Genomic DNA, 56,146 nt, shown 5'->3' with positions numbered 1-56,146 from the left:
GATCACGACGTCGGCCATGCTCGCACCCAATCCCTCGATGGTCGTGCCGGAGGGTACTTCAAGTGGTGCAGGCCCAGTGACGTAGGCGCCAGGCCGCAGGCAGATTTTCTTGCCAGGTGCGGCTGTCACTGCGGCAGCAAGGTCACCACCACTGTCGAGAGTGAGATCGCATGCCGAGGCCTGCGCAGCACCGGTCAGGCCTATGGCAAAGAGTACGGCGGAAATGCGTTGTTTCATTATGGGTTCCTTCCGTGGAGTGGTTGAAGTTGCATCCAAGATACCGCAGCCGACCGGCTTGACGTCAACGCAGAACTTCATCCGCACTGACCAGCTGCACATCGTGCATCTGATTGAGGTAGGCCTCGTAGTAGCCCTTGTGCGAGGCACCGACGATGGTCAGCATGCGGGTGCCCGGGTGCTGGCCGAGCACGTCGCGCATGTTGGCGACCATGCGCAGGTTGCGGGTTTCCCAGTAGCCCACGTAGTTGCGGCCGAAGCCTTCCGGCGAGGGTTCGACGAGCGTCGCGCCGAAATCGCTGTTGAAGGCCAGCATCGCGGCCTCGGGTGCGTTGTAGGCGCGATACATCGCGAGCAACCCATCCGGTTGAGCAAGATTGGCTTCCAGTCGTTCATCGGCCGCCCTGCGCGCTTTGGCGAAGGAATTGTCCCAGGCACCGCGTATGGCGGCAGCGTAGGCCTTCTGCTGCGATTCCGGTGTAGGCGAATCCGCAGTGTGGTCGTCGACCGCCCACAGCCGCTCCAGCCCCAGGCGCGCGGCGAGGACGCCGGCCACCAGGCCGGCCTCGTTGCGGCGTGCCATGCGCGTGTCGAGGAACTGCACCAGCTCCGGTGTCAGGCTGTCCGAGGCACGTCGCTCTTCGCTGGGCAGCCGCAGCCATTGGACGACTGCCGAGCTGCTCTCGCCCGCAGCCAGGAACACTGCGGCCAGTCGGCGTCGCTGGGCGGCGGTTGGCGCCTTCGGCCAATCCGCAAGCAGGCGTTCCATCTCCACGTTGGCGCTTGGCACGTCCAGGCCGGTGGCGGCCTGCGCCGGTGCCGGATCGACGCAGTAGTCCGCTACGCTCTCGGCGTATCGGGCCGGATTGCGGCGCATGAAGTCACACTGCAGGCCGGACAGGTTCTCCACTGCGATCGCGGTGGGCCGCCAGGCTTCCAGACGCTGCAGCAGAGGTTCCAGCATCGCCGGCGTGAAGGTCTCCGGCAGGCTGGACAGCTGCGGGCTGCCCAGCACCAGCACTTCGTTCGGGCGCCCTGCGGGCGGTCCCTTCAGCTGGTCCGGGTGGAAGGCCGGTCGATAGGCGGTGTCGTTGGCCAGCGCGCTGCTGCTGCACACGGCCAGGAAGAGAAGGCTGGCAAAGCGAGGGAACATGCGATCTCCATGTCGATGAGCATCCTGCGGGACCTTCATGCTGGTCATATTCTCCTGCCGCGGAATCCCGCATTGGTCATGTAAACCTTTTTGCCTTGAGCTGCATCCTTCTGCTGAGCGATGCTGTACCCAGCGCTCAGGCAATGCAGAACATGACGTCCGACGACTGGACCATCGACAGTCCGCGGCTGCACCTCCGGCCATTCGCGCCCGGTGACGCCGACGAGGCATTTGCGGGAATCACCCCCGGGCTGACCCGCTACATGTCCTTCGAGCCGCCGCCGTCGAAGGAGGCGTTTGCTGCTGTCTGGCGAACGTGGCTGCCCACCATCGCCGACGGGACCGACATCACGTTCGTGATCCGCAGGCGCGAGGATGGTGTATTCCTTGGCCTGGCAGGCCTGCATCGAGCCCGTGACGCAGAACCCGAACTGGGCATCTGGATCGCAGAAATGATGCATGGGCACGGCTATGGTCGCGAAGCCGTGGCGGCGGTGTGGTCGGCCGCCTCAGGGCGCCTGCGCTGTGCTGCGTTCCGCTATCCGGTGGCCGAGCAGAACCGGTCCAGTCGTTCCCTCGCTGAGTCCCTCGGGGGACTGCCTGTAGCACGTGAGCAGGGCGTGAAGTACACGGCAATCGTCTACCGCATTCCGGCTGCAATGCACGGAGTTGCGACGGACGTCGCGGAATCCCGCTAAAGCGGCTGACGGCATCGCCGATACTCCCTCTGGATCCCGCTCCAGTCACCCGCCGCAGGACCCCAGGCTGCCCCCGATGGGCGGTCCGCGCAGTGTGTTCCGCCGCTCCCAGATGCCGATCGCACCCGCAGCAGACGTTCTTGGCAGTCGCTCGAGAGGTGCCGTTGGCACCTGTAGTCCCTGGCAACTGATGTTGCCGCCGGGCATCCCGCCCGTCGGGTCACAACCGCTTACCGGACACCGAGGATCAGACAATGCTCATTCCAGGCTTCACGGCAGGCGCGCAGGCGCCGGCCGAGCTGCACACCCGTTGGTCGCCGTGGCGTGCGCTGCTTGGCGTACTGGCGCCGCAGCAACGCACCGGCACAGAGAAGGCGATGACCGACCGCACCGAGCTGGAAGCGCAGGTGGCCGCGCTGCATCGCGTGCAGGCCGTCATCGAGTTCGCGCTCGACGGCACCATCCTGCAGGCCAATGACAATTTCCTGCAGGCGATGGGCTACCGGCTGGAGGAGATCCAGGGCAAGCATCATTCCCTGTTCGTCGACCCCGAGCTGGCGCGCAGCGCCGAATACCGCGACTTCTGGGCGCGCTTGGGGCGCGGCGAATACGACGCCGGACAGTACCGCCGCTTCGGCAAGGGCCAGCGCGAGATCTGGATCCAGGCCTCGTACAACCCTGTACTGGACCGCCAGGGGCGGCCGTACAAGGTGGTCAAGTTCGCGACCGACATCACCGCGCAGAAGCTGCAGGCGGCCGACTCGGCGGGGCAACTGGCCGCGATCACCAAGTCGCAGGCGGTGATCGAGTTCAGCATGGATGGCCGCATCCTGTCGGCCAATGACAATTTCCTGGCCGCCACCGGCTACAGCCTGGACGAAGTGCGCGGGCAGCACCATTCGTTGTTTGTCGAGCCCGAGCATCGCAGCAGCATCGAATATCGCCAGTTCTGGGAGAAACTGGGGCGCGGCGAATATGACGCCGGCCAGTATCGGCGTCTTGGCAAAGGCGGGCGTGAGGTCTGGATCCAGGCGTCCTACAACCCGATCCTGGACCTCAATGGCAAGCCGTTCAAGGTCGTCAAGTACGCCACCGACATCACCGCGCAGGTGCATGAAAACCAGGCCATGCAGCGCGCGGTGGCGCAGACCCGCGAGGTGGTGGCCGCGGCCAAGCAGGGCGATCTGACCCAGCGCGTGGCCACCGCCGACAAGAATGGCTCGATCGCCGAACTGTGCGAAGGCGTGAATTCGCTGGTCGAGGCGATGGCCGCGATCATCGGCCAGATCAAGTTCGCCGCGGACACCATCGCAGTCGGCGCGACTGAAATCGCACAGGGCAACAGCGACCTCTCGCAGCGCACCGAGCAGCAGGCGGCTTCGCTCGAGGAAACCGCGGTGTCGATGAAGGGCCTGGCCGAGACCGTGCAGCGCACCGCCACCAACGCGCGCCAGGCGAGCCAGCTGGCCGGTGGAGCCGCCGATGTCGCTGCGCGCGGCGGCAGTGTGGTGCATGAGGTGGTCGAAACGATGGCGGTGATCAATGCCTCGTCGCGGCGCATCGTCGACATCATCGGGGTGATCGACGGCATCGCCTTCCAGACCAACATTCTCGCGCTGAACGCAGCGGTGGAGGCGGCGCGTGCCGGTGAACACGGCCGTGGATTTGCCGTGGTTGCCACCGAGATCCGCGAGCTGTCGCAGCGTTCGGCCAGCGCAGCGAAGGAGATCAAGCACCTGATCGATGAGTCGGTTGCCAATGTGGGTGCCGGCACGGCGCAGGTTGAGAGCGCGGGCCGCACCATGGACGAGATCGTGACCAACGTGCGCCGGGTGAGCGACCTGATGACCGAAATCAGCACTGCCTCGCAGCAGCAGAGCGACGACATCCAGCAGATGAACCATGCCGTCGATCTGATCGACCAGGGCACCCAGCAGAACGCGGCCCTGGTGGAGGAGGCGTCGGCGGCGGCACGCAGCATGGAAGAGCAGTCGGCGCAGCTGCTGCAGACGGTGGCCAGCTTCCGCTTGCAGGGCGGCGCCGGGCACCGGCACGGAGCGGCGGCGCTGCATGCGGTCTAGGCGCGGCGACCGGACTGTTCTTCCTTGGTTTCGGTGTCGCCGCGTACGCAGTTGCGACCGGCATGCTTGGCGCGATACAGGGCCTGGTCGGCGCGTTCGACCAGGCCGCGCGGATCGCCGTCTTCGCCGGGTGCCTGCCAGGCCACGCCGATGCTGATGGTGACGGTGGCCACGGGGGCGGGCAGGGCTGCGGCTTCGACCGAAGCGCGCAGCCGTTCGCCCAGGCCCAGGGCGTGGGTGGCATCGGGCGAGGGCAGGGCGGCGATGAACTCTTCGCCGCCATAGCGGGCCAACAGATCGTCGCCCCGTTGCAGGCAGCCATCGAGGATGCCGGCGACGGCACGCAGGCGCCGATCACCTTCCGGATGGCCGTAGGTGTCGTTCAGCCGTTTGAAGTGGTCGATGTCGATCATCAGTACCGCCAGGCCCTTTCCCTGGCGGCGCGCGCGGCGGTGGGCCCGATCCAGCGACTCATCGAAGCTGCGCCGGTTGCCCAGTCCGGTCAGCGGATCGCGCCGTGCCAGCGTTTCCAGTTCATCGCGCTGGCGCTGGATCTCGACCTGGCTCAGCACGCTGCGCAGCGCATAGCCGAGCAGGGAGCCGATGAAGCCGACCGTGGCCAGGGTCGGCTGCAGGCGCGCGACCAGAAGCGCCACCAGCATCAGCAGCAAGGGCAGCATCAGTGGTACGCCGGCATCGACGATGCGCCGCAGGCTGCGGGATACCTCCACTGCCGGGTAGCGACGATGGCTGCCCGCCAGGGTGGCCAGCAGCACGAACAGTCCACTGATCAGCAGGTCGCCCCAATTGCCGTCGGGCACCTGCGGCTGATAGGTATTGATGTAGAAGGCCAGCAGGAAGTAGCCCAGCGCGTAGATCGTCAGCGTCCGGAAAAAATCGCGGCGGTCCGGATCGTCCTCGGCCAGGAAACGGATCAGTGCGAAGCAGAACACCAGGCTGTTCTGCACGCCGCTCATGGTGTTCAGGCACTGCGTCCACAAGGCGGTGTTCAGCGGCGCCATGGCCCGCGCATGCAGGTAGTACAGCAGCCAAAGCAGGGCAATGATCCCGAGGTCCACCGCACGGATGTAGCGGTTCCCGCCGCCCGGGCTTGCAGCGACGTAGGTCAGGGGGATCCGGTAGAACACGTACAGGATCAGTGTTGAGGCGGTCATTTGCGCAGGGGCGAGGCCGGCCACATTGCGGTACAGCAGGGCCAGCAGCGCGAGAGAGAACAGGCCGACGGCCGCGCCGAGCAGTCGCCACTGGCAGGCCGCCTGGCTGACGCGTGCACGCCGTACGCAGGCCAGTGCAGCCAGCAGCGGGGCGGTGATCAGCATCAGGTAGGAGCCGACCGGGTCCTGCGGGCCGACAAAGGCAATGACGAGCGCGTGCGTGACGAGAAAAAACAGTGCAGCACGCAACGTCATGCAGTCCCCCACCCCCGGATCCGGCGGGATCACGATAGGCAGATGTACGTGAGGCTGGCAAGAAAAGTGTGCACTACGTCTAGCGACAACCCTGTCAGCGGTCGCAGTTTTGCGTCAGCACAGTGACACCGGAGCGGCTACATGGGCCTGCATCGCCCGAAAAGCAAAAGGCCAGGTCATGGACCTGGCCTTTGATGCTGTGGTGCCGGTGAAAGGACTCGAACCTTCATGGGGTCACCCCCGGCTGATTTTGAGTCAGCTGCGTATACCATTCCGCCACACCGGCAGGCAGCGTGTGAGTGTAACCGAGGAGGGCAGGGCTTTCATAGGGGCAAGGCAGATCGAGGCGTTTCCTGTCGGCATCGGCTCTGCGATGGCTATACTGCGCCGGCTTGAATGCCTCCAGGAGCCATAGCCGATGACAGTGTTGCAGGACCTGAGGGTGCTGGTGGTCGAGAACGACGAGATGAGCGCGGCCTTGCTGCAGATGCAGCTGGTGCATGCCGGCGCGACCGTGGTCGGGTTGGCGGCGAGCGTGGCTGAAGCATTGCGCGTGCTGGAAGACTCGGTCCCCGATGTGGCCCTGCTGGACTATCGCCTGGCCCGCAACGAGACCAGCGAGCCGGTGGCGGCAGCATTGTCGGCGCGAGGCGTACCGTTCGTGCTTGCCACCGGAATGCTGGCTGAGCAGCTGCCCGAGTCCATGCTGTCCGGAGTACTGCTGGTCAAGCCGTATCTGTCGGCGGACCTGACCCGGGCGCTGAGCCGTGCGGTGGGCCGTTCCAGCGCAACGGCGTGAGAACGGCGCTTCAGCCGGCCTCCTCGTACAGGTAACGGATGTCCTCGCGGTCGTCGAGGATGCTGTACTGCCCGGCCAGGTTGTCCGGATCGGGGTTGAGCCACGCATCGAGATGCTCCCTGCGGATCGGTATCACGCCGCGATCGTGACCTGCCGCGGCGACATCGCGTGGCGGGGTGTCGGTGATCGTGGCGAATGAGAGCAGGCGTCCTTCCGGTCCCTCCCATTCCGCCCAAAGGCAGGCCAGAAGCAGGTCGCGGGGCGGGTCCGGGCGAAACTCCAGCACCACATCCTGTTCCTTTTCACTGGCGCCAAGCGCGCGCCCTGCGATCGCGTGGCGTGGTACGTGCTCATAGAACGCCTGCACCACGACAACGCCGTGGCGAAGGCCGAACGCGCCGCGCCAATAGCCTTCCAGGCTGTCGCGTCGTGCGTTGTAGGTGCCGGGGTAGAGCACGTCGTTGCGTGCCGGCTTGTCCGGCAGCCGGCATTGGTAGCGCATCGGCTTGATCACCCGTCGGCCGCTCTCGCTGACCATCACCGGCGCGTAGGTGCCGGGAAAAATGTGGTTGTCGCGCGGCAGTAGTTGTACCCGGTGCAGGTCCTCAAGCCGGGCCTGGGCGCGCTCGATGCGGTTGCCGGCCACGCGCAGGTCGTTGCGTGCCTTCTGGGTGGGGCGGGTGGCGAGCGTCGCGTGGGCGATATCGCGGCGCTCGCGTTGGCGGGCCAGCTCCGCCTCGAGATTCTGGCGTTCCTGCGCATGCCACTGCTGGATCTTCGCAACGATGTCGCGACCCTGTTCGGTGCGCGCGCCGGCAAAGCCGTCGTCCATGGCCTTGGGGGTTTTCGGCCGCTTCTTGCCGGGATCGTGCGCGTACAGTTCGGCGAACTCCTCCAGCGACAGGATGGCACCGAACTCGCGGACCAGCTTGGCGTAGTCAGCGCGGATCAGGGCGGAATAGCACATGGGAACTCTGCAGGCCTGGGTCGCAGTCGTTGCGACGTGGATGCGGCAGGATAGCCCGACCTACAGGGAGATACCGCATGAATGATTCCGTCAGCTGCCAGTTCCGCGAGGCTGTCCCCACGGTCGAAGACTATTGCCAGCTGCGTGTGCTGGCGGGCCTCAGTGCCAAGAGCCAGGAGGCGGCGGCACGCGCGCTGCCCAATACCCTGTATGGCGTGTGCGCCTACCAGGGCAATGAGCTGGTAGCGATGGGCCGCATCGTCGGCGATGGTGGGTGCCACCTGCAGGTCTGTGATATCGCCGTGCTGCCGCGCCTGCAGGGGCAGGGCCTGGGCAAGGAAGTGATGCGTCGCCTGGATGGCTGGATGCAGGCGAACCTGCCGCCGTCTGCATACGTCAGCCTTCTGGCCGATGGTGAAGCGCACCGGTTGTACGCGCAGTTTGGTTTCGCACCCACCGCACCTGCATCGATCGGGATGTATCGCCGGTTCTGAGGTGTGTTCAGGCTGAGGCCATCCATGCGTGGCATGGATCTACTGGGCCAACCGGCCGCCGGATCCATCCCGGCCCTGCAGTAGATCCACGCCATGCGTGGACAGGGCTTTCCCGGGAATCTCAGGCAAAGAAAAACCCCGGCCGAAGCCAGGGTTTTCAAGAATTGGCGTCCCCACGGGGATTCGAACCCCGGTCGCCACCGTGAAAGGGTGATGTCCTAGGCCTCTAGACGATGGGGACGCACGAAAACTTCAAGTTGTAGATCCTTCGACGGCCTAATGTCGAAGTGGTGGAGCCAAGCGGGATCGAACCGCTGACCTCCTGCATGCCATGCAGGCGCTCTCCCAGCTGAGCTATGGCCCCATGAAACTCCGGATGATCTGCCGGGAGCAGAGTCCGTTTTGAAACTGGCGTCCCCACGGGGATTCGAACCCCGGTCGCCACCGTGAAAGGGTGATGTCCTAGGCCTCTAGACGATGGGGACGCACGAAAAACTTCAAGTTGTAGAACCTTCGACGGCCTAATGTCGAAAGTGGTGGAGCCAAGCGGGATCGAACCGCTGACCTCCTGCATGCCATGCAGGCGCTCTCCCAGCTGAGCTATGGCCCCGTGTTACCGAGCCGCCTATCATACCTGCGTGTTCACGTTTGTGGAAGTCTTTTTTGAACTTTTTTCGTTCCGGTTCAACCGCAGCCACGAGGGCAGGGGAACCGCAACGCCACACCCTGAATACCGGTAGGCGGTGAACAAAAAAGACCCGGTTATCGGCCGGGTCCTCGTTGTTCGTGATGAGTGGCGTCCCCACGGGGATTCGAACCCCGGTCGCCACCGTGAAAGGGTGATGTCCTAGGCCTCTAGACGATGGGGACGCAATTCTCATCAATGTTCTTTAGCGACCTTTCGACGGCCTAATGCCGAAAGATTGGTGGAGCCAAGCGGGATCGAACCGCTGACCTCCTGCATGCCATGCAGGCGCTCTCCCAGCTGAGCTATGGCCCCACGTCGCTGAGGAGCGAAATAATAGCCTTGCCCCAGGGGGTTGGCAAGCATTTGTTGCACTTTTCTTCACGCGTGTTGCGAAGCCGATGTCAGTCGCCTGCGGCGGTGGTGTCGTCGGTCAGAGCGGCCAGGATCGGGCACTGGTCCAGCGCGCCATGGCCGGGGCAGGCGTCGACCAGCTGCGACAGCGCGATGTGCATGCGCTGCAGTTCGGCCATCCGTTGTGCGATGTCCTGCAGGCGGGCCTGCGCGGTGTCACGCACGCTGCCCATGTCCTGCTGGTGGTGATCACTGAGCGCGAGCAGTTCTCCGATTTCCTCCAGGCTGAAGCCCAGTGCCTTGGCGCGGCGGATGAAGCGCAGCCGGCGCAGATCCGGCTCGCCGAAGATGCGGTAACCCCCGGCCGAGCGCGCCGCCGTCGGCAGCAGCTGCTGCCGTTCGTAATAGCGGACCGTATCGATCGGCACGCCCGCCTGACGGGCCAGTTGTCCAATGTTCATGGCAGCTTTCCTGCGGATCCTGCCGGCCATTGTGAAGCCTGGAGTCTGGTCGAGAGTCAAGGCTTCAGCTCGGTGCGCGCATTCAGCCCACTTTGCAACTTTCTTCATAGCCCCGCAGATGGGCCTGTTCCTACCCTTCGCCTGAACCGGCCGTTCGATGGCCTGCAACGAACCGAGGAGGTGGTCTGTGGAGGGAGTCAGGAACGAAGCATTCGTAGAGGTTGCGGTGGTCGAATATCCGGGAGGGGACCCCTCCGCCGCCTCTGTGCTGGCCGAAATGGCCCACGTCGCCAACCGCCTGGCCCAACAGCAGCGCCGACCCTTCAAGCGTGTGCTTGTCACCCGCTGGATCGTTCCCGCCAGCCAGACCGGTGTACACCGCATCGCGGGTGCTGAAATGCTCGACGCCGCCATTCCCGCGGTGATCGCGGTTCCCGGCCAGATCAGCCCCGGAGCCTGTCTGCGCGCCGAAGAGGTCCTGCTGGACTGGTTGCGGGCCCATTATGACGGGGGCAGCCTGCTGGCTGCTGCCAGCGACGGGGTCGGTGTACTGGCCCGTGCGGGACTGCTGGCCGGAAGAACGGTCAGCGGCCCCGATCTGGGGCGACATCCAGGGTTGCAGGCGCAGGCGGTGAGCTGGGTGCCCAGTGAGCGGGCGCTGGTCGACGATGGCGATCTGCTGACGGTTGGCGGATCGCAGGCATGGCGTTTCCTCGGGCTGCGTTTGCTGTACCGGCTGCACGGGCAGGGCGTGGCGAGCGCGGTCGCGCAACAGCTCGGGATCGTCGTGCCCGCAGGAATCCAGCAGGATCTTGAGCGTTTCAGTGCCAACTTCGCCCACGGTGACCGCGATGTACTGAAGGCCCAGCGCTGGCTGCATACCACTGCGGCACGAGGAGCCACTCTGGCCGCAATCTGCGAGGTTTCCGGATTGGAACCGCGCACCCTGCAGCGGCGCTTCCTCCGGGCGACCGGTCTGCGGCCGATCGAATACTGTCAACGGCTGCGCATTGCCAAGGCGCAGACCCTGCTGCAGCAGGGCGCAGGCATCGAGGAGGTGGCCTGGGGGGTGGGCTACGCTGATCAGAGCGCGTTCCGGCGACTGTTCCTCCGCATCGTGGGCATGACACCGGCCAACTATCGCCGCCACGTCAACTGCAAGCGGCGGGAGCGACCGTTGATGCCGTCGGTGGCCGGAAGTCTGCGCGGCCTGCAGGCGTCCCCCGGAATGCAGTTGGGGCGGAGTGCGGCCTGACCATGGGGGGCGGGCGAGCGCTTGCAACCAGGGCGTGACGCTTTGACCATGCAGGCAGTGGAACTTGAACAGGTGGGCTGATGTCGAGTGTTGGACCGGTACCGATGCCGGTGGTGTTGATCCTGATGTGCACGTTGCTGGCCATGATCGTTGCCCGTCTTTGGCCGCGCAGGGCAGTGGGAATGCCGCTGCCGTCGGCAGCAGGCATGGTGCTGGACATGCTGCTGATCGGCCTGCTGTGTGGTCGTGTCAGTTTTGTTGTGCTGAATTTCGCGCTCTATCGTTCGGAGCCCTGGAGCATTCTGCAGGTCACCGATGGTGGCTATCACCTGATGGTGGTGCTGGTGGCCGGGCTGTCGTGGGGATTATGGCGTCTGCGGCCGTGGCGTCAGTTGCGTGCACCGGTGCTGACGAGCGCACTGGTGGGTGCGTTGTTCTGGGTCGCTGGTGGCCAGTTGCTGTCGGCATGGCAGGAGCGGCAGATGCCGTTGCCGGCGCTGCAGGTGGCGGACCTTCAAGGCGATCGTATCGATCTGCAGCAGTTCCGCGGCAAGCCGCTGGTGCTGAATCTGTGGGCCACATGGTGCGGGCCCTGCCGCCGTGAGATGCCGGTGCTGGCGACGGCACAACAGGCACATGATGACGTGCAGTTCGTGTTCCTCAACCAGGGCGAAACCCTGGATGAGGTCCAGGGTTTCCTGGCCGGCGAACGACTGATGCTGGGCAACGTGCTGCTGGATGATGACGCTGCTGCTTCCACCGTGCTCGGCGTTCAGGCATATCCTTCCACGCTCTTTTTCGACGCCGATGGGCGCCTGCGTGAACTGCACCTGGGCGAACTGACTGCGGCCGGCCTTGAACACAAACTGCGCCGGCTGCGGTAGCCTGCGCAGGCATCTCACTACGGAGTTCCCATGTTGTCGATTTCCCTGCGCACCGCCCCGGCGGTGCTCCTGCTGCCGGTCATGCTGGCATTGGCCGCCTGCAGCCAGGCACAGACGCCGCCGGGCAAGGCCGCTACGGCGTCGGCGACGACTGCTCCGGCATCTGCCGCCAAGGGCGACCGTCCAGCGGTGCTGAAGGGCATCGAGAAGCACGGCTTCGAGGTCGTTGCCGAGTTCGATGCGCCGGACGGCCTGCGCGGTTTTGCTGGCGTGGTGGGAGGGCAGCAGCCTGCAGCGGCCTATGTTACGGCCGATGGCAAGCACGTACTGGTGGGCAGCCTGTTCGATGCCGAAGGTAATGATGTGGCTGCCGAAGCGGTCGAGAAGCTGGTTGCCGCACCGATGTCGGTCAAAATGTGGACCAAGCTCGAAGCCAGCGCCTGGGTACGTGATGGCAAGGCCGACGCGCCCCGCGTGGTCTATACCTTCAGCGATGCCAACTGCCCGTATTGCCACAAGTTCTGGGAGGCGGCCCGTCCGTGGGTCGACGCCGGCAAGGTACAGCTGCGCCACATCATGGTGGGTGTGATCCGCGAGGACAGTCCGGCCAAGGCCGCAGCCATCCTCTCCGCACGTGATCCGAGCGCGGCGCTGCTGGAGAACGAACACCAGTTCGACCGTGGCGGTATCAAAGCGCTGCCGAACATCAGCCGCGAGATCGCCGGCAAGCTCGACGCCAACCAGGTGTTGATGCTGGAAATGGGGTTCCAGGGCACCCCGGGCATCCTGTTCCAGGATGCACAGGGCCAGGTGCAGCGCCGGGCCGGATTGCCGCAGGGCGACGACCTGCAGACGGTGCTTGGTCCGCGCTGATCCACGCCTGCATGATGATGTAGACCACAGGCCCGCATGGTGACATGCGGGCCTGTTGCGTTCCTGCCCCAGGCGAACACAATCGCTTGCGCATTGTCTGTTCGTCGTCACGTCTGAATCGTGACTGAGATCAAGCATCGTGCCTTGATTCCAATCAAGGCCAAAAGCGACAAACGGACTAGCCTTTGACGCATGGAATACAGCGTCAATGCGCGATGGATGCCGCGCTCGCCACGCCCTGGTCAGGGTCGGCCGGCACAGCCATTCACGACACTCTCACTCTGTGCTTGTTACCCAGACCGCTGCGGTCGCCACCTCTCTGGCAGCGCGGCCTTGATGGAGTCGACATGGGTGCAGGCGGGGCAGTGTCATCGTCCTGTTGCCTGCCGTGCGCAGGCTGGCCGATGTCGTCGACGCAGTACCCGCATTTCCAGCAACGGCAACGCGAAGCCAGGGCGGCGCATGAATGCGCTCCGGAACCGTGATGCGAGTGTTCGTCAGGGGAGGATGCAATGCGTTTGGCCGTACTGAGTCTGGCATGCCTGGGGGCACTGGCGATCACGCCGGCGTACGCTCAACAGGGTGATGCAGAGGATGCGCAGGCATTGCGGAGCGAGATGGCCGCCATGCGCCAGGCGCTGGAACGCATGCAGCAACGGCTGGACCGGCTTGAGCAGCGTGATGCTGCGCCTGTGCAGGCAACAGCCGCGCCTGCAATGGCGCCGATGGCCTCTGCCGCCCCTTCCGACGTGATCCATCGCACCCAGGTGCCGGGTGTGGCGCAGCCGGTACTGCCGCAGCGCGATTCGGTCGCTGATCCGTCCACTGCGGCATCGCGACCGGACAGTGCGGCGGGCCCGACCGATCCGGATCTGAAGGGGTTCTTTGCCATACCCGGCACTGATACGGTGATCCGCATCGGCGGTTACGCCAAGCTGGATGCCATCGCCGATTCGCGCGCGGCCGGCGACGAGGATCAGTTCATTCCCTCGTCGATGCCGGTGGGCGGCAGCCACCGCGATGTCTCCAACTTCAACATCCACGCCAAGCAGACCCGCTTCAGCTTCGAGGCGCGGCGTCCAACCACGCACGGCAACCTGCGCTTCTATCTGGAGAACGACTTCTTCGGCAGCAGCGATGGCTACGAGTTCCGCCTGCGGCATGCGTATGGACAGCTCGGCAATACCTATGCCGGCTATGGCTACTCCAGCTTCATGGACCCGGACAGCCTGCCCGACACGCTGGACTTCGCCGGGCCGGGCGGCGCCGGCTATCTGCTGGTGGCCGGCATCCACCACAGCTTCACGATGGGCAAGGGCAACACGCTGACCGTGGCGGCCGAAGACCCGAAGACTGAACTTGCCGGTGCCAGTGATGAGCGGGCTGCGGTGAACCGTCTGCCGGACGTAACCGTGACCGCGCGCATGGAGCGCGACTGGGGCCACCTGCAGGTGGGCGCGGTGGCTCGCAGCCTGGCCTATGACGGCGATGGCGAGCGCGACCGGCGAATGGCCGGCGGCCTGCAGGTGAGTGGCTCGGCCTCGGTGGGCGAGCGCGACCTGCTGCTGTTCGGTGCGCTGGGAGGACGCGGCCTCAGCCGCTATACCGCCGACCTGACCGGCTCCGGGCTGGACGCGGTGGTCGGTGCCGATGGCCGCCTCGACGCGTTGGACCTGCACGGCGGATTCGTCGGCTATACCCACTACTGGTCCGAGTTGTGGCGATCGAACCTGATCTTCGGTCAGCTGACCCTGGAGCGGAACGCCGCACTGGCGGCCGATGCCTTCCGACAGAGCCGGTACGGCGTATTCAACCTGATCTGGAGCCCCGCGCCGTCCTGGACGATGGGCATGGAGCTGCTGTACGGCCGCCTGGAACAGCAGGGCGGCGCGCGCGGCGACACGGTCCGGGTGCAGGGCAGCCTGCAATACAACTTCATCAAATAGGCGCCAGCGGTCGTACGCCAGCGCAACCGTCCCCACGCCCGGTGCTGCCGGGCTCATGCCAGTACCGGAGATCGTCATGGCAGAAGCAAAGAAAATCGGGGTGGTCGGAGCCACCTTCCTCGTCGCCGGCAACATGATGGGCTCAGGCGTGTTCCTGCTGCCATCGAGCCTGGCCAAGATTGGTACCGCCTCGATCTGGGGCTGGTTGATCACCACCGCCGGTGCGCTGTTGCTGGCCTTCGTGTTCGCCAAGCTGGGCAAGCTGGTACCCAAGGCGGGCGGCCCGTACGCCTATGCGCGCGACTGGTTCGGGCCGTACATGGGCTTTCAGACCAACACCATCTACTGGTTCGCCAACTGGATCGGCAACGTCGCCATTCCGATCGCCGCAGTAGGCTATTTCAGCTACTTCTTCCCGATCCTGTCCGAGCCGCTGGTGCGCTGCATCGCGGTGCTGATCCTGGTGTGGGCGCTGAGTTTCGCCAACGTGATCGGTCCGGCGTTCGTCAGCCGGGTGCAGACCGTCACCACCAGTTTTGCGCTGGTGCCGATCCTGGGCATCGCCATCTTCGGCTGGTTCTTCTTCGATGCCGACATCTTCAAGGGCGCCTACAACGTGTCGGGTGAATCCAACTTCGGCGCGATCTCCAGCGCCGCGGCGCTGACGCTGTGGGCCTTCATTGGCGTCGAGTCGGCCTCGGTCACCGCTGGTGTGGTCGAGAACCCGGAAAAGAACGTGGCCCGTGCCACCCTCGCCGGCGTGTTCCTGGCTGCCATCGCCTATATCGCCAGCTCCTCGGTGATCATGGGCATGGTGCCCAATGGCGAACTGCAGACCTCCGATGCGCCGTTCGCACTGGCTGCCGCCAAGGCCGTCGGTGGCTGGGGCGGTGCGCTGGTCAGCCTGTGTGCCTTCATCGGCGCTGCCGGTTCGCTGGGCGGCTGGATCCTGCTGACCGCGCAGAGCGCCAAGGCGGCCTCCGATGACGGCCTGTTCCCGAGCATCTTCAGCAAGACCAACAAGGACGACGTGCCGGTCAAGGGTGTGCTGATCGTGGCCGTGCTGATGACCCTGGCGGTGCTGGTCACTTCCACCTCGGAAACCGCGTCGGCACAGTTCGACGTGATCACATCGGCGGCGGTGGTGCTGACCCTGCTGCCCTACATCTACTCGTGCGTGGCCTGCTACTTCGTGGTCGAGCGCTCGCACACCCTGGTCCACACCGGTGCGTTCTGGACCCTGACCAGCCTGACCGTCGTTTACTGCCTGTGGGCGATCTACGGCTCGTCGGGAACCATCGTGCAGTACGCGTTCCTGTTCGTGCTGTTCATCACCGTGTTCTATCCCTTCTTCAGCGAGGAGCGCCGCCAGCAGCGGCAGCGCGCCCGCGAGGCCTCGGCGATCAGCGCCGGCGCCCAGCGTTCCTGAGTTAGACAAGGAGAATCAACGTGTACTTCAAGTCCCTGGACTACCCGGTCATTGTCATCGACAACGACTACGAGTCGCCGCGCATCGGCGGCATCCTGATCCGCGCCCTGGTGGAAGAGCTGCGCAGCAACGACCAGCGCGTGCTGTGCGGCCTGAACCTGGATGATGCCCGTGCCGGTGCCCGCACCTACGTGGCGGCGTCGGCGGTGCTGATCTCGATCGATGGCAGCGAAGAGGTGGATGGCGAGTTCCAGCGCCTGACCGCCTTCCTGCGCGAGCAGAGCGCGCGCCGCGCCAACCTCCCGGTGTTCCTGTACGGCGAGCGCCGCACCATCGAGAAGGTGCCGAGCAAGCTGCTCAAGTACATTCACGGCTTCATCTTCCTGTTCGAAGACACCAAGAGCTTCATCTCGCGGCAGGTGATGCGCGCGGCCGAAGACTACATGAAGAACCTGCTGCCGCCGTTCTTCAAGGCGCTGATCCATCACGCGGCCGAGTCGAACTATTCCTGGCATACGCCTGGCCATGCGGGCGGCGTGGCGTTCACCAAATCGCCGGTCGGCCGCGCGTTCCATCAGTTCTATGGCGAGAACACGCTGCGCAGCGATCTGTCGATCTCGGTGCCGGAACTGGGTTCGCTGCTTGACCATACTGGTCCGATCAAGGACGCCGAGAACGAGGCCGCACGCAGCTTCGGTGCCGACCATACCTTCTTCGTCACCAACGGCACTTCCACCGCCAACAAGATCGTCTGGCACGGCACAGTGGCCCGCGGCGACGTGGTGTTCGTCGACCGCAACTGCCACAAGTCGCTGCTGCACGCGCTGATCATGACCGGCGCGGTGCCGGTGTACTTCACCCCCAGCCGCAACGCGCATGGCATCATCGGCCCGATCAGCCTGGACCAGTTCACGCCCGAGTCGCTGCAGCAGCGTATCGCCGCCAACCCGCTGGCCAGCAAGGCCTACAAGGCCGGCTCCAAGCCGCGCATCGCAGTGGTGACCAACTCCACCTACGATGGCCTGTGCTACAACGCCGAGAAGATCGCCGACGAGATCGGCAGCGCGGTGGACTTCCTGCATTTCGACGAAGCCTGGTACGCCTACGCTGCGTTCCATCCGTTCTACGAGAACCACTACGGCATGGCCAAGGGCAAGCCGCGCGAGCAGGATGCGATCATCTTCACCACGCATTCCACGCACAAGCTGCTGGCCGCGTTCTCGCAGGCCTCGATGATCCACGTGCGCAACTCGGCGCAGCGCAACCTGGATGCCGAGCGCTTCAACGAGTCGTTCATGATGCACACCTCGACCAGCCCGCATTACGGAGTGATCGCGGCCTGTGATGTGGCGTCGAAGATGATGGAAGGCGACGCCGGCCGTTCGCTGGTGCAGGAAATGCATGACGAGGCGATCGCCTTCCGCCGCGCGATGCTGCATGTCCGCGATGATCTCGGCCGCGACGACTGGTGGTTCAGCGTGTGGCAGCCGACCCAGGTCGAGCGCAGTCTGGACAAGGGCGATACGCCGGCACCGATGGTGGCCAAGCGCGAGGAGTGGTACCTGCAGCCGGATGCGCACTGGCACGGCTTCGAGAACCTGGTGGATGACTATGTTCTGATCGACCCGATCAAGGTGACCCTGCTGACCCCGGGCCTGGCGATGGACGGCAGCATGGGCAAGCTGGGCATTCCGGCGGCAGTGCTGAGCAAGTTCCTGTGGGGCCGCGGCATCACCGTGGAGAAGACCAACCTGTACTCGGTGCTGTTCCTGTTCTCGATGGGCATCACCAAGGGCAAGTGGAGCACCCTGGTCACCGAACTGATGGCGTTCAAGGAACTGTACGACCGCAATGCGCCGCTCAGCCAGGCACTGCCGACGCTGGCCGCCGACTATCCGAATGCCTACGCCGGTTGGGGCCTGCGTGACCTGTGCGACGCGCTGCATGCGTTCAACCAGGAATTCGCGGTGGCCAAGGTGATGCGCGAGATGTACGTGGATCTGCCAACCCCGGTGATGACCCCGGCCGATGCCTACAACCACCTGGTGAAGGGCGAGATCGAGCGGGTCGACATCGAGCAGGTCAGTGGTCGCATCGCCGCGACCATGCTGGTGCCGTACCCGCCGGGCATTCCGACCATCATGCCGGGCGAGCGCTTTGGCGACAGCGATGAGCCGATCATCCAGTCGCTGCGCATCGCCCGTGAGCAGAATGCCCGCTTCCCGGGCTTCGAGTCGGACGTGCACGGGCTCATCATCGAGAACGACGGCGATGTGACCTCGTACAAGGTGGAGGTACTGAAGGCCTGACCGGCGACGGTCGGCCCTTCGGCGAACGATGGATACCGCGCGCGAGCAACGCATCCTGAAGTTCTCGATCGGGTTCACCATCGCGGTCAGCGTGGTCGGCTTCAGCGGTGGCCTGCTGGTGGGATCGCAGGCCATCCTGTTCGACGGAGTGTACAGCCTGGTCGACGTTGCCCTGACCCTGGTGTCGTTGTCGGTGCTGCGGCTGGTGGCGCGGGAACAGAGCCCGCGCTTCCAGTACGGCTACTGGCACCTGGAGCCGATGGTCGAGGCGCTGGGCGGTGTGATCCTGTCGCTGGCCTGCGTGTATGCGCTGGCCAACGCGGTGATCGGTTTGACCACGGGCGGACACGAGGTGAAATTCGGGCCCGCGCTGTGGTGGGCGGCGCTGCTGAGTGCCAGCAACCTGGCGATGGCGGCGTTCGTCGCCCAGCGGGCGCGGCGCCTGCGCTCGGCGCTGTTGTGGCTGGATGTACGGGGCTGGCTGCTGGGTGGCTTGATGAGCCTGGCGGTAGTGCTGGCCTTCGTACTGGCCCTGGTCCTGCATGGCGGTGAGTGGCACCACTGGGTGCCGTACCTGGATTCGATCGTGCTGGCATTGATCAGCCTGGCGGTACTGCCGGTACCGGCGCGCAGTGCGTGGAAGGCCATGCGCGAAGTACTCCAGGTGGCGCCGGATGATCTGGACCGGCGCGTGCAGCAGGTCATGCAGGCATTCGTGGCCGAGCGTGGCTATGCCGGTTTCACCAGCCACGTGGCGAAGATGGGGCGGATGCGCTTCATCGAGATCCATGTGCTGGCCGATCCGGCTACGCCCTTGGGCTCGGTGGGCGAGGTCGATGCGATGCGTGATGAGATCGCGGTCAGGCTGGATGCTCGGGGCAGCACGTTCTGGCTGACCATCGATTTCACCGCAGATCCGGCGTGGACGTGACCACGCTTCTGTAGAGTCGAGATAGCTCGACTGCTTTTCGTCAGCGGAAGTCGAGCAGGCTCGATTCCACGGGATCGCGTGATCGTTGCGCGTGGCAGACCGGTCTGTTGCACCGGATCCGTTTGACCTCAACCGGGGTTGAGGTCACAGACTGCCGGCAACCCCCACGAGGCGCGCGGCATGAACCTGCTGACCACACCGGACTTCAGCCATGGCCTGCTGGAGCTGTTCAATCCACCGGGCCTCTACGATCCTTCGGCCAACGGCTACTCACACGTGGCGGTGGTGCGCCTGCCGGCACGGGTGATCCACGTGGCCGGGCAGGGCGGTGAAGATGCACAGGGCCGTCTCTCGCCCAGCTTCGAAGACCAGGTCGGGCAGGCGCTGGACAACCTGCAGACCGCGCTGCGCTCGGCGCAGGCAAGCCTGGTTGATGTGGCGCGGTTGCGCATCCTGGTGGTCGGCCACGATGAGGACCGGCTGGGCATCATTGCCCACCAGGTGCGGCGACGCTGGCCGAATCGTGCGGCGCCCACCTGCACGCTGATCCCGGTGCCGCGACTGGCGCTGGACGGCATGCTGTTCGAGATCGAGGCGGAGGCCTACGCCGCCTAGCGCAGGTAGTACTCCACCGGCACCACCAGTTCCTGTGGTGCCTTCAGTTCACCGGGAATGGGCGGCAGCGGCTGCGCGCGACGGAAGGTCTGCAGCGCAGCGTCATCGAGCATCGGCTGGCCACTGGACTGTTCCAGCCGCAGTGCCAGCAGGCGGCCTTCGCGGTCGATGCTGGCCCTGACCCAGGCAGTGCCCTGCTGCCGGCGCGAGCGCGCGGCGGCAGGGTAATAGCGGTAACGCTCCAGCCGCGCCATCAGGCGGGCTTCCCACTGGTCGCTGGCGGCGCCGGCCTGGAAGTCCGCCGGTGGCGCGTCTGGAGCGGGCGGAGCGGCCGTGATCGATGCCGGTGCGGGACTGGCATCGGTCGCGGCCGCCGGCGGGGCGACCGGCAGCGGCTTTCGACCCGTACCGCCCGTTTCGCTGGCGGCCAACTCGCCCTCGCGCGCGGCGGTGGGTTTCGGTGGCGGGGGCGACTTTGTCGGTTGCGATGCGCGCGCCTGCTGCGCCTGGCTGGGGGTGTCGGCCTGGCGCTCCTCTACGGGCTGTGGCGGCGTGGCCGGTGCCAGCAGGCGCAGGCTGATGCGCACGTCCTGCTCCGGCGGCGGCAGCATCGGCGGCACAGCGACCCAGTGCACCAACAGCAGCAGGGGCAGCAGGTGCAGGACGACAGTGATCGCGATCGCCCGCCAGTGTTGGCCACGCTCACTCATCGTCCAGCACCCACAGCAGATCAGCATCCGTCGCATCGACGGTTTCACCCGGCGAAGCCAATGCGATCACCAGCGCAGGCGTAGCTGGTGACAGGTAGCCCGGTACCCCGGTACCGCGCAGTACATGCCAGCGCCCCGCTACCAGCAGCGCCGGCGCGGGCGCATCGAGCAGCACCTGTGCCATGCGTGTGTCGCGGGCCTGTTGCACGGCCAGCATCCCTTCCAGCATCGGTGCTGCGTCTGCGTGCTGGGCCAGCACCACCGCCGACAGGCGCTGGCGGGCAGCGGCCACCGGGAACCGCACGCCCTCGGTGGACGCGAGCAGCGCGTTGACCTCGGCACGCGACAGGTTGCCGCCGAACAGCGGCGTGCCTGCATCGGCAGCATCCTGTACCAGCCCGCCATACGCGGCCCACGGCCAACGTGTATCCCATTCCAGCAGTTCCTGCAGGCGTGCACCTTCGGCCTGGTTGCCCTTGGCCAGCCAGCGCTGCACCCGCTGCAGGCGTGGCTGGCGCTCGCTGGCGATCATTTCCAGCACCAGCGAACCCTGCGGGCGCCGCCGCTGCAGCGCCTGCAGCAGCCAGCGCTGGGCGGCGTGGTCTCCGGCGAGGTCATGGCGCTCACCCAGCAGCAGCCTCCGGGCGTCCGCCGCACGCGCCACGAACGCGGCTTCGTCCAGGTGCCGGCGGTTGGCCAGGTCGATCACTGAGCCAGGCATCGGCTGCGCGCTGGCCACGGTCGCCAGCGCGAGCAGGCATACGGGCAGCCAGCGACGGCTAGAACGCCACATTGACGCCCATCGAGACGGTACGGCCACGGCCGTTGCCGCGGTCCAGGATCGGGCTGAAGATGCTGTCGATCGAGGCATTGTTGTCATAGGCCTTGTTCTGCAGGTTTTCGATGTTCAGCCACAGCGTGGTGTTGGCCTGGGGCTTGAAGCTGGCGTAGAAGTCGAGCAGCACGCCGGTGCCGCCGGTCTTGCGGGTCTGGAAGAAGTCGTAGCCTTCCTCGGTCGGCCCGGAGTACTCGGCGCGCAGGCCGGCCTGCACGCGCTGCTGCCACCAGCGGCCGCCCACGTCCAGCGTCCAGTAGCGGTCGGGCAGGGCGGTGATGTCTTCCAGGTTGACGAACTCGATGGCCGGCGCACTGGTGTGCGAGCGGGTCCAGCTCAGCGTGGCGTGGTAGTGCTCGCTGGCGTAATGCGCTTCCAGTTCGATACCGCGCATGCGTACCACGCCGGGGTGGTTCATCCAGCGCGTGGTGGTGCTGAAGTCGTCCACGTCCAGCGCATCGGTCCAGGCAGTGAGTTGCGGATCGCTGTCGATCGGCACCACGAACGGTTCCACTTCCGGCGGATGCACGATCAGCAGGTACTGCGGCTTGATGTAGTCGCGGATGCGGTTGTCGAAGCGGGTGATCCGCAGCTGTGCCAGGTCACCGTCGACCAGCAGCGAGTCGGTGCTGAGGTTGGCACCAAACTGCAGGTTGCGCGAGCGCTCGCGGCGCAGGAACGGGTTGGCGCCCACGCCATCGGCATCGCTCATGCCTTCCAGCGGGATCTTCTCGAAGAACATCTCCTGCACCCGCGGCGGGCGGGAAGTACGCGAGGCTTCTGCGAACAGCTGCAGCCAGTCGGTGGCCTGCCACGATACCGCCAGGCTGGGGCTGAGTGCGCGCTCGGTGCGACGCACGTCGATGCCGCCGCCATTGATCTCCGCGCACTGGCCGGGCACATCCGAGCACACCGGGATGTGGCCACGGATGCCGAAGCGGTCCTGGCGCAGGCCGGCGGTCAGCGCGTAGATGTCGTACTGCAGCTCCAGCGTGCTGAACACGCTGTCCAGCTGGCTGCGACCTTGCGGGTTGGCACCGCGCAGGACGGGGGTGTCGGCCACATAGATGTCCGACTGGTGCTTGATGCCGGTGTTCCAGCGCGCCTGCAGTGCCCCGATGTCGAAGCGGCTGGTGTTGTCCACGGTCCAGCTGCTCAGGCTGCTGTGGGTGCGGCGACCGATGTAGCTGGAATCCTCCACTGGCGGATAGAACAGCCGGGTCTTGTTGCCGGCGAAGGTTGCACGCAGGTCGATCCACGGCGAATAGGGTGTGTAGTGGTAGCTGGCGCGCTGGTTGCGCGCGGAAATCTGCCACGGATAGTTGTGGTAGAAGTTGTTTTCGTAACGCATGTGGCTCAGGTCCAGCCGGTGCTGGTCGCTAGGCTGCAGGCGTGCTTTCAACAGCCAGCTGCTGGGCTGCTGGCTGCCCGGGTCGGCGTTGTTCTTCTGCCCACGCGCGGTCGCGTATTCGCTGCTGCGGCTGCTGCTGGCAGCGGCCAGCAGGCCGAACTGGCGGTCGCCACCCTCTTCACTGTGGCGCCAGGCACCGGCGAAGGTACGGCCGCTGCCGTAGCCGTTGTTGCCGTGGCGATAGCCTGCACGCAGGCCCCAGTCACGGCCCTCACCGAGCAGATCGTCGATATCCAGCGTGCGGAAGTTGGCACTGCCGGCCAGCGTACCCGCACCATCACCACCGGCGACCGCGCCGCGTTGCACGTCCACGCCGGCCAGCAGGAAAGGATCGACATAGGCGAACGGACCACCCGAGCCATGCCCGGCATTGTTGCGAAAGGTCTGGGTGACACCGTCGATCATGGTGTTGACCCGGCCAGCACCGGTCATGCCGCGGATGTTGACCTGCAGGCCCGGCTGGCTGCGCGAATGGAAGCTGTGGGTGCCAGGCATCGAGCGCAGCAGGCTGTTGCCTTCCTGGCGTTCGGCCATCGCCACGCGCTCGCTGCCGACCGAGGGCGCAAAGCCATCGCGGGTGGCCGGTACATATTGGCTGGCGCCGGCACCCGGTGCCTGGCCGTGTGCGGTAGTACCCTGCACCCGCAGCGGGCCGGTGCGGCGGCTGCCATCGGCGCGTTCGGCCGGCGCCGGTTCCAGGGCGGCACGACGCGCATCCACGAAGCGCGGGCGCAGGCCGCTGCCTGCCAGCAGGCGCGTCAGGGCCTGCGCATCGTCGAAGTCACCGCGCAGCGCAGGCGCCGAATGACCTGGGGGCAGCGCCGCGCCGATCACCAGATCGACACCGGTCAGCCGGCTGTAGGCGTCCAGCGCGGCCGCCAGTGGCTGGGCGGGCAGATCGTAGCTTCGAGTGGCGGCCTGCGCGTGGGCGCTGTCTGGCAGCAGTGGAACGGTGCTGGCGCAGGCCAGCGACAGGGCGAGGACAAGGGGGCGGGGGCATAGCATCGGGGGCTCCAGGGGCTGACGCAGAGCGTCGTCATCCTGGGTAGACGCAGCCGCAGGCCGGATGTCAGGGTCCATCACGCTGTTCCCTGCGTGGCGGCAGCCACACCTGTATGCCGTCGCCGAGGCGCAGCACGCGCACCTGCAACTGAGTGGCCAACTGGTCGCGGTTGCTGGCTGCACCGTCGGCACTGCCAAGCAGGGTGACCGGCTGCTGGCGCAGCTGCTCGCCGACGACCCACGTGTGCCCGCCGTGCCAGCGGTCCAGGCCCTGCGTGACGTCGGCCAGCGGGGCCGAGATCCAGTGCAGGCGCCGCTCGCGCCAGGCCAGTGTTCCCGGGGCGGTGGTTGTTGCATGGGCTGTTGACTGCCCATCGAAGCGCAGCTGCTCGCCGTCGTTGGCCAGCATGCTGGCGTTGCCGCTGTCCACGCGCACGCGATGCTCGGTAACGGTGACCACGCTGCTGTTGCCCTGCACGGCAAGATCGAATGCGGTCCCCAGTGCAGTGACGGTGCCCTGCGGGGTGTGCACCTGGAAGGGCCGGTCGGCATCGGCGGCGACCTGGAACCAGGCCTGGCCACGCTGCAACTGGAGCTGGCGGCGCTGCCCATCGATGCGCACCTTCACTTCGCTGCCGGGTGACAGCAGGACATGCGAACCATCCGGAAGGGTCTCCTCGCGGATCTCGCCAGCGGCCGTACGCAGTACCTGCGCCACCGGCGGCGAGGCATGGCGGCTGTAGAGACCCAGCGCACACAGCAACAGAACCGCAATGCCGGCTTCGCGCAGGCGACGGCGTTGCCTGCGCTGCTGTTGCCGCTGCAGGCTGGGCAGCGTCGCGCCTGCCTGCCACAGGTGCTGCAGATACTGGTACTGCGCGGCATGTCGGGGGTCGGCCTGGTACCACTGGTCGAACGCGTTCTCGTCGCGGTCACCGTCGTGCCCGTCCAGCCACCAGCGTGCGGCTTCACGCGCGATCGCGTCCTGGCTCATGCGCCGGGCACCTGCTGCAGGGCGACGAGGGCGCGCAGCAGATGGCCGTGCGCGGTCTGCCGGCTGATGCCGAGCTGGCGCCCGATCTCAGCCAGCGCCAATTGTTCAACCCGCGCCAGCAGGAACACCTGGCGCGAGCGCGGTGGCAGCGCGGCGACGATCGCGTCGAGGTGGCGCAGCTGTTCGGCGTCGAGCAGTCGCTGCTCGGGCAGTGGTGCAGGATCGGCGATGGCCTGCAACTGCGTGTCATCCAGTACCTCTTCGCGACGGCGCTGGCGCTGCCGGTAGTGATCCGCGATCAGGTTGTGGGCGACGCGGTACAGATAGGCGCGGCCGTTGCTCAGCAGGCCGCTGGCGGCGACTTTGACGACACGCAGCCAGGTTTCCTGGACGACGTCATCGGCGTCGCTGCGTTGCGGGAGTTTGCGGCGGACATGGGCGTGCAGCGGCCGGTAATGGGCCGCGCACAGCTGCGCGACATCCGTCGGTTCGACAGGCGTGGACACGGGGCGGGCGACAACTGGGAAAGGGAACAGCCCGCGGCGGCAAGGGCAGCGGCTGCACCTTACAGCAAAAGAGAATCATTTGCATCCATGGCGCGAGGCACGGCACGCATGGGTGACCGCGGCGTCAGCGCGGGCGATAGTCGCAGTGGATCTGCAGGGCTTCGGTGGCGTTGTGATGCAGCTCGAAGCCGCACTGCTGCAGGCTGCGCTTCACCTGCGCGACGGCTTCGGAATGACGGGCAACGCGACGATCCTGCCAGCGCAGTGGGGTGAACACGCCCAGGGGCAGCAGCCGCAGCCGCTTGCCGTGCAGTACCAGTGAGACATCGACATGACGGCCATCGATGTCGTGGCCGTTGGCACCGAAGATGGCATCGATCTCATCGCGGCGTTGCGGGTAGCAGGTGCGGAATGCTGCGATGCCGAGCCGTCGTACCGCGCGGCGGAAGCCGTCGAGACGGCTGTGGCCGGGTTCGAAGCCACGGGTGAGCAGCAGGCGCAACCCGGCAGGCAGCATCGCCTGCGCGTCGAGCAGGCGTTGCAGTACCTCTTCTTCCAGTTGGATGCGGGTGGAGGGCCAGCGCGGGGCGATGAGCAGTCCGTGGTGGTTGCCGCGATGCAGGGTTAACATGCGTGAAGCTTTGCACGCGGGCGAACAGCCGCGGTAGTGCCGGTCGCTGGCCGGCAGATCCGGATGCCGGCCAGCGGCCGGCACCACCATCGGGTCAGATGTCGCGGTACTGGATCTGCGAAGCCAGTACCCGCAGGCCATCGGCATTGCTGGACAGGATGCGCTCTTCGCCGACACCTTTCTGCCGTTTCAGCTGGAAGCCCTGATCGGCAGGCAGCTGTGCGGCAATGGCGTCCATGCGTTGCAGGGCATCGGGGCCGCTGCAGTCGAAGTGGCCCCAGTGGGCGCCATCGCGGTGGATCTGCAATCGGTAGTTCATTGCGGTGTCTCCGGCAGGTCCTGCAGCCAATGGTCGAACATCGCGGTGGCGGCCGCAGCCAGCGGTGCGCCATAGCGACGCGCCTGCGCACGCAGGTCGTTGGGATCGATGCCGGCCTGGGCCAGCTCCAGCGTGTGGCCGATCAGCCAGCGCTCGAACTGGCGGGCGTCCAGTTCCGGATGGCATTGCAGGGCCAATGCGTGGCTGCCGATGGCGAACGCCTGGTGACGGCAGGCCGGCGTACTGGCCAGGCGGCGTGCACCGGCCGGAAGTTCGAACGCCTCACCATGCCAATGCAGTACCGGAATGCCCTGCAGGGACTGCAGCGGAGAACGCTGGCCTTCATCGGTCAGCAGCAGTGGCGCAAAGCCGATTTCCTTGCCACCACTGGGAGCGACACTGGCACCGAGTGCGCGCGCCATCAGCTGTGCACCCAGGCAGATGCCGAGGGTGGGCCGCTGCCGCTGCAGCCGGCGCTGCAGCAGGGCAATGCTGTCGTTGACGAAGGGGTAGGTCCCTGTGTCATTGGCACTGATTGGACCGCCCAGCACGACCAGCAGGTCGGCGGTTTCGGCGTCATCGAGCGCATCGACGCCGGCCTGCAGCAGCTGCAGCTGCCAGCCTTGCGCCAACAGCAGTGGCTGCAGGGTGCCGAGGTCTTCAAAGCCAACGTGCTGCAGGACAACCGCGTGCTTCATGCCGGGGCTCCGCTGTTCGGCCAGTAGAAGCTGTCCGGGGTGGCGCGGGCGCCGAAAATGGCCTGGCCGACGCGGACCACGGTGGCACCTTCCTCGATGGCCACTTCGAAATCACCGGACATGCCCATCGACAGCTGCGACAGGTCCAGGTCGGGCGGGGCGGTGCGTTGCAGCTGGTCGCGCAGTTCGCGCAGGCGCACGAAGCAGGCGCGCACGCGCTCGACGTCGGGGGTGAAGATGGCCAGGGTCATCAGGCCGCGCACGCGCAGGCGATCAAAGGCTGGCAGCTGTTGCACGAAGGCCTCGACCGCGTCGGGTTCCAGTCCGTACTTGCTGGGTTCGGCCGAGGTGTTGACCTGCACGAACACATCCAGGGTGCGCTCTTCCAGTTGCAGGCGCTGCTGCAGGGCCTCGGCTACGCGCAGGCTGTCCAGCGCCTGGAACTCGCTGGCAAAGCGTGCCACGTAGCGCGCCTTGTTGGTCTGCAGATGGCCGATCACCGACCAGTGCACGCCCAGGTCGGCCATCGCTTCGGCCTTGCGTTGTGCCTCCTGCACCTTGTTCTCGCCAAGTTCGTGGCAGCCTGCGGCCACCGCCATGCGGATGCGGGCTTCATCGACGGTCTTGCTGACCGGCAGCAGGCGCACGCTGGCCGGGTCCCGGCCGACGCGGGCGCAGGCATCGGCGATGCGTTGGCGCACCGTGACCAGGTTGGCGGCGATCTGTTCAACGGACTGGGCGACGGGCCAGTCGGCGGCGGCAAGGGGCATGCGGGCACCTCCAATGCAGGGCGGCCAGGGTGGGATACACTGGCACAGGACAAGAGATATTTTGGCATAGGACAAAATGAAAATCACCGGGCACAGTGCCGAGTCGATCTTCGACAGCATCCGTGAGGGCATCGGCGAGGGCCGCTTGCCGGCCGGCAGCGTGCTGCCGCCGGTGCGTGAACTGGCCGAGCAGCTGGGCGTGAACCGCAACACCGTGGCCGCTGCCTACAAGCGCCTGGATGCGGCGGGCCTGGCCAGCACGGCGGGCCGCCGCGGCACGGTGGTGCGTGGCCTGCCGCCGCCGCTGGCGCGCGAGGGCAGTACGCCCGGGCTGGCGCTGCAGGACCTGGCCGGTGGCAATCCGGATCCGCGCCTGCTGCCGAACCTGCGCCTGGCCCCGGCCGCACCGCGGCTGTATGGCGTGGGCACGGTCGACCCGAGGTTGCAGGCGCTGGCGCGCGCCTCGCTGGATGCGGACTGCCCGGCGGGTTATGCGCTGGAGCTGACCCATGGCGCGGTCGATGGCATTGAACGCCTGCTGGCGGCCTGGCTGCTGCCGGGGGATCGCATCGCGGTGGAGGATCCGTGCTTCCTCGGCAGCCTCAATGTGCTCAATGCCGTGGGCCACGCGCCGTTGCCGGTGGCGGTGGACGCGCATGGCATGCAGGTCGAATCACTTCGGCAGGCGCTGGAGGCCGGTGCACGCGCGGTGCTGCTGACCCCGCGTGCGCACAACCCGACCGGGGCCAGCCTGGATGCGAAGCGGGCACGGGCGTTGCGCCAGCTGCTGGCGGCCTACCCGCAGGTGGCGGTGCTGGTCGACGATCATTACGCGCTGCTTTCGCAGCAGGCCTACCACTCGGTACTGCCGCTGGATGGCCGGCGCTGGGCGCTGTTGCGTTCGTTGTCCAAACCGCTCGGCCCCGACCTGCGCCTGGCCTGGTTGGCCTGCGATGAAGAAACCGCGATGCGGTTGCGGCTGCGATTGGCGTCTGGCACCGGCTGGGTCAGTCATCTGCTGCAGGATGCGGCGACGTCGGTGCTGGCGTCGGCAACGCAGCGGGCGAAGATCGCCTCGGCAGGTGAGCGTTACCAGCAGCGCCTGCAGTCGCTGCAGGAGTTGCTGCGCGCGCGTGGCATGCCGACGCCGCTGCCAATGGAGGGATTGAACCTGTGGCTGCCGTTGTCGGCTGACAGCCATCCTCAGGTGCTGGCACTGGCTTCGCGCGGATGGCATGTGCGGGCGGGCGAAGTGTTCGCGGTGGCGGCGCCGGGACATGGCCTGCGCATCACCTGTGCGGCACTGGGGACGACGCAGCTGCGGCAGCTGGCCGATGACCTGGCGGCCGTGTGCGGGGTGTAGCGTCGAGCATGGCTCGACGCTACAGAAGCCGATCAGGGCGCGGCGTTGGCGCCAGGGCGCACGTAGTAGGACTGGCCGCTGTCATCGACGAACATCAGCTCCGGCTTGCCCTGCCAGGAGGTGAGCATGGCGCCGGTGTTGTTCTGGTGCTTGACCATCAGGCTGGCGCCGCGATCCGGGTTGGCGACGACCTTGAATACTTCGGTAGTGCCGGTGGCATCGTCGAGGGTGAGCAGGGCTTCGCCGCCGCGGTCGCTGGTGCCATAACCACCACGCTCGGAACCGTCGGGGCCAAGCAGGATCAGGCCAGACAGGGCGGTGGCGCGCGGCCCCTGGGTGCGGCCCTGGCTGAGCGGGTCGGGGACCGGTGCGCCGAGGATCACCCGCGGCTGGCCGCTTGCATCGTGGATGACCAGGCCGCGTGCTTCGATGATGCGCTGTGGCGATTGGCTGCGATGCAGGTTCCAGGCGGTCCAGCCGGAAACAAGCAGGGCGAGGGTGGAGACCACCAGTGTGGTCAGCAGCAGCGCACGGGGCATCGGGTGGTCCTTCCTTGGATGTGCCGACGATAGCGGATGCAAAAGGGGATGGGTAGAGTCGACTGTCAGTCGACTGCTGTTCGATCAGATCACGGAGATTCCCGCGCTGGCGCGCGCAAGTCGACTGACAGTCGACTCTACCTCTACCTGCTCGACATCACCCAGTGGCCGTTACGCGGTGATTCCCGGCGTCAGTGGAAATCGCGGCTGTGGCTGCGCAGTCCCTGCAGCAGCTCATCCAGGCAGTGCATGCGCTGCACGATGACATGCTGCACACCATCGACGCGTTCCAGGCGGCCATCGATCTGCATCAGCTGGGTATCGACCAGTACCCGGTGCTGGCGATCGGCCAGGTGCCGCCAGACCACGGCGTTGACCATGCCAGTCTCATCTTCGAGCGTGAGGAAGGTGACGCCGCTGGCGGTCTGCGGGCGCTGGCGCATGCGTACCAGGCCGGCGATACGCACGCGACGGCCATGACCGTGGTCCACCAGCTGTGCGGCATCCAGACAGCCACGGCTGCGCAGCTGCGCACGCAGGAACGAGATCGGGTGGCGGCCAAGGGTGGTGCCGGTGCTGCGGTAATCGGCCTGCATGTCCTCCCATGCGCTGGGCAGCGGCAATGGCACGCGGGCTTCGGCGGTGGCGCGGGCCTGGTCGAACAGCGGCAGCCGGTTTTCCACGCCGGAGATATCCCAGCGTGCACGATGGCGATGGCCACTGAGCCCACGCAACGCACCGGCATCGGCCAGCAGGCCCTGCTGGCGGCGGTCCAGGGCGGTGCGCTGGCACAGGTCGCCCACATCGTCGAACGGGCGCCGCGCACGTTCGCGCATGATGGCCTGCACGTCGGGCTCGTTGCAGCCATCGACCAGGCGCAGGCCGAGCCGGATCGCGGCCGCGCCCCTGCTGAAATCCAGGGTGCAGTCCCAGTCGCTGTGGCGCACGTCCACCGGCAGCACGCGGATGCCGTGCCGGCGCGCGTCCTGCAGCAGCTGGTCGGGGCTGTAGAAGCCCAGCGGCTGGCTGTTGATCAGGCTGGCGGTGAACGCGGCGGGGTGATGGCACTTCAGCCAGCAGCTGGCATAGGTGAGCAGGGCGAAGCTGGCCGCGTGGCTTTCCGGGAAACCGTAATCACCGAACCCCTTGATCTGCTCGAACAGGTGCTCGCCATATTCCAGGCTGAAGCCGTTTTTCAACATGCCCGTCAGCAGCTTTTCGCGATGCGGTTCCAAGCCGCCACGACGCTTCCAGGCGGCCATCGAGCGGCGCAATGCATCGGCTTCGCCGGGTTCATAACCAGCTGCTTCCACTGCCAGCTGCATCACCTGTTCCTGGAACAGCGGCACGCCCAGCGTGCGTGCGAACACGCGTTCCAGCTGTGGTGGGTAGAGCGGATTGTCCGGGTCGTTCAACGCGTCCGGTCCCTGTTCGCGCAGGATCCGCCGCCGCTCAAGGTAGGGATGGACCATGTCACCCTGGATCGGGCCGGGTCGCACGATCGCCACCTCGATCACCAGGTCATAGAACTCGCGTGGCTGCATGCGTGGCAGCATCGCCATCTGCGCGCGCGACTCGATCTGGAACACGCCGATGGTGTCGGCGGCGCAGATCATGTCGTAGGTCGGGCCGTCTTCATCGGGGATCGCATCCATGCGTCCTTCATGCAGGCCATGCTGTTTCAGCATCGCCAGGCACTTGCGGATGGCGGTGAGCATGCCCAGCGCCAGGCAGTCGACCTTCATCAGGCCGGTGGCATCCAGATCGTCCTTGTCCCACTGGATAACGGTGCGGTCGGCCATCGCCGCGTTTTCTACCGGCACCAGGGTCGACAGCGGATGCTCGGAGATGACGAAACCACCCGGATGCTGAGACAGGTGGCGTGGGAAGTCGATCAGCTCGGCGGTCAATGCCAGCAGCCGCCGCATCAAGGGTGTGTCCGGATCGAAACCGCGCTCGCGGAGGGTTTCCGGCAGTGGGATGTTGCCGCCCCAATGATCCATTGCCGCGCCCAGTTCGTTGACCTGGTCCATCGGCAGGCCGAGCGCACGGGCCACGTCGCGGATCGCGCTGCGGCCACGGTAGCTGATTGCTACTGCGGTCAGTGCGGCGCGCTCGCGGCCATAGCGCTTGAACACGTACTGCAGCACTTCCTCGCGGCGCTCGTGCTCGAAGTCGATGTCGATGTCCGGCGGCTCATTGCGCTCGGCGGAGATGAAGCGTTCAAACAACAGATTGCTGCGCGCAGGATCGATCTCGGTCACGCCCAGCACAAAGCACACCGTCGAATTGGCCGCCGAGCCACGCCCTTGGCAGAGGATGTCCTGGCTGCGGGCGAAGCGCACGATGTCATGCACGGTAAGGAAGTAGGAGGCGTAGTTTTTCTCCCGGATCAACGCCAGCTCATGTTCGATCTGCTTGCGCTGTGCGTCCTTGATGCCTTCTGGCCAACGCCAGGGAATCTTTTCTTCGACCAGCTCGCGCAGCCAGCTGTCCGGGTCATGCCCCTCCGGCACCAGCTCGCGTGGATAGGTGTACTGCAGCTGTTCCAGGGTGAAGTGGCAGCGTTCGGCGATGCGCAGGGTCTCGGCCAGCAGTTCGGCGGGATACAGCTGGGCCAGCGCGGTGCGCGGGCGCAGGTGGCGCTCGCCGTTGGGAAACAGGCGCCAGCCGGCTTCGGCCACGCTGCAACGATGGCGGATCGCGGTCAGCGTGTCCTGCAGGGCGCGGCGGCGTCGCACGTGCATGTGCACATCGCCACTGGCGACCAGCGTCAGGCGGTGACGTTCGCCGAAGGCCTGCAGCTGCTGCAGGCGGCGTGCGTCGTCGTGCTCGTGGTGAAGTTCCACCGCCAGCCACAGCCGATCATTGAAGCCGGCGCGCAGCAGTTCCAGGTCGGTGGCGGCCGGTTGCCGGTCCAGCCACAGGCACAGCAGGCCGTCGGGCAGGCCGAGCAGGTCCTCGCGCAGGCAACGGTACTCGCCCTTGGCCGCGCGCCGCCGACAGGTAGTGATCAACTGGCACAGCCCGGCATAGGCTGCCTGGTCGGTGCACAGCAGGGCCAGCTTGGGTCCGTCCTCGACCTGGAATTCGGCGCCGACGATCAGCGCCACGCCATGCGCCTTCGCCGCCTGCCAGGCACGCACGATGCCGGCCAGCGAGCATTCGTCGGTGATCGCCAACGCGCGGTAGCCCTGGCCGGCGGCGCGCGCGAACAGCTCTTCGGCGATCGAAGCGCCGCGCTGGAAACTGAAGGCCGACAGGCAGTGCAGTTCGGCGTAGCCGGGCAGTTCGCTGTACATGGCGGCTCAGCCGAACCAGCCGTGCAGCATCCACGGCGCATGCGGATCGTTGCGCTCACGGAAAGCCCAGCCGCGCTGGCCGTGTGCGGTTTCCACCACGTAGTAGTCGCGGCGCGCGTCGGCCTGGTCCCACCAGCCCGATTCGATCCGCTCCGGCCCGGTGACGATGCGCAGCCGCGGATCACGCAGCGGTTGCGGGGTGTCCAGCAACCAGCCAGGGCGCAGCGGCCAGTACGACGGAGGCTTGGCTGCGGGCTGGCTGCCACTGGCGCGTTCGGGGCGATGGTCGGCCTGCACCGCCAGCGGCTGCACGGCGTCATCGCCCAGCCGCGCGCGCAGGCGCTCGCGCAGCTGGTTCCAGGGCATCGCCTGTGCCGGCCGGGTGTCGAACAGGTCGCGCGCGGCGGGCACGAACGGTGGCAGCTGTTCGGCCTGCAGGCGCAGTGCGCGGCTGCCGGCCGGCAGGGCGAACGCTTCCATGCGGTTGCGCGCGATCTCGAACAGCAACGCGGGATCGCGTTCCGGTGCCAGCAGGCCGATGGTCAGCACGCTGGCCGGCAGCAGATCGTGCTCGAAATGCAGGTCGAAGCGCTGCACGCCGCCATCGCGCGAACACAGGAACGCGGCCAGGTCCAGCAGCAGGCGACGCAGCGGGAACAACAGGGCCTGGCTGGATTCGATCTCGTACTCGAATTCGATGCGTGCATCGAAACGGTCCGGTGGCTGGTAGTAGCGCAGTGGCGCGGTGGGTAGCCCACGCAGTGCATCCAGCTGCTGCAGGACCTCGGGGGCAAAGCGCCGGGCCAGGCTGTCGCGCGGCAGCTCGAGCACTGTGCCCAGCGTGCGCAGGCCGGAGCGGCCGAGCACCGTCACCGCCTCGTTGGGCAGGCCGCAGCGCGGCAGGGGCAACTGCGCCAGCGCCGCCGGCAGTTGCTGTGCATCGATGCCGAGGCCGTCGTGGACGTTGGCCAGCACGCGCGCGGCATGTGGGGTAGGTGCGGCCACCAGACGGTGACGGAAGCCGAGTTCGTGCAGTTCGTTGCGCAGCCGCTGCTGGATCGTCAGCCAGTCACCGAACAGGGCGCGGCTGGCGCCGATCTCCAGCACCAGTGCATGCGGGAAATCGAGGCTGACCTGCGAGCTGTAGGCGTAGGCCCAGCTGGCCAGCAGCTGCCGGGTGTGCTGTTCGGCGTTGGGATCGTAATCGTGCAGGTGCATGTCCTGCACCAGCACCTGCGCAGCCGACAGCAGCATGCCCGGGCGCAGCCCCGCTGCGCGTGCCGACGGGCTGACCGCACGCAGTACGCGACGCTGTGCCGGCCCCTGCAGCAGCACCAGTGGGCGCTGCGGATCCGGCTGCAGGCGCAGCACGCTGTCCAGCGCCAGCTGCGGCAACAACAGGCAGGCCCAGTGCATGGCGCGGCCTCAGTGGGCGATGGCCAGCGGCAACGGCTGCGCCGGCGGCAGGCCGCCTCGGCACTTCAGCACCCGCACCTGGCCGTGGTCGAGCTGCAGGCGCAGGCTGGCCGGAGAGGGATTGCGCGCCGCCTGCGCCTCGCGGAACACGAAGCCCAGGCACTGGCCGCTGTCGGCGGCGACCTGCAGCCGGCGCAGGGCGCGGTCGTCGGCCTGGTGCGGCCAGCACAGCACCGCCGCGCAGGCGGCAGAGCGCAGGCACTGCTCGGTGGCCCAGAGCGCCTGTTTCGGCGCTGCGTGGATGATCTGCAGCTGGGCCAGGTCCAGCCCGGCTGCCGCCCAGGCCGGGGCATGCGGGCGATAGGGCGGGGCGACCAGCACGATCGGGCGGTCGCGCAGGCTCAGCTTGGCCAGCGCCGGCCAGACCAGCGCCAGCTCACCCACCCCGGGCGCCGCCTGCAGTACCTCGCACAGCCCGCTGGTGGGCCAGCCACCGCCGGGCAGGCGTGCGTCCAGTGCCGGGTGGCCGCTGGCCAGGTGGTCGCTGGCCGGCCCCTGGCGGGCCGGGCCGCGCCACAGCTGGCGCCCGTCCAGCAGCCGGTCGAGGGCGACGACGGCACCCATCAGCCGGCCCTCCAGGGGAGGCGCCGGGCGGGCTGGAAACGGCAGGAACGGGCGGAAACAGCGGGCATGGCGCGAGTATCGACGGGCCGGTATCAGGGGCTGAGACCAGACATGCTACTCGTTTTGTGAGTAGAATTACTAATGAAATCGGAGGGTCCGGTTTCAGGTTGCTGAAGGGGGTAAAGGAGTGCCGACCAAGGTCGGCACCCACAGGCCCTGGTTACGGGCGCACCGGCAGCGCCACCGGGCGCAGCGGCGCGGCATCGCCGCCGCGGATCTTCAGCGGGCCGCCGATGAAGGCGAACTCGTAGACCTTGTCGCGGGCCAGTTCGTCCAGCGCCACCAGCTCGATGATCGGCGCGCCCTGCTGGGCCAGCAGGTAGGTGTGCAGCGGCACGTAGTCGTCGGACACCTCCGAGGGGAAGGTCTCGAAGCTGAGGTTGTCGGCACCGACGATCATCGCGCCGCTGTCCTCGACCAGGAAGCGTGCCGCGTCCAGGCCCATGCCCGGCGGGTTGGCCATGTAGGCCCTGGGCTGCTCGAACAGGCGCATGCGGCCGGTGCGGATCAGCACCACGTCGCCCTGCTGCAGTTTCACCTTCTGGCGTGCCAGCGCATCCTTCAGGTCCTGGCGGGTGACGCGGTAGCTGTCAGGCAGCATGTCCACGCCCTTGGCGGCGGCCACGTCGATCAGCACGCCACGCGCGATCAGCGGCGGGAACTTCTCGATGCCGGTGACATTCCAGCCACGGTCGCCGAGGTGCTTGTCGGCCTCGAAGCCGTTCCAGATCTTCCCGTGGATGCCGAAGTGGTTCAGCGCATCGATGTGGGTGCCGGTGTGGCTGTACATCGAGAATGCGGTGCCGGTGTAGCTGCGGGTGAGGTTCATGGTCTCGCCCACGCCCATCGGGTCGTCCATCACCGTGCCGCGCGGGGTGTGGGTCATCCAGAACTGGTAGTGCGGGTCGCCGGCATCCTGCCAGCTGGGCATGCCGACGTAGTATTCGGTGGCCAGGTCATAGGCTTTGCCGCCGCTGACCCGTGACAGGATCGCCGCACGCGAGGCTTCGGTGATCAGGTTGAGGCGGCCGATCTCGTCCTTCGGCCCCCAGGGGCTGGTGCCGACCTGCTGGCCGGAGGGAACGCGTTCGTGTGCGGACACGGTGGTGGAAGCGGCGGTGCCGGCCAGCAGCAGGGCCAGCGCGGTGGCCAGGGTACGTGGGGTCATGGGGAATCTCCTTGCAGGGTGGGGGAGGGTGCGGCTCAGGCCGCGACCAAAGGCGCCAGGGCCTGGCGCAGGTGTGGCAGCGGCAGGGTCTGCAGGCGCAGGCCGTTGCCGCCGATCACGGTGGGTATGGAACGGATGCCGAGGGCAGCGGCTTCGGCACGATCGGCCTGCACGCGCTGGCGTACTGCGTCGCTGCGCATGTGGTCAGCGAAGGCGCCACGTGGATGGCCCAGCGATTCGGCGATATCCAGCAGTACTTCGGCGTCGCCGATGTTGCGGTGCTGGTGCAGGTGCGCCCATTGCACGGCATCAAACATCGCGCCATGGGCGTCGTTGCCACCGAGCATGCCGGCGGCCTGGCAGGCCAGTGCGCCGAGCCAGCCGGACGGATACTCGAAGTCCTGTGCGCGCATGCCTTCGATATCGATGCGCGCGGTGTCTTCATGCGCGGCGCAGTCGGTCCAGTGGCGCAGGATGATCGCCTTGGCGCGCTCCATCGAGCCGAACACCTCGACCATCTGCGCGCGCGAGTCCTGCAGCACGAAGCTGCGGTGGCGCACCTGGATGCCGAGTTCGGCCGAGACCTGCTGCAGGCGCGGGGCCAGCACGAAGCACCAGCCGCAGACCACGTCGTGGAAGAAATCGACCACCGGCGCGGCGGTGGCGGGGGAAGGAACGGAAGACATCTGCCTGCCATCGGTGAGAGGGGAGGCGGCAGATTAGGCAGCGCGGCGTGGCCGAAACAGCACGCCGCGGGCAGCCCAGTTTTCGCTGGCGGTTACGAATCCAGGCCGGCGCAGCCGGGCAGCTCGGCGTGCAGGAAATCGATGAAGGCACGCACCTTGGGCTGCAGGTGGCGCGAGGTGGGGTAGACCGCATGCACGAAGCGTGGCGGATAGCGGTGGTCGGGCAGCACCTGCTGCAGTTCGCCACGGGCCAGTGCCGGTGCCGCCAGGAACGAGGGCAGGGCGCCGATGCCCATGCCGGCCACCAGCAGGTCGCGCAGCAGCAGGCTGTTGTTGACGGTGACGCGCGCCGGCAGGGTGATCGTCACCTGGCCATCGGGGCCGAGCAGCGGCCAGCTGCCGGGCGAGTCGGACAGGCTGTAGGCCAGCACGCTGTGCGCCTGCAGATCGTCCACCGCCTGCGGTGCCGGATGCTGCCGCAGGTAGGACGGGGCCGCGCACAGCACCTGCTGCAGCGACGCCAGCCGGCGCGCCACCAGGCGTGAATCATCCAGCTCGGCACGCAGCCGCAGCGATACATCGAAACCCTCACCGACTGCATCGAGCAGGCGATCTTCCATCACCAGATCCAACGACAGCTGCGGATGCTGCTGCAGGAAGCGTGGCAGCAGCGGCGACAGCGTGCTCAGTGCGAACGACTGCGGCGCGTTCACGCGCAGGCGCCCGGCCACGTCGCCGCGCTGTTCGGCGATGCCGCGTTCCAATGCGTCCAGCTCGTCGAGCAGGCGGCAGCATTCGCGGTAATAGGCGTGGCCGGTCTCGGTCAGGCTCATGCGCCGCGTGGTCCGCTGCAGCAGTACCACGCCCAGATGCGCTTCCAGCGTGCGCAGCTGTTTGCTCAGGCCGGCGGGCGACATGCCGAGGTCTTCGGCAGCGCGGGCCAGCCCGCCGCGTTCGACGATGCGGCGGAAGGCACGCATCAGGTTGAAGGAATCCATGCCGGCCCCGGGCGCGATGAGGGCGCCATTGTAGAGCCGCGCCATGCGTGGATGTGGGAAACGCGGCGCCGACCAAGGTCGGCTTCTACCCGGTGCGTGCGGGTTGCGCTGTTTGTTCAAGCCAGCACCCCATACGCGGCGCCAGCATGCAGGCCCCTCACTTTCCGGGTTGCCCATGAAGCACTGGATGCTCCGCCTGTATGCCCCGCTGTTCCTGCTGGGCTTCGTTGCCACTGCCGTCGTCTGGGTCGGCCATTGCCACGGTGATCCGTTGTGGCTGCTGGCCTTGCTGGCGGCCGCCATCGCGGTCTCGTTCGCCGCCGAGCGTGCCTGGCCGTACGACCCCGCGTTCAACCACGACCACGGCGACAGCCTGCGTGACAGCCTGCATGCACTGGTCAACGAAAGCCTGAACCTGCTGTCGATCGCGGCGGTGCCGCTGCTGGCGGCAATCATTCCGTGGCAGTTGTGGCCGGTGCAGTGGCCATTCGCGCTGCAGGTGCTGCTGGCCATCGTCTGCGCTGATCTGGGCATCACCCTGGTGCACTACGCCAGCCATCGCATCGGCTGGTTGTGGCGGCTGCATGCGGTGCACCACAGCGTCACCCGCATGTACGGCTTCAACGGGCTGATGAAACACCCGCTGCATCAGGCGGCCGAAGCGGTGGGCGGCGTGCTGCCGCTGCTGCTGTTGGGCCTGCCGATGCCGGTGGCTGCGGTGCTGGCTTTCGCCATTGCCATCCAGCTGCTGCTGCAGCACTCCAACGTGGACATGCGTCCCGGCGTGCTGGGTCGGGTGATGGCCTGGGCGCCGCTGCACCGCTTCCACCACATGCGTTACGGCACCGCGGGCGACGTCAACTTCGGCCTGTTCCTGACCGCCTGGGACCATCTGCTGGGGACCGCCTTCGATGCGCCGGGTTATCGGCTGCAGCAACGCGACCTTGGCATCGGCAGCCAACCGGACTATCCGCGCGATTATCCGGGGCAGCTGCTGGCACCGTTCCGCGAACTGCCGCATGGCGAGGTGCCGGAGTTGCCGGAAGGCCTGCGCAGGCGCGAATGATTGAACATGTCAGGCCGCGTGCAGCTGCAGGCCCTGCAGCTGCGCGGCACCGATGCCGAACATGCCGCGCAGGCTGCGCGAGAGATGGGCCAGATCGGCGAATCCAGCGGCATGCGCACTGTCGGTCAGGTTGTGACCGCTCAGATGATGCATCAGCGCGCGGCGCAACCGTTGCCACAGCACCCAGCCGCGCAGGGTCACTGCCAGCTCGGACTGGAAACGCCGGTGCAGCTGGCTGGTCGACAGGTGCGCCGCCTCGGCGATATCGGCGGCCGGCACCGGGCCGGGCAGGTGCTGGGCAATACGGGCCAACGCCGCCTGCACGCGGCGGTCCAGCGGCTGTGGGCGGCTCAACCGTGGCAGCCAGTCGTGCAGTTCCATCGCAGTGCCCGGCAGCGCGTGCAGGTGCTGCTGGATCTGTTCGAGGTCGGCATGCGCCGGCTCAAGGAACACCGTACAGCCCGCTTCCGGCGCCGACAGAATCGCGTGCGTCTGGAAGGACGGCAGCCACAGCCGTTGGCCCTGCTGCCGTACGCCATCGACTTCGATCTGCCAGGGCGTACCGTCGCTCAACAGCAGTTGATGGGCGTAGTGCGCATGCGAGGCGCTGCCACCGGCATGGCCCTGCAGCACGGCCACGTGAGCATCCAGCTGCAACGTGCCATTCCAGGGTAGGGAGGGGGAGGACATGGAGGGATTGTAGATCCACGCCATGCGTGGATGAATCTCCATCGAAATCAAATATTTCGACAATGAAACGAAGAGCATCCATGCATGGCGTGGATCTACTGCAGGTTGCGAGAAATTGTCTAAGGCGGGGTGGGTCCGTTGGCGGGGGCGTGAGCGCCATGGATGGCGCGACCGAGCTTACATGGACGTACTTGCAGCGTCCCCCGCAGCCGGACCCACCCCGCCATCCCACAGGAAGCCCGCTTTTGCTTCGGCTGTTGCTTCTGAGGTTGCCGGCCAGCGGCCGGCACTACCGCGGGTGCCGGGCGCACCCTCACCGGCCGTGCGGATCCGGCCGGTGATGCACGTACTCGACCACCGTGCCATCGGGATGCACCGCGTTGAACGCCGCCCCGGTGGGTACCACCTGCAACGGGAAGATGATCTCGGCGCCAGCCGCGACCAGTTTGTCGTGATAGGGCCGAACGTCATCGACCAGCAGTGTCCCCGTGGTCGAAGTGAACGGCGCCAGCGCCGTCTCGCTGCCCTCGATCAACAGGAACGCACCGACCATCGCCAGACGCAGCCCGGCCTCCGGAAACGGGAACCCCGCATCGGCCACCACACCCTGCAGCTGCTCGTAGAACGCCACGCTGCGCTCCAACTCCCCCGGGGCCACGAACACCCGGATCAACACGCGCGGCGCGCGCTGGCTGGAGGTGTCACAGCGGTCGCGCCAGAGATGGTCGAAGTCGCGATGGACGGTCATGGGCTCGGTTCGTGGCCAGGGACCCTCATTATCGGCAGCCTCGCGCGGCGCGCTGATGACCGCCGGTGATGGCCTGATAACCGCTGGCCGGGTTGCCCCTGTGACTTAGGTCCTGTTGACAGGTGTGAACGCCCTCGCACAATCTTCACAGGATTGGGTCGCCCTGCGCGGCCCGGGCAGGCAGGTTGTCACGCCGGGAGGAGGGTCCCGCGCGCAGACCGGCCCGTCCATCGGCCTGCGGGACGTTGCCTGGCAACCCCTGCGCGGCATGAACGCTGCACCCTTCGGCGGCACTTTCCCTGGACCGATTGCCTTGGCAACGGAATTACGCCTGCCGATGAAAACGTTTACAAAGCCGCTTGCACTGTCCCTGGCCCTGTCTGCCGCACTGGCCGCCCCGGCCTGGGCCGACCCCGCCGCGTTCACTGTGCTGACCCTGGAACAGGCCCCGACCGCCGAGGCGATGCCGGCCCTGGCCGCCCAGCTGAAGACCCTGCAGGTGGACGCGGTGAGCGTGCGCCAGGTGCAGCGCGGCATCGGCCAGGTCGATCCGCTGCAGGTGCTGGCCGATGGCCTGGGCTACGCGTACCGCTTCATTGCTGCCGGCAAGGATGATGGCCAGACCCAGCGCGGCCAGGCCGTGCTGACCCGGTTGCCGATCGCCGCTGAATCCGGCCCCGACCAGCCGGGCCTGAACTACCTGCGCCTGGACGACGGCCGCCACACCGTGGCGGTCTATACCGATGCCGGTGCAGGTGCGGCGCAGCTGCCAGCGCTGGTCACCCGTTCGCGGCTGGGTGCACCGGCGGTGCTGCTCGGCGCGGTGGCCGGTGAATCGGCCAAGGCCGCAGGCTTCGATCCGGCGCGTGTCGCGCTGGAAGCCGATGCCAGCTATTTCAGCGATGGCTTCCAGGCCGCCAGCAGTGCGCCGTTCAAGGTGGAAGGCAGTACCCTGCGCGCCACCCTGCTGACCCTGGCCTACGCCGCCGACACGCATGGCGACAGGCCGTGGATGGACACCACCCTCAACGCCGACGCGCGCGCTGCGCTGCTGCTGAAGGCGATGACCGAGGATGAGAAGTTCCAGATGCTGCACAGCTACTTCGGGCTGGGCAAGGACGGTGGCCCGCTGCCGGAAGGCGCAGTCGGTTCGGCCGGTTTCGTGCCGGGCGTGGCGCGGCTGGGCATTCCGTCGCAGCAATCGGCCGATGCCGGCGTCGGCGTGACCAATCCGGGTGGCATCCGCCCGGGCGATTTCGCCACGGCGATGCCGTCGGGCCCGTCCACCGCATCGAGCTGGAACCGTGAAGTCGCCTTCGCCGGTGGCGCCACGATGGGTCGCGAGGCATGGCAGCAGCGCTTCAATATCCTGCTGTCGGGCAGCGTCAACCTGCAGCGCGACCCGCGCAACGGCCGCAACTTCGAATATGCCGGTGAAGATCCGCTGCTGGCCGGCTCGATGGTTGGCGCGCTGATCCAGGGCGTGCAGAGCCAGCACGTGATCTCCTCGATGAAGCACTTCGCGCTGAACGACATGGAGACCCGCCGCAACTTCCACGACGTGCGCATCGGCGAACAGGCCATGCACGAGTCGGACCTGCTGGCCTTCGAGATCGCGCTGGAAGCCGGTCGCCCGGGCGTGGCGATGTGCTCGTACAACAAGATCAACGGCACCTACGGCTGCGAGAACGGCTACCTGATGAACCAGGTGCTGAAGCAGGAATGGAAGTTCCCCGGTTTCGTGATGTCCGACTGGGGTGGCGTGCACAGTGGCTCGAAGGCGGCGCTGGCCGGCCTCGATCAGCAGTCGGCCGGTGAAGTGTTCGACGCGGCGGTGTTCTTCGACGAACCGCTGCGCCTGGCCGTGCACGGTGGCGTGGTGCCGCAGGCGCGCCTGAACGACATGGTGGCGCGCATCCTGCGCACGATGTTCCTGCATGGCAGCTTCGACAACCCGCCGCAGCACCAGAAGGTCGATGCCGAGGCCGGCTTCGCCGTTGCCCAGCGCACGGTGGAAGAGGGCAGCGTGCTGCTGCGCAATGAGGGCAACCTGCTGCCGCTGGCCGACAGCGTGAAGCGCATCGTCATCATCGGTGGCCATGCCGACAAGGGCGTGATCGGTGGCGGTGGTTCGTCGATGGTGGGCGTGACCGCAAAGGGCACCAATGCGGTGCCGGGCGTGATGCCGACCACCTGGCCGGGCCCGGTGATCTTCCACCCGTCCTCGCCGCTGGAATCGCTGCGTGCGGCGCGCCCGGACGCGACCATCGAGTATGTGGACGGGATCAATGCCGCCGCTGCGGCCAAGGCCGCCGCGCAGGCTGACGTGGCCATCGTGTTCGCCACCCAGTGGGCCGCCGAATCGGTGGACCTGCCGGACATGCAGCTGCCGGACAACCAGGATGCCCTGATCTCGGCAGTGGCCAAGGCCAACCCGAAGACCGTGCTGGTGCTGGAAACCAACGGCCCGGTGCGCACGCCGTGGCTGGCGCAGGTGCCGGCGATGCTGCAGGCCTGGTATCCGGGCATCCGCGGTGGCGAAGGCATTGCCGCGCTGCTGACCGGCCAGGTCAATCCGTCCGGCCGCCTGCCGGTGACCTGGGTGACGGACGAATCGCAGCTGCCACGCCCGCACATCGACGGCCTCGGCTTCAAGCCGGCCAAGCCGTTTGGTGATGTGTTCGATTTCGATATCGAAGGCGCCAACGTCGGCTACAAGTGGATGGCGGCCAAGGGTCTGACCCCGACCTTCTCCTTTGGCCATGGCCTGTCCTACACCTCATTCGCCTATGAGAACCTGAAGGTGAGCGTGGAGGGCTCGCGCCTGGTCGCCAGCGTCGACATCCGCAACACCGGCAAGCGTGCCGGTGCCGACGTGGCCCAGCTGTACCTGAAGCTTCCGGCCGGCAGCACCACGCCGATCCGCCTGATCGGCTATGACAAGGTGAACCTGCAGCCGGGCGAACAGCGCCGCATCCGCATCGAAGCCGAGCCGAAGACCCTGGCCCACTACGATGCACAGGCGCGCCAGTGGAAGATCGACAGCGGCACCTACCAGGTGCAGCTGTCCCGCAATGCGGCCGAGCCGCTGCAGAGCGTGGACGTGCAGCTGGTGGAGCAGGTGCTGCGCTGATGCCTGAAGACACGGCCCGCACAGGGCCGTGTCTGAAAAAGGGGACGGAGGGGATTAAGTCGTTTATGCACAAACGACTTAATCCCCTCCGTCCCCTTTTTTCATTTGCCAAACCACCCGCGCAGGAAATCGATCAGCTGCCGCACCTTCGGTGAGGGCTGCGTGCTGTGCGGGTAGACCGCGTATACGCTCTGCTGCGGGAAGCGGTGCTGGCGCAGCACCGGGCGCAGCCGGTCCTGGGCCAGGTCGTCCTCGATCAGCCAGCGTGGCAGCACGGTGACCCCGGCGCCGGCCACGGCGAAGGCACGCAGGCTGCTGGCACCATCTACGCGCACCACCGCATTGCCCGGGTTGGTGGCAAACAGGGCGTCGCTGCCATCCGGCGCCACCACCGGCACGTCGGCCAGGCGCGGGTAGCCGAGGCGGGGCAGGGTGCCCAGCTGCACGGGGTCGTCGGCAGCATCGGCAGAGGGCAGGCGTGCCAGCAGGGACGGAGCCGCCACGGGGCACAGTGGATGGCGTTCCAGTTCGCTGGCGTGCAGGCCCGAATCCGGCAGACGGCCAAGACGGATCGCCAGGTCGAAGCGCTCGGGAATCAGGTCCGCCGGCGCGGGAGACGTGGACAGGTGCAGCTGCAGCGCCGGGTGCCGCGCACGGAACGCCTCCAGCGCAGGAATCAAGCGTAGCTGGGCGTACTCCGGCGTGGTGGTCAGGCGCAGCACGCCCTGAAGCTGGTGCTGGTCGCGGCGCGCGGCATCGATCGCTGCCTGTGCGGCGTCCAACGCCTGCACGCAGTGCTGCAGGAACTGTTCGCCGGCCTCGGTCAGGGCCAGGTGGCGGGTACTGCGCAACAGCAGGGTCACGCCCAGCTCCTGCTCCAGCCGCTTCAGGTTGAAGCTGACCACCGCGCGGCTGAGGCCGAGCCGATCAGCTGCTGCGGTGAGGCTGCCGGCCTCGACCACGGCGCGGAAGATATCGAAGCGATCGAGGCTGACCATGGCAATTCATTGTCAAAGTGGATTTGACAGTGTTGCAGTTGCTGTCGTGTTTTTCCAACAAGGCCCGCACGGCATGCTGGCCGCTTCCCTGCTGGAGCGCCGCCGATGCCGTCCCCCCGCCTGCGCCATGAGGCGATCTTCCTGCTGGCGTTCGCCCTGGATCTGGTCAACATGTTCATCGCCACGGTGGCCTATCCGGCACTGGCAGCGGAACTGCACGCTGATGTCGGTACCCTGGCCTGGGTGGGCACCGCCTACATGCTGGGCCTGAGCGTGGTGATTCCGCTGGCGCCCTGGTTGGCCGCGCGCTGTGGTGAGCGTCGCCTGCTGCTGGTGGCGTTGCTGTTGTTCGCGGTTGCCGCTGTGCTGGCCGGCGCCGCACCGGGTATCGGCTGGCTGCTGGGCTGGCGCCTGCTGCAGGGGCTGGCCGGTGGCCTGCTGATTCCGGTGGCACAGGCGGCAGCGTACCGACAATGCACGTCCGACCAGCGTGGCGCGCTGACCCGCCGCATCCTGCTGGTGGCGCTGCTGGTGCCGGCACTGGCGCCCGCGCTCGGTGGGCTGCTGGTGCAGTGGTTGTCCTGGCGCGGTGTGCTCTGGGCCAGCCTGCCGCCGGCCGTGGTGGCGATCGGGCTGGTGCTGGCCTGGATGCCGGCCGATGGCGCGCGCAGTGCGCCGCGCCTGCAGGCCTATGCGCTGTCTACCGCGATGCTGGCGCTGGGCGCGTTGCTGCTGGCGCTGACCTGGCTGGGTGAACCCGGCCATCGGGCCGCCGGTGCCGTAATGCTGTTGATCGCAATGCTGTTGGCGGCGGCACACCTGCGGCATGCACGGCAGCAGACGCAGCCCCTGCTGCGCTGGTCGCTGCTGTCCCATCGGGGCCTGCGCCTGGCGATGCTGGTCTATCTGGCAGTGCCCGGTGTGTTCATCGGCAGTCAGCTGGTCAGTACCCTGCAGCTGCACCAGGCCGGTTACAGCGCGGCACGCATCGGCGCGTTGATGCTGCCCTGGGCGCTGGCCTCGGCCATTGCGATCACGGCCAGCAAGCGCCTGCTGGCGCGCTTCGGCCCGGCCACGGTACTGCGTATGGGAATGATCCTGCAGGCCAGCGGCCTGCTGTTGATGGCGATGCTGCCGCAGCCGGCCTTCGCGTTGGCCGGGCTGCTGTTCGCGCTGATGGGCGCCGGTGGCAGCCTGTGCAGCAGTACCGCGCAGACGCTGGCTTTCCACGGCGTGGAGGGTGAAGCGCTGGGCGATGCCAGTGCCCTTTGGAACCTCAACCGTCAGCTCAGTTTCTGCCTTGGTACTGCCGCCATTGCGCTGTTGCTGGCGCTGGCCATGCAGTGGCTGCCAGCACGCGCCACCAGCGTGGCTCTGGGTCTGGCCGCCGCAATGACGCTGTTGCCGATGGCGCTGTTGCGCCACTCGCACTCTGTTTCCCTTTCGCAACCTGAGAATGCCTGATGGATATCACCGCAGAACATGAAGTCCACCACCTGCACGACAAGCTGCAGGCCTGGTTCCGTGCCGATGTCGGCGCCGATGCGCTGGACGATCTGATGGCGCATTTCTGCGCGGACTTCAGCATGGTCGGCATCGCGGGTCGCAGACTGGACCGGAATGCCGTGCAGGCACTGTTCGCGGGTGGTCATGGCGCGCGTCCAGGGCTGCAGATTTCCATCGAAGCCGTGCAGGCGGTGGATGCGCTGTCACCGCTGGCGGTGCTGCGCTATCGCGAAGGGCATTCGCTCGATGGCGGCCGGCCCACATGGCGAGAGTCGCTGGCGGTGCTGCGCCAGGAGCAGGGGCGTTGGCGTTGGCTTGCGTTGCACGAAGTGCCGATGGCCTGACCGGCAGTGCCGGCCGCTGGCCGGCAACCGCGTAACGCGCCCCAGGATCATGAAGTTGCCGACCAGCGGCCGGCACTACCGGTCGTTGGCGAGCGCGGCGGCACCGCGGGCACATGTGCCATCAGTCCTGCCTGCATCCGCCGCAGAATGCAAAGCCCGCCCACACCTCACGGCTCAAGGCAGGAGTAGGCTTGAGGCTTTCCTGCCGGGAGGGGTTGTCCATGCGTGTGCGTGCCGTCGCTGTAGCCATTGCCCTTTGCCTGTCCAGCACCGTGCTGGCCGCCGATACCCCGCCGATGACCCCGGACATCAGCGGCAAGCCCTTCGTTGCCCCCGATGTCGGTCGTGACTACGACAAGCGCGTGGTGATGGTGCCGATGCGTGATGGCACCAGGCTGTATACGGTGATCGTGGTGCCCAAGGGCGCCCGCAATGCCCCGATCCTGCTGACCCGCACGCCCTACGATGCCGCTGGCCGCGCCAGCCGCAGTGATTCGCCGCGCATGCGCGACCTGCTGCCGCAGGGCGACGAGGTGTTCGTCGACGGCGGTTACATCCGCGTGTTCCAGGACATCCGTGGCAAGTACGGCTCTGAAGGCGATTACGTGATGACCCGGCCGTTGCGCGGGCCGTTGAACAACACCAAAGTCGACCACTCCACCGACGCCTGGGACACCATCGACTGGCTGGTGAAGAACGTGCCGGAGAGCAATGGCAAGGTCGGCATGCTCGGCTCGTCGTACGAGGGCTTCACCGTGGTGATGGCGCTGACCGACCCGCATCCGGCGCTGAAGGTGGCCGCACCGCAGAGCCCGATGGTCGATGGCTGGATGGGCGACGACTGGCTCAACTACGGTGCGTTCCGCCAGGTCAACTTCAACTATTTCGCGATGCAGACCGAGAAGCGCGGCAAGGGTACGCCGCTGCCCAGCCTCGGCTATGACGACTACAGCACTTTCCTGCGGATCGGTTCGGCTGGCGATTACGCGCGCTTCACCGGCGTGGACCAGCTGACCTGGTGGAAGAAGCTGGTCGAGCACCCGGCCTATGACGGCTTCTGGCAGGGTCAGGCGCTGGACGCGGTGATGGCGAAAACACCGTTGAAGGTGCCGACCATGTGGCTGCAGGGCCTGTGGGACCAGGAGGACATGTGGGGCGCCAACCACGCCTACCAGGCAATGGAAGGGCGCGACAGCGGCAACAACCGCAATTACCTGGTGATGGGGCCGTGGCGGCACAGCCAGGTGAACTACAGCGGCAGCGAATTGGGCGCGCTGAAGTTCGATGGCGATACCGCGCTGCAGTTCCGCCGTGATGTACTCAAGCCGTTCTTCGACCAGTATCTGGTGGACGGTGCGCCGAAGGCGGACACGCCGCCGGTGCTGGTCTACAACACTGGCGAAAACCACTGGGATCGCCTGAAGGGTTGGCCGCGCAGCTGCGACAAGGGCTGTGCTGCCAGCAGCAAGCCGTTGTACCTGCGGGCCGGCGGCAAGCTGGCATTCCAGGCGCCGGCGGCGGGCGAGGGCGACTTCGAGGAGTACGTGTCCGACCCGGCCAAGCCGGTGCCGTTCGTGCCGCGTCCGGTCCGCTTCGGTGACCGCGACATGTGGACCACCTGGCTGGTCAAGGACCAGCGCTTTGTCGATGGTCGCCCGGACGTGCTGACCTTCATCACCGAACCGCTGACCGCGCCGCTGCGCATCGGCGGCGCGCCGGTAGTGCACCTGCAGGCCTCGACCAGTGGCACCGACAGTGACTGGGTGGTGAAGCTGATCGACGTGTATCCGGACCAGGAAGCGTCGACGCCGGAGATGGGTGGCTACGAGCTGCCGGTGTCGCTGGCGATCTTCCGTGGCCGCTACCGCGAGAGCTTCAGCGATCCGAAGCCGCTGGCGGCGAACCAAGTGCTGCCGTACCGTTTCGACCTGCCCAACGCCAACCACACGTTCCAGAAGGGCCACCGGGTGATGGTGCAGGTGCAGTCCAGCCTGTTCCCGCTGTACGACCGCAACCCGCAGACCTACGTGCCGAACATCTACCTGGCCAAGCCAGGCGATTACCAGAAGGCCACGCAGCGGGTCTGGCACAGCGCGGCGCAGGCGAGCTACATCGATCTGCCGGTGTATTGAGGTTAGTGAGATCCGCCGGGTGTGCGATACCCGGCGGCTGGGGTAGTGCCGGCCGCTGGCCGGCATCCGCAATGGCGCAGGAGCGTGTCGACCAAGGTCGACACCTACCAAGGCTGGGCCATGGCACGTCGATTCAGGCGGCTGCGGTAGTGCCGGCCGCTGGCCGGCATCCGCGATGGCGCAGGAGCGTGTCGACCAAGGTCGACACCTACCAAGGCTGGGCAATGGCATGCTGATCGACCAAGGTCGAGACCCACCAGAGCGGAGCCATCGCAGGTCGATTCAGGCGGGTGTGGTAGTGCCGGCCGCTGGCCGGCATCCGCGATGGCGCGGGAGCGTGTCGACCAAGGTCGGCACCTACCAAGGCACCTCACCCCACCTTCGAGGGGCCCGTGCGCCAGCGGCTGGGGACCAGGCCGAAACGCTTGCGGAATGCCGCTGCGAAGTTGCTGGGATGACGGTAGCCGCTGGCGGCGGCGGCCTGCTCGACCGTCCAGCCGTCCTCGCGCAGGCCCTGTTCGGCGTGGCGCATGCGCTGCTCGTGCAGGTAGTCGAACACCGAGCAGCCGTACTGCTGGGCGAAATGACGGCGCAGCGAGCTGGGGCTCATGCAGGCCAGCTGGGCCAGCTCGACCAGGCTGTGGGCGTGGCTGGGGTCGTCATGCAGGTAGGCACGCACGCGCTCCAGGCGCTCGCGCTGGCCGGCCCGCAGCGTTCGTACAGGGTCGGTCTGCAGATCCTCGGCCTTCAGGCCAACGGCCAGCAGCTGCAGAGCAACGCCCTCGCGCCACAAGGCGTCGATGCCATCTTCCCATGGGCTGTCGAACAACTGGCCGAGTACCGGCAGCAGGGTATGCGGAATGGCCCAGTGGCGGCATTCCAGGTGGCTGTTGAGCGCGGTCTCCAGCTGCGGCAGATGGAACAGATCCGGATCGATCTGGCCGGGCACCATGACGCTGACGCCGCGCATGCGCGTTTCGCCGGGGTGCGCACCGGTCATCTCGACCTGCTCGCGGTGGTGCGCGGTCATCGCCGTGCCGGCGCGCAGGGTGAAACCACCGCGTCGCGGAATGCGCACATCGACCTGGCCCTGCAGCATCACGCGGATGGCCAGGCCGGGACTCTGCTGGGCGGTCGCTACATAAGGAAAGCGATTATGGACGTCGGAGGCGATCAGGCTCATGCCGCCGCGCAGGAACTGCTCGTTGACCTCGCCATGGCCGGCCCACTGGTCGTCGCGCAGGTGTTCCGGGTCAGCGCGGTAATCAAAGCCATGACGGTGGCCGAAGCGGCGGTAATCGGCAAAAGTGAAGTATCGGGACATCGCTCGGCACGTACTTTGGAGGTGGACGCTGGCATGACCTCGCCCACGCGCTCTGCAACGCAGATGCAGATCCGGTCGTTACCCGCGCAGGCATGCTGGGAAGCAGTGGCGTGGGCACTCTGGATGGCTGGGGAAACGCCAGGTTGAATGGAGTGTGTCGAAGAAACTGGAAACGTTTCCCATTGTCGCCTCGATTCGCGCGCTTTTGATTCCAATAGGGTCAAAACGATTGACGATTACGGCCAAAGTGAAAATGCCGCCGAGCATACGCCGGCGTTTTGCATGCATATCCGTACGTAATTCCATACATCAACTTGAGTTGAGGTTTCATGGCTGGAACGATCGCCCGTAGACGCGGTGTCAGCCAGGCCATCACAGGAATGCGCGTAGGGTGGGGTGGTTGGCTGCTGCAGGCCACTTCGATACCCCCACTGATGGAGAACGCAGATGATTGATTACCAACTCACCGGCAAGACCGCGATCGTGACCGGCGGCGTGTCCGGCATTGGTCTGGCCGTGGCGCAGACCCTGGCGGCGTCCGGCGCGCGGATCTCGGTCTGGGACCTGAAGCAGGATGCGGTGGATGCCACCGTGGCGCAGTTGCGCAATGCCGGAGCACAGGCGATTGGCATCGCGCTGGACGTCACCGACGACGCAGCGGTGGAGGCGGCGGTGCAGCGCACGATCAAGGAACTCGACGGCCTGCATGTGGCGGTCAACAACGCCGGTATCGGCGGGCCGGCCGCCAGCAGCGGTGACTATCCGATCGATGGCTGGCAGCGGGTCATCGACGTCAACCTGACCAGCGTGTTCCTGTGCCAGCGTGCGCAGATCCGGGCAATGCGAGCCGCTGGAAGCGGCGGCAGCATCATCAACATGGCCTCGATCCTGGGCCAGGTGGGGTATGCCGGTTCCACCGCTTATGCGGCGGCCAAGCACGGCGTGGTCGGGCTGACCCAGACCGCCGCGTGGGAACATGCCGCCGACGGCATTCGTGTCAACGCGGTCGGCCCGGGCTTCATCAGCACACCGCTGCTGGAGAAGATGGACCCGAAGGTGCGCGCCACGCTGGAAGGCCGTCACGCCTTGAAGCGGCTGGGTACGGCCGAGGAAGTGGCGGCGCTGGTGGCCTGGCTGGCCAGCGACGATGCCTCGTTCGCGACCGGCGCGTACTACGCCATCGATGGTGGCTACCTGGCGCAGTGAGCGAATGCGGTCAGTAGATCCACGCCATGCGTGGAGGAATGCGTGCGGTGAAGAAGGCGTGCCATCGCCTTCACCGCCGTCCCACGATCGCCGCGCGACGCTCCGGGAAAATTCCGGAGCTTTCCCATGGAACTTACCCAGGATGTCTCGATCCTGCTGCGCGTTGCCGCAGCGATGCTGTTCGGCGGCGTGCTCGGCGTCGAGCGCGAGATGGGCAAGCACGCCGCTGGCCTGCGTACGCACATGCTGATCGCAGGGGCCGCCGCGTTGATCGTCGGCCTTGGCGACTCGGTGGCCGAGCATTTCCAGCAGGAGCGCTACCGCGACCTGCTGCAGGTTGATCCGGTACGCCTGATCGAAGCGGTGGTGGCCTGTGTCGGCTTCGTTGCCGCTGGCACCATCCTGCGTGGGTCACGCGAGGACCAGGTCAGCGGCCTGACCACGGCCAGCTCGTTGATCATGGCGGCGGCCATCGGGATTGCGGTGGGGATCAGCAAGTACGTGATTGCCATCGGCGTGAGCGTGCTGTGCGTGCTGGTGCTGGCAGTGATGCGGCGGCTGGAGAAACGGATCTCGTAGGGAATCTCGAATTGCCGGCCAGCGGCCGGCACTACCATGCGGACTAAATGGTCGGACCAATATGGCATCTAGCCCTATGGTCTAATAGGTTCCTCGCCGGAGTGGCGGTTAAATCCGCTGCAAGTGGTCTGATCGAAATCATTATTGGTACGACCAATAATCGACAGCCACGGCGATCCACCGCCTGCGGTGGGGCACCTTCCGCATCCAGTCGAGAGTCTTCATGCAGCCCTGGCAACACCTGTACGACCCCGCCGGCAACCTGTGGTTGTCGAGCCTGATCGCGCTGCTGCCGATCGCGTTCTTCTTCGTTGCCCTGGCCGTGCTGCGCATGAAGGGCTGGCTGGCCGGCACGATCACCGTGGCCATCGCGCTTGGCGTGGCCCTGCTGTTCTACCGCATGCCGCTGAGCCAGGCGCTGGGTGCGGCCGGCTTCGGCTTCGTCTACGGCCTTTGGCCTATTGCCTGGATCATCATCGGCGCGGTGTTCCTCTACAAGGTCTCGGTCAAGACCGGTCAGTTCGACATCATCCGCGCTTCGATCCTGTCGGTGACCGAAGACCAGCGCCTGCAGATGCTGATGGTCGGCTTCGCCTTCGGTGCCTTCCTGGAAGGCGCGGCCGGTTTCGGCGCACCAGTGGCGATCACCGCGGCGCTGCTGGTCGGGCTGGGCTTCAAGCCGCTGTATGCCGCCGGCCTGTGCCTGATCGTCAACACTGCGCCGGTGGCGTTCGGTGCAATGGGCATTCCGATCATCGTGGCCGGGCAGGTCACCGGCCTGGATGCCTTCGAGATCGGCCAGATGGCCGGCCGCCAGCTGCCGTTCCTGACCGTCATCGTGCTGTTCTGGATCATGGCGATCATGGATGGCTGGCGTGGCATCAAGGAAACCTGGCCGGCGGTGCTGGTGGCCGGTGGCTCCTTCGCCATCGCGCAGTACCTGACCTCCAACTTCATCGGTCCGGAACTGCCGGACATCACCGCCTCGCTGGCGTCGCTGGTCTGCCTGACCCTGTTCCTGCGCCGCTGGAAGCCGGTACGGATCTTCCGCTTCGATACCGAAACCAGCGCCGAGGCGGCCGCACAGGCACTGGAGGCGCCGCGCTACAGCATCGGCCAGATCGCCAAGGCGTGGTCGCCGTTCCTGATCCTCACCGCGATGGTCACGCTGTGGAGCATCAAGCCGTTCAAGTCGCTGTTCGCGGCAGGCGGCCCGCTGGAAGGCTGGGTGCTGAAGCTCCCGGTGCCGGGCCTCGACCAGAGGGTGCAGAAGATGCCACCGATCGTGGACGCGCCGCTCAGCTATGAGGCGGTCTACAAGTTCGACTGGTTCTCGGCCACCGGCACCTCGATCATCCTCGCGGCGGTGATCGCGATCATCGCGCTGCGCATGCCGGCCCGGTCGGCGCTGCAGACCTTCGGTGAAACCGTGCGTGAGCTGCGCATGCCGATCTATTCGATCGGCATGGTGCTGGCCTTCGCCTTCATCGCCAACTATTCGGGCCTGTCGGCAACGCTGGCGCTGGCACTGGCGCACACCGGCGACGCTTTTCCGTTCTTCTCGCCGTTCCTGGGCTGGCTGGGCGTGTTCCTGACCGGCTCGGACACCTCGTCCAACGCGCTGTTCTCGGCGCTGCAGGCGACCACCGCGCAGCAGATCGGCGTGTCCGACGTGCTGCTGGTGGCGGCCAACACCACCGGCGGCGTCACCGGCAAGATGATCTCGCCGCAGTCGATCGCCATTGCCTGCGCGGCGGTTGGCCTGGCCGGCAAGGAATCGGACCTGTTCCGTTTCACGGTCAAGCACAGCCTGGTCTTCACCACCATGGTCGGCCTGATCACCCTGGCCCAGGCCTACTGGCTGACCTGGATGATCCCCTGAGCCATGCACGGCTGGCCGACCACCCGCTGCGCGCTTCGGGCCACAATGGCGCCATGAGCACGCAACGTATCTCGGACAAGGTGGCCGCGCAGCTGCGCGGCCTGGTGCAGGAACAGCGGCTGCAGCCGGGCGACCGTCTGCCGGCCGAACGCACGCTGGCGGTGCAGCTGGGGGTCTCGCGCACGGCGTTGCGCGAGGCCATCGCGCAGCTGGCCAGCCAGGGCCTGCTGACCGCACGGGTCGGTGGCGGCACCTACGTGGCCGAACCGGCGGCGCGCGCGCGGCAGGCGCTGGATGAACCGCTGGCGCCGTACCTGCCGCTGTTCCAGGGCGACCCGGAATACCGCTTCGACGTACTGGAGATCCGCCATGCGCTGGAAGGCGCCACCGCCTGGCATGCGGCGCTGCGTGCCACCGACGAGGACCGCACGCGCATCGCGCAGGCCTTCCAGACCATGATGGACGCGCACGGCAAGGACGACCCCACCGGTGAAGCGGAGGCTGACGCGGCCTTCCACCTGTCCATCGCCGAGGCCTCGCACAACCTGGTGCTGCTGCAGGTGATGCGCGGCCTGTTCGAACTGCTGCAGACCAACATCTCGCAGAGCCGCGAGAAGCTCTACACCTCGGCGAGGACCTTCTCGCCGCTGTCCGACCAGCATCGCGAGATGATGGACGCGGTGCTGGCCGGCGACCCCGAACGCGCGCGCGCCGCCGCGCATGCCCACCTCGAGTTCGTGCACACCACGCTGCGCACGCTCGATGACAACGAAGCCCGGCGTGCGCGGGCCTCGCGTCTACCTTCCCCACACGGTTGACCCCATGATCATCTCCGCCTCCACCGATTACCGTGCTGCTGCCGAACGGCGGCTGCCGCCGTTCCTGTTCCACTACATCGATGGCGGCGCGTATGCCGAGCACACGCTGAAGCGCAACGTTTCCGACCTGTCCGACATCGCGCTGCGCCAGCGCATCCTGCGCAACATGTCCGACCTGAGCCTGGAAACCGAGCTATTCGGCGAAACGCTGGCAATGCCGGTGGCGCTGGCGCCGGTCGGCCTGACCGGCATGTATGCCCGGCGCGGTGAAGTGCAGGCGGCGCGCGCGGCCGACAGCCGCGGCATCCCGTTCACGCTGTCGACCGTATCGGTGTGCCCGATCGAGGAAGTGGCACCGGCCATCCAGCGGCCGATGTGGTTCCAGCTGTACGTGCTGCGCGACCGTGGCTTCATGCGCAACGCACTGGAGCGGGCGCAGGCCGCTGGCGTGACCACGCTGGTGTTCACCGTGGACATGCCGGTGCCGGGTGCGCGCTACCGCGATGCCCACTCCGGCATGAGCGGCCCGAACGCCTCGCTGCGCCGTATCGGCCAGGCCATCACCCATCCGCACTGGGCGTGGGACGTGGGACTGTTCGGCCGCCCGCATGACCTGGGCAACATCTCCACCTACCGTGGCAACCCGACCGGGCTGGAGGATTACATCGGCTGGCTGGGCAGCAACTTCGATCCCTCCATTTCCTGGAAGGACCTGGAGTGGATCCGCGAATTCTGGAAGGGCCCGATGGTGATCAAGGGCATCCTTGACCCGGATGACGCGCGTGATGCGGTCAGGTTCGGTGCCGATGGCATCGTGGTCTCCAACCACGGTGGCCGCCAGCTGGACGGCGTGCTGTCCACCGCACGCGCACTGCCGGCGATTGCCGACGCAGTACAGGGCGATCTGAAGATTCTCGCCGATTCGGGCATCCGTACCGGCCTGGACGTGGTGCGCATGTTGGCGCTCGGTGCCGATACCGTGCTGCTGGGGCGCGCCTTCGTCTATGCGCTGGCCGCGCAGGGCGAGGCCGGCGTGGCCAACCTGCTGGACCTGATCGCCAAGGAGATGCGCGTGGCGATGACACTGACCGGTGCGCGTCGCATCGCTGACATCGGCCGCGATTCGCTGGTCAGCCTGCCATGAATGGCCACGATGCCGTGCTGGCACAGTTGCGCGACGCGGTCGGCAGCCGCCATGTACTGACCGGCGACAAGGCCACGCGCCGCTTCCGTCGCGGCTACCGCTTCGGCGATGGCCCGGTACTGGCAGTGGTGCGCCCGGGTACCTTGCTGGAACTGTGGCGCGTGCTGCAGGCAGCGGTGCAGGGTGGGGCGGCGGTCATCCTGCAGGCGGCCAATACCGGGCTGACCGGTGGCTCGACCCCGGACGGCGATGACTACGGCCGGCCGATCGTGCTGGTCAGCACGCTGCGCCTGACCGGCATCCAGCTGTTGAACGAAGGCCGCCAGGTGCTGTGCCTGCCCGGTGCCACGCTCGACCGCCTGGAGCAGACGCTGGCACCGCTGGGCCGTGAACCGCATTCGGTGATCGGCTCGTCCTGCATCGGCGCCTCGGTGCTGGGCGGCATCTGCAACAACTCCGGCGGCGCGCTGGTGCGCCGTGGCCCGGCCTACACCGAGCTGGCGCTGTACGCGCGGGTCGATGCGCAGGGCCAACTACAGCTGGTCAACCATCTCGGCATCGCGCTGGGCGATACGCCCGAGCAGATCCTGCAGCGCCTGCAGGCCGGCGACTACAGTGCGTCGGATGTGGGGGACGGCGACGGCCGCGCGGCCTCCGATCCGCGCTACGCCGACGAAGTGCGCAAGGTCGACGCCGATACCCCGGCGCGCTTCAATGCTGATCCCAGCCGCCACTACGAGGCTGCCGGTTCGGCCGGCAAGCTGGCGGTGTTCGCGGTGCGCCTGGATACCTTCGAAAAGGAGGCCGCCGAAGTCTTCTACATCGGCAGCAACCGCACCGACAGCCTCACGGCGATCCGGCGCCAGCTGCTGACCGGCTTCGAGCGCCTGCCGATTGCCGGTGAGTACATCCACCGCGATGCCTATGACATCGGCGAGCGCTA

General features: G+C 66.9%; 49 protein-coding genes and 7 tRNA genes (2 of these 56 only partly in view). 24 read left to right on the top strand and 32 right to left on the bottom strand.

What is annotated here, in order from left to right:
* Together H4O10_RS09725 and H4O10_RS09720 are read right to left on the bottom strand one after the other, a co-directional pair.
* Positions 1 to 237, bottom strand: partial view of a right-handed parallel beta-helix repeat-containing protein gene (locus H4O10_RS09725; RefSeq protein WP_161801836.1) — the start only. 723 nt of this gene lie to the left of the window's left edge; 237 of the gene's 960 nt are visible here — the first part of the coding sequence; it begins with the start codon at positions 235 to 237; the stop codon falls past the left edge of the window.
* Positions 238 to 301: 64 nt separating this feature from the next.
* Positions 302 to 1,390 (bottom strand): DUF5694 domain-containing protein, encoded by a 1,089-nt coding sequence (locus H4O10_RS09720; protein ID WP_049453091.1) that lies wholly within the window; start codon positions 1,388 to 1,390, stop codon positions 302 to 304.
* 152 nt (positions 1,391 to 1,542) lie between these two features.
* Between H4O10_RS09720 and H4O10_RS09715 the strand changes: the two genes are divergently transcribed.
* Positions 1,543 to 2,088, top strand: a complete 546-nt coding sequence (locus H4O10_RS09715; protein ID WP_049453099.1) for a GNAT family N-acetyltransferase — start codon at positions 1,543 to 1,545, stop codon at positions 2,086 to 2,088.
* Between the two features lie 254 nt (positions 2,089 to 2,342).
* Positions 2,343 to 4,169, top strand: coding sequence for a methyl-accepting chemotaxis protein (locus tag H4O10_RS09710; protein ID WP_049453089.1), 1,827 nt, complete (start codon positions 2,343 to 2,345; stop codon positions 4,167 to 4,169).
* Here the strand turns inward: H4O10_RS09710 and H4O10_RS09705 are convergent.
* Both H4O10_RS09705 and H4O10_RS09700 read right to left on the bottom strand, forming a co-directional pair.
* On the bottom strand, positions 4,166 to 5,599 hold the full coding sequence (locus tag H4O10_RS09705; protein WP_088470097.1) for a GGDEF domain-containing protein: 1,434 nt from the start codon (positions 5,597 to 5,599) through the stop codon (positions 4,166 to 4,168). The two genes, H4O10_RS09710 and H4O10_RS09705, sit on opposite strands and share 4 nt — an antisense overlap.
* A 200-nt stretch (positions 5,600 to 5,799) precedes the next feature.
* Positions 5,800 to 5,885, bottom strand: a tRNA-Leu gene (locus H4O10_RS09700).
* 132 nt (positions 5,886 to 6,017) lie between these two features.
* Here H4O10_RS09700 and H4O10_RS09695 point away from each other — a divergent pair.
* Positions 6,018 to 6,398, top strand: coding sequence for a response regulator (locus H4O10_RS09695; protein WP_005410076.1), 381 nt, complete (start codon positions 6,018 to 6,020; stop codon positions 6,396 to 6,398).
* 10 nt (positions 6,399 to 6,408) lie between these two features.
* Here H4O10_RS09695 and H4O10_RS09690 read toward each other — a convergent pair whose 3' ends face one another.
* A complete protein-coding gene (locus H4O10_RS09690; protein ID WP_180845630.1) occupies positions 6,409 to 7,365 on the bottom strand; it encodes an SOS response-associated peptidase family protein in 957 nt (318 codons plus the stop codon).
* Between the two features lie 77 nt (positions 7,366 to 7,442).
* Between H4O10_RS09690 and H4O10_RS09685 the strand changes: the two genes are divergently transcribed.
* Complete coding sequence (locus H4O10_RS09685) at positions 7,443 to 7,859, top strand: GNAT family N-acetyltransferase (protein ID WP_005410074.1); 417 nt, start codon at positions 7,443 to 7,445, stop codon at positions 7,857 to 7,859.
* A gap of 165 nt (positions 7,860 to 8,024) precedes the next feature.
* Here H4O10_RS09685 and H4O10_RS09680 read toward each other — a convergent pair.
* The 7 genes from H4O10_RS09680 to H4O10_RS09650 form a co-directional block, all read right to left on the bottom strand.
* Positions 8,025 to 8,100: transfer RNA gene (locus H4O10_RS09680), tRNA-Glu, on the bottom strand.
* Between the two features lie 47 nt (positions 8,101 to 8,147).
* A tRNA-Ala gene (locus H4O10_RS09675) sits at positions 8,148 to 8,223 on the bottom strand.
* Between the two features lie 45 nt (positions 8,224 to 8,268).
* A tRNA-Glu gene (locus H4O10_RS09670) sits at positions 8,269 to 8,344 on the bottom strand.
* A 49-nt stretch (positions 8,345 to 8,393) separates the two neighbouring features.
* Positions 8,394 to 8,469, bottom strand: a tRNA-Ala gene (locus tag H4O10_RS09665).
* A gap of 184 nt (positions 8,470 to 8,653) precedes the next feature.
* Positions 8,654 to 8,729, bottom strand: a tRNA-Glu gene (locus H4O10_RS09660).
* Between the two features lie 54 nt (positions 8,730 to 8,783).
* Positions 8,784 to 8,859: transfer RNA gene (locus H4O10_RS09655), tRNA-Ala, on the bottom strand.
* 89 nt (positions 8,860 to 8,948) lie between these two features.
* Positions 8,949 to 9,359: a heavy metal-responsive transcriptional regulator gene (locus H4O10_RS09650; RefSeq protein WP_005410073.1), complete on the bottom strand. Its 411-nt coding sequence runs from the start codon at positions 9,357 to 9,359 to the stop codon at positions 8,949 to 8,951.
* A 187-nt stretch (positions 9,360 to 9,546) separates the two neighbouring features.
* Here H4O10_RS09650 and H4O10_RS09645 point away from each other — a divergent pair, with 187 nt between their 5' ends.
* From H4O10_RS09645 to H4O10_RS09610, 8 genes are all read left to right on the top strand, one after another.
* The gene (locus H4O10_RS09645) at positions 9,547 to 10,614 is read left to right on the top strand and encodes a helix-turn-helix domain-containing protein (RefSeq protein ID WP_005410072.1); all 1,068 of its coding nucleotides are present in this window, start codon (positions 9,547 to 9,549) and stop codon (positions 10,612 to 10,614) included.
* An 80-nt stretch (positions 10,615 to 10,694) separates the two neighbouring features.
* Complete coding sequence (locus tag H4O10_RS09640) at positions 10,695 to 11,498, top strand: TlpA disulfide reductase family protein (RefSeq protein WP_049453612.1); 804 nt, start codon at positions 10,695 to 10,697, stop codon at positions 11,496 to 11,498.
* Positions 11,499 to 11,528: 30 nt separating this feature from the next.
* Positions 11,529 to 12,371, top strand: coding sequence for a thiol:disulfide interchange protein DsbG (dsbG, locus tag H4O10_RS09635; RefSeq protein WP_033833931.1), 843 nt, complete (start codon positions 11,529 to 11,531; stop codon positions 12,369 to 12,371).
* A gap of 512 nt (positions 12,372 to 12,883) precedes the next feature.
* Positions 12,884 to 14,317, top strand: a complete 1,434-nt coding sequence (locus H4O10_RS09630; RefSeq protein WP_180845629.1) for a DcaP family trimeric outer membrane transporter — start codon at positions 12,884 to 12,886, stop codon at positions 14,315 to 14,317.
* 76 nt (positions 14,318 to 14,393) lie between these two features.
* Positions 14,394 to 15,746 (top strand): arginine/agmatine antiporter, encoded by a 1,353-nt coding sequence (gene adiC, locus H4O10_RS09625; protein WP_099596264.1) that lies wholly within the window; start codon positions 14,394 to 14,396, stop codon positions 15,744 to 15,746.
* A gap of 20 nt (positions 15,747 to 15,766) precedes the next feature.
* Positions 15,767 to 18,055 (top strand): Orn/Lys/Arg decarboxylase N-terminal domain-containing protein, encoded by a 2,289-nt coding sequence (locus H4O10_RS09620; RefSeq protein ID WP_012480597.1) that lies wholly within the window; start codon positions 15,767 to 15,769, stop codon positions 18,053 to 18,055.
* A gap of 28 nt (positions 18,056 to 18,083) precedes the next feature.
* Positions 18,084 to 18,986: a cation diffusion facilitator family transporter gene (locus H4O10_RS09615; RefSeq protein ID WP_005410066.1), complete on the top strand. Its 903-nt coding sequence runs from the start codon at positions 18,084 to 18,086 to the stop codon at positions 18,984 to 18,986.
* A 180-nt stretch (positions 18,987 to 19,166) separates the two neighbouring features.
* A complete protein-coding gene (locus tag H4O10_RS09610) occupies positions 19,167 to 19,601 on the top strand; it encodes a Rid family hydrolase (protein WP_005410065.1) in 435 nt (144 codons plus the stop codon).
* Here the strand turns inward: H4O10_RS09610 and H4O10_RS09605 are convergent.
* The 9 genes from H4O10_RS09605 to H4O10_RS09565 form a co-directional block, all read right to left on the bottom strand.
* Entirely contained in the window at positions 19,598 to 20,311 is a 714-nt protein-coding gene (locus H4O10_RS09605; protein WP_044570450.1) for an energy transducer TonB, read from the bottom strand. The genes H4O10_RS09610 and H4O10_RS09605 overlap by 4 nt on opposite strands.
* Positions 20,304 to 21,104, bottom strand: a complete 801-nt coding sequence (locus H4O10_RS09600) for a ChaN family lipoprotein (RefSeq protein ID WP_012480595.1) — start codon at positions 21,102 to 21,104, stop codon at positions 20,304 to 20,306. Before H4O10_RS09600 ends, H4O10_RS09605 begins: the two co-directional genes overlap by 8 nt.
* On the bottom strand, positions 21,091 to 23,562 hold the full coding sequence (locus H4O10_RS09595; RefSeq protein WP_044570447.1) for a TonB-dependent receptor: 2,472 nt from the start codon (positions 23,560 to 23,562) through the stop codon (positions 21,091 to 21,093). The genes H4O10_RS09600 and H4O10_RS09595 overlap by 14 nt, the downstream gene beginning before the upstream one ends.
* A 64-nt stretch (positions 23,563 to 23,626) precedes the next feature.
* Positions 23,627 to 24,553 (bottom strand): FecR domain-containing protein, encoded by a 927-nt coding sequence (locus H4O10_RS09590; RefSeq protein WP_012480593.1) that lies wholly within the window; start codon positions 24,551 to 24,553, stop codon positions 23,627 to 23,629.
* On the bottom strand, positions 24,550 to 25,059 hold the full coding sequence (locus H4O10_RS09585) for an RNA polymerase sigma factor (protein WP_012480592.1): 510 nt from the start codon (positions 25,057 to 25,059) through the stop codon (positions 24,550 to 24,552). Before H4O10_RS09585 ends, H4O10_RS09590 begins: the two co-directional genes overlap by 4 nt.
* A 124-nt stretch (positions 25,060 to 25,183) precedes the next feature.
* Positions 25,184 to 25,690 (bottom strand): hypothetical protein, encoded by a 507-nt coding sequence (locus H4O10_RS09580; RefSeq protein WP_044571410.1) that lies wholly within the window; start codon positions 25,688 to 25,690, stop codon positions 25,184 to 25,186.
* Positions 25,691 to 25,784: 94 nt separating this feature from the next.
* On the bottom strand, positions 25,785 to 26,009 hold the full coding sequence (locus tag H4O10_RS09575; protein ID WP_005410058.1) for a hypothetical protein: 225 nt from the start codon (positions 26,007 to 26,009) through the stop codon (positions 25,785 to 25,787).
* Complete coding sequence (locus H4O10_RS09570; RefSeq protein ID WP_005410057.1) at positions 26,006 to 26,707, bottom strand: glutamine amidotransferase; 702 nt, start codon at positions 26,705 to 26,707, stop codon at positions 26,006 to 26,008. The genes H4O10_RS09575 and H4O10_RS09570 overlap by 4 nt, the downstream gene beginning before the upstream one ends.
* Positions 26,704 to 27,477 carry a YggS family pyridoxal phosphate-dependent enzyme gene (locus tag H4O10_RS09565; RefSeq protein WP_005413791.1) on the bottom strand — a complete coding sequence of 258 codons (774 nt, stop codon included), beginning with the start codon at positions 27,475 to 27,477 and terminating at the stop codon, positions 26,704 to 26,706. Before H4O10_RS09565 ends, H4O10_RS09570 begins: the two co-directional genes overlap by 4 nt.
* Before the next feature lie 76 nt (positions 27,478 to 27,553).
* Between H4O10_RS09565 and ptsJ the strand changes: the two genes are divergently transcribed.
* Positions 27,554 to 28,840 carry a transcriptional regulator PtsJ gene (gene ptsJ, locus H4O10_RS09560; RefSeq protein ID WP_005413790.1) on the top strand — a complete coding sequence of 429 codons (1,287 nt, stop codon included), beginning with the start codon at positions 27,554 to 27,556 and terminating at the stop codon, positions 28,838 to 28,840.
* Between the two features lie 32 nt (positions 28,841 to 28,872).
* On the opposite strand, the gene H4O10_RS09555 is transcribed toward ptsJ, so the two are convergent.
* The 7 genes from H4O10_RS09555 to H4O10_RS09525 form a co-directional block, all read right to left on the bottom strand.
* Entirely contained in the window at positions 28,873 to 29,379 is a 507-nt protein-coding gene (locus H4O10_RS09555; RefSeq protein WP_005410054.1) for a hypothetical protein, read from the bottom strand.
* Between the two features lie 191 nt (positions 29,380 to 29,570).
* Complete coding sequence (locus tag H4O10_RS09550; RefSeq protein WP_012480590.1) at positions 29,571 to 32,681, bottom strand: error-prone DNA polymerase; 3,111 nt, start codon at positions 32,679 to 32,681, stop codon at positions 29,571 to 29,573.
* Between the two features lie 6 nt (positions 32,682 to 32,687).
* Positions 32,688 to 34,097, bottom strand: coding sequence for a DNA polymerase Y family protein (locus H4O10_RS09545; RefSeq protein WP_005410052.1), 1,410 nt, complete (start codon positions 34,095 to 34,097; stop codon positions 32,688 to 32,690).
* 9 nt (positions 34,098 to 34,106) lie between these two features.
* A complete protein-coding gene (imuA, locus tag H4O10_RS09540; protein ID WP_005413787.1) occupies positions 34,107 to 34,721 on the bottom strand; it encodes a translesion DNA synthesis-associated protein ImuA in 615 nt (204 codons plus the stop codon).
* 220 nt (positions 34,722 to 34,941) lie between these two features.
* On the bottom strand, positions 34,942 to 35,949 hold the full coding sequence (locus tag H4O10_RS09535) for a cyclase family protein (RefSeq protein WP_012480589.1): 1,008 nt from the start codon (positions 35,947 to 35,949) through the stop codon (positions 34,942 to 34,944).
* A 35-nt stretch (positions 35,950 to 35,984) separates the two neighbouring features.
* Positions 35,985 to 36,635, bottom strand: coding sequence for a DsbA family protein (locus H4O10_RS09530; RefSeq protein WP_012480588.1), 651 nt, complete (start codon positions 36,633 to 36,635; stop codon positions 35,985 to 35,987).
* A 92-nt stretch (positions 36,636 to 36,727) separates the two neighbouring features.
* Positions 36,728 to 37,678, bottom strand: a complete 951-nt coding sequence (locus H4O10_RS09525) for a LysR family transcriptional regulator (RefSeq protein WP_181453421.1) — start codon at positions 37,676 to 37,678, stop codon at positions 36,728 to 36,730.
* 142 nt (positions 37,679 to 37,820) lie between these two features.
* On the opposite strand from H4O10_RS09525, the gene H4O10_RS09520 reads away from it, so the two are divergent.
* Positions 37,821 to 38,699: a sterol desaturase family protein gene (locus H4O10_RS09520; RefSeq protein WP_012480586.1), complete on the top strand. Its 879-nt coding sequence runs from the start codon at positions 37,821 to 37,823 to the stop codon at positions 38,697 to 38,699.
* A gap of 9 nt (positions 38,700 to 38,708) precedes the next feature.
* Here the strand turns inward: H4O10_RS09520 and H4O10_RS09515 are convergent, their stop codons facing one another.
* Positions 38,709 to 39,413: an AraC family transcriptional regulator gene (locus tag H4O10_RS09515; protein WP_044570441.1), complete on the bottom strand. Its 705-nt coding sequence runs from the start codon at positions 39,411 to 39,413 to the stop codon at positions 38,709 to 38,711.
* Between the two features lie 289 nt (positions 39,414 to 39,702).
* Positions 39,703 to 40,137, bottom strand: coding sequence for a glyoxalase/bleomycin resistance/dioxygenase family protein (locus tag H4O10_RS09510; RefSeq protein ID WP_005410044.1), 435 nt, complete (start codon positions 40,135 to 40,137; stop codon positions 39,703 to 39,705).
* A 337-nt stretch (positions 40,138 to 40,474) separates the two neighbouring features.
* Between H4O10_RS09510 and H4O10_RS09505 the strand changes: the two genes are divergently transcribed.
* Complete coding sequence (locus H4O10_RS09505; RefSeq protein ID WP_080047705.1) at positions 40,475 to 43,270, top strand: glycoside hydrolase family 3 C-terminal domain-containing protein; 2,796 nt, start codon at positions 40,475 to 40,477, stop codon at positions 43,268 to 43,270.
* A 101-nt stretch (positions 43,271 to 43,371) separates the two neighbouring features.
* On the opposite strand, the gene H4O10_RS09500 is transcribed toward H4O10_RS09505, so the two are convergent.
* Entirely contained in the window at positions 43,372 to 44,268 is an 897-nt protein-coding gene (locus H4O10_RS09500; RefSeq protein WP_005410042.1) for a LysR family transcriptional regulator, read from the bottom strand.
* 105 nt (positions 44,269 to 44,373) lie between these two features.
* Here H4O10_RS09500 and H4O10_RS09495 point away from each other — a divergent pair, with 105 nt between their 5' ends.
* From H4O10_RS09495 to H4O10_RS09485, 3 genes are all read left to right on the top strand, one after another.
* Entirely contained in the window at positions 44,374 to 45,732 is a 1,359-nt protein-coding gene (locus H4O10_RS09495; RefSeq protein WP_012480583.1) for an MFS transporter, read from the top strand.
* The gene (locus H4O10_RS09490) at positions 45,732 to 46,118 is read left to right on the top strand and encodes a DUF4440 domain-containing protein (protein WP_012480582.1); all 387 of its coding nucleotides are present in this window, start codon (positions 45,732 to 45,734) and stop codon (positions 46,116 to 46,118) included. The genes H4O10_RS09495 and H4O10_RS09490 overlap by 1 nt, the downstream gene beginning before the upstream one ends.
* 221 nt (positions 46,119 to 46,339) lie before the next feature.
* The gene (locus H4O10_RS09485; protein ID WP_005413777.1) at positions 46,340 to 48,250 is read left to right on the top strand and encodes a CocE/NonD family hydrolase; all 1,911 of its coding nucleotides are present in this window, start codon (positions 46,340 to 46,342) and stop codon (positions 48,248 to 48,250) included.
* A gap of 370 nt (positions 48,251 to 48,620) precedes the next feature.
* Here the strand turns inward: H4O10_RS09485 and H4O10_RS09480 are convergent, their stop codons facing one another.
* Positions 48,621 to 49,574 carry an AraC family transcriptional regulator gene (locus H4O10_RS09480; protein ID WP_005413776.1) on the bottom strand — a complete coding sequence of 318 codons (954 nt, stop codon included), beginning with the start codon at positions 49,572 to 49,574 and terminating at the stop codon, positions 48,621 to 48,623.
* A 447-nt stretch (positions 49,575 to 50,021) separates the two neighbouring features.
* Here H4O10_RS09480 and H4O10_RS09475 point away from each other — a divergent pair, with 447 nt between their 5' ends.
* The 6 genes from H4O10_RS09475 to dld all read left to right on the top strand — a co-directional run.
* Entirely contained in the window at positions 50,022 to 50,780 is a 759-nt protein-coding gene (locus tag H4O10_RS09475; protein WP_012480580.1) for an SDR family NAD(P)-dependent oxidoreductase, read from the top strand.
* Between the two features lie 126 nt (positions 50,781 to 50,906).
* Positions 50,907 to 51,359, top strand: a complete 453-nt coding sequence (locus tag H4O10_RS09470; protein ID WP_005413774.1) for an MgtC/SapB family protein — start codon at positions 50,907 to 50,909, stop codon at positions 51,357 to 51,359.
* Between the two features lie 223 nt (positions 51,360 to 51,582).
* Entirely contained in the window at positions 51,583 to 53,241 is a 1,659-nt protein-coding gene (gene lldP, locus H4O10_RS09465) for an L-lactate permease (RefSeq protein WP_012480579.1), read from the top strand.
* Between the two features lie 53 nt (positions 53,242 to 53,294).
* Positions 53,295 to 54,059, top strand: coding sequence for a transcriptional regulator LldR (gene lldR, locus H4O10_RS09460; RefSeq protein ID WP_012480578.1), 765 nt, complete (start codon positions 53,295 to 53,297; stop codon positions 54,057 to 54,059).
* A 4-nt stretch (positions 54,060 to 54,063) separates the two neighbouring features.
* Positions 54,064 to 55,203: an FMN-dependent L-lactate dehydrogenase LldD gene (lldD, locus tag H4O10_RS09455; protein WP_005410033.1), complete on the top strand. Its 1,140-nt coding sequence runs from the start codon at positions 54,064 to 54,066 to the stop codon at positions 55,201 to 55,203.
* Positions 55,200 to 56,146 carry the 5' portion of a D-lactate dehydrogenase gene (dld, locus tag H4O10_RS09450; protein WP_049442216.1) on the top strand. The gene runs 754 nt beyond the window's last position, so the window shows 947 of its 1,701 coding nt (coding positions 1-947); the start codon lies at positions 55,200 to 55,202; the stop codon falls past the right edge of the window. Before lldD ends, dld begins: the two co-directional genes overlap by 4 nt.

The organism is Stenotrophomonas sp. I18B00994, from assembly GCF_014145825.1.
Lineage (GTDB): Bacteria > Pseudomonadota > Gammaproteobacteria > Xanthomonadales > Xanthomonadaceae > Stenotrophomonas > Stenotrophomonas maltophilia.
The sequence above is the reverse complement of the archived record's forward strand: the minus strand, read 5'-3'. Positions and strand labels throughout refer to the sequence as shown.

Coding starts and splice junctions, on each gene's coding strand:
- H4O10_RS09575 (WP_005410058.1), bottom strand. CDS start 26,009: ATGAACTACCGATTGCAGATCCACCGCGATGGCGCCCACTGGGGCCAC.
- H4O10_RS09565 (WP_005413791.1), bottom strand. CDS start 27,477: ATGCCCCTTGCCGCCGCCGACTGGCCCGTCGCCCAGTCCGTTGAACAG.
- H4O10_RS09525 (WP_181453421.1), bottom strand. CDS start 37,678: ATGGCGCGGCTCTACAATGGCGCCCTCATCGCGCCCGGGGCCGGCATG.
- H4O10_RS09640 (WP_049453612.1), top strand. CDS start 10,695: ATGTCGAGTGTTGGACCGGTACCGATGCCGGTGGTGTTGATCCTGATG.
- lldD (WP_005410033.1), top strand. CDS start 54,064: ATGATCATCTCCGCCTCCACCGATTACCGTGCTGCTGCCGAACGGCGG.
- H4O10_RS09605 (WP_044570450.1), bottom strand. CDS start 20,311: ATGAGTGAGCGTGGCCAACACTGGCGGGCGATCGCGATCACTGTCGTC.
- H4O10_RS09710 (WP_049453089.1), top strand. CDS start 2,343: ATGCTCATTCCAGGCTTCACGGCAGGCGCGCAGGCGCCGGCCGAGCTG.
- H4O10_RS09600 (WP_012480595.1), bottom strand. CDS start 21,104: ATGTGGCGTTCTAGCCGTCGCTGGCTGCCCGTATGCCTGCTCGCGCTG.
- H4O10_RS09610 (WP_005410065.1), top strand. CDS start 19,167: ATGAACCTGCTGACCACACCGGACTTCAGCCATGGCCTGCTGGAGCTG.
- H4O10_RS09630 (WP_180845629.1), top strand. CDS start 12,884: ATGCGTTTGGCCGTACTGAGTCTGGCATGCCTGGGGGCACTGGCGATC.
- H4O10_RS09690 (WP_180845630.1), bottom strand. CDS start 7,365: ATGTGCTATTCCGCCCTGATCCGCGCTGACTACGCCAAGCTGGTCCGC.
- H4O10_RS09695 (WP_005410076.1), top strand. CDS start 6,018: ATGACAGTGTTGCAGGACCTGAGGGTGCTGGTGGTCGAGAACGACGAG.
- ptsJ (WP_005413790.1), top strand. CDS start 27,554: ATGAAAATCACCGGGCACAGTGCCGAGTCGATCTTCGACAGCATCCGT.
- H4O10_RS09555 (WP_005410054.1), bottom strand. CDS start 29,379: ATGCCCCGTGCGCTGCTGCTGACCACACTGGTGGTCTCCACCCTCGCC.
- H4O10_RS09650 (WP_005410073.1), bottom strand. CDS start 9,359: ATGAACATTGGACAACTGGCCCGTCAGGCGGGCGTGCCGATCGATACG.
- adiC (WP_099596264.1), top strand. CDS start 14,394: ATGGCAGAAGCAAAGAAAATCGGGGTGGTCGGAGCCACCTTCCTCGTC.
- H4O10_RS09470 (WP_005413774.1), top strand. CDS start 50,907: ATGGAACTTACCCAGGATGTCTCGATCCTGCTGCGCGTTGCCGCAGCG.
- H4O10_RS09500 (WP_005410042.1), bottom strand. CDS start 44,268: ATGGTCAGCCTCGATCGCTTCGATATCTTCCGCGCCGTGGTCGAGGCC.
- H4O10_RS09705 (WP_088470097.1), bottom strand. CDS start 5,599: ATGACGTTGCGTGCTGCACTGTTTTTTCTCGTCACGCACGCGCTCGTC.
- H4O10_RS09550 (WP_012480590.1), bottom strand. CDS start 32,681: ATGTACAGCGAACTGCCCGGCTACGCCGAACTGCACTGCCTGTCGGCC.
- imuA (WP_005413787.1), bottom strand. CDS start 34,721: ATGGGTGCCGTCGTCGCCCTCGACCGGCTGCTGGACGGGCGCCAGCTG.
- H4O10_RS09515 (WP_044570441.1), bottom strand. CDS start 39,413: ATGGCGTGGATCTACAATCCCTCCATGTCCTCCCCCTCCCTACCCTGG.
- H4O10_RS09480 (WP_005413776.1), bottom strand. CDS start 49,574: ATGTCCCGATACTTCACTTTTGCCGATTACCGCCGCTTCGGCCACCGT.
- H4O10_RS09685 (WP_005410074.1), top strand. CDS start 7,443: ATGAATGATTCCGTCAGCTGCCAGTTCCGCGAGGCTGTCCCCACGGTC.
- H4O10_RS09580 (WP_044571410.1), bottom strand. CDS start 25,690: ATGTTAACCCTGCATCGCGGCAACCACCACGGACTGCTCATCGCCCCG.
- lldR (WP_012480578.1), top strand. CDS start 53,295: ATGAGCACGCAACGTATCTCGGACAAGGTGGCCGCGCAGCTGCGCGGC.
- H4O10_RS09715 (WP_049453099.1), top strand. CDS start 1,543: ATGACGTCCGACGACTGGACCATCGACAGTCCGCGGCTGCACCTCCGG.
- lldP (WP_012480579.1), top strand. CDS start 51,583: ATGCAGCCCTGGCAACACCTGTACGACCCCGCCGGCAACCTGTGGTTG.
- H4O10_RS09570 (WP_005410057.1), bottom strand. CDS start 26,707: ATGAAGCACGCGGTTGTCCTGCAGCACGTTGGCTTTGAAGACCTCGGC.
- H4O10_RS09490 (WP_012480582.1), top strand. CDS start 45,732: ATGGATATCACCGCAGAACATGAAGTCCACCACCTGCACGACAAGCTG.
- H4O10_RS09475 (WP_012480580.1), top strand. CDS start 50,022: ATGATTGATTACCAACTCACCGGCAAGACCGCGATCGTGACCGGCGGC.
- H4O10_RS09615 (WP_005410066.1), top strand. CDS start 18,084: ATGGATACCGCGCGCGAGCAACGCATCCTGAAGTTCTCGATCGGGTTC.
- H4O10_RS09595 (WP_044570447.1), bottom strand. CDS start 23,562: ATGCTATGCCCCCGCCCCCTTGTCCTCGCCCTGTCGCTGGCCTGCGCC.
- H4O10_RS09495 (WP_012480583.1), top strand. CDS start 44,374: ATGCCGTCCCCCCGCCTGCGCCATGAGGCGATCTTCCTGCTGGCGTTC.
- H4O10_RS09545 (WP_005410052.1), bottom strand. CDS start 34,097: ATGCACTGGGCCTGCCTGTTGTTGCCGCAGCTGGCGCTGGACAGCGTG.
- H4O10_RS09720 (WP_049453091.1), bottom strand. CDS start 1,390: ATGTTCCCTCGCTTTGCCAGCCTTCTCTTCCTGGCCGTGTGCAGCAGC.
- H4O10_RS09520 (WP_012480586.1), top strand. CDS start 37,821: ATGCTCCGCCTGTATGCCCCGCTGTTCCTGCTGGGCTTCGTTGCCACT.
- dsbG (WP_033833931.1), top strand. CDS start 11,529: ATGTTGTCGATTTCCCTGCGCACCGCCCCGGCGGTGCTCCTGCTGCCG.
- H4O10_RS09485 (WP_005413777.1), top strand. CDS start 46,340: ATGCGTGTGCGTGCCGTCGCTGTAGCCATTGCCCTTTGCCTGTCCAGC.
- H4O10_RS09590 (WP_012480593.1), bottom strand. CDS start 24,553: ATGAGCCAGGACGCGATCGCGCGTGAAGCCGCACGCTGGTGGCTGGAC.
- H4O10_RS09530 (WP_012480588.1), bottom strand. CDS start 36,635: ATGTCTTCCGTTCCTTCCCCCGCCACCGCCGCGCCGGTGGTCGATTTC.
- H4O10_RS09510 (WP_005410044.1), bottom strand. CDS start 40,137: ATGACCGTCCATCGCGACTTCGACCATCTCTGGCGCGACCGCTGTGAC.
- H4O10_RS09535 (WP_012480589.1), bottom strand. CDS start 35,949: ATGACCCCACGTACCCTGGCCACCGCGCTGGCCCTGCTGCTGGCCGGC.
- H4O10_RS09505 (WP_080047705.1), top strand. CDS start 40,475: ATGAAAACGTTTACAAAGCCGCTTGCACTGTCCCTGGCCCTGTCTGCC.